Origin of the sequence: Pseudomonas tohonis (assembly GCF_012767755.2) — a bacterium.
Lineage (GTDB): Bacteria > Pseudomonadota > Gammaproteobacteria > Pseudomonadales > Pseudomonadaceae > Metapseudomonas > Metapseudomonas tohonis.
Map to the genome: position 1 here is coordinate 2,144,204 of NZ_AP023189.1, position 56,753 is coordinate 2,200,956.

The 56,753-nt window shown below is 66.7% G+C and carries 48 protein-coding genes and 1 pseudogene (2 of these 49 running past the window's edge); 23 read left to right on the forward strand and 26 right to left on the reverse strand.

Translation table 11 applies throughout. The features are described 5' to 3' along the window. Positions 1-52 carry the 3' end of a MalM family protein gene (locus tag HSX14_RS09900; RefSeq protein ID WP_173173999.1) on the forward strand. 1,115 nt of this gene lie to the left of the window's left edge, so 52 of the gene's 1,167 nt are visible here — the last part of the coding sequence; its start codon lies off the left edge, out of view; the stop codon is at positions 50-52. 246 nt (positions 53-298) lie between these two features. Here HSX14_RS09900 and HSX14_RS09905 read toward each other — a convergent pair whose 3' ends face one another. The 3 genes from HSX14_RS09905 to rloA are packed head-to-tail and all read right to left on the reverse strand — an operon-like array spanning position 299 to position 3,357. Continuing rightward, the gene (locus tag HSX14_RS09905; protein WP_043243282.1) at positions 299-1,285 is read right to left on the reverse strand and encodes an alpha-L-glutamate ligase-like protein; all 987 of its coding nucleotides are present in this window, start codon (positions 1,283-1,285) and stop codon (positions 299-301) included. 3 nt (positions 1,286-1,288) lie between these two features. Continuing rightward, complete coding sequence (gene rloB / locus HSX14_RS09910) at positions 1,289-2,815, reverse strand: osmotic stress tolerance membrane protein RloB (RefSeq protein WP_111261437.1); 1,527 nt, start codon at positions 2,813-2,815, stop codon at positions 1,289-1,291. Between the two features lie 5 nt (positions 2,816-2,820). After that, positions 2,821-3,357 (reverse strand): retropepsin-like aspartic peptidase RloA, encoded by a 537-nt coding sequence (gene rloA, locus HSX14_RS09915; protein WP_111261438.1) that lies wholly within the window; start codon positions 3,355-3,357, stop codon positions 2,821-2,823. A 296-nt stretch (positions 3,358-3,653) separates the two neighbouring features. On the opposite strand from rloA, the gene HSX14_RS09920 reads away from it, so the two are divergent. From HSX14_RS09920 to prpF, 5 genes are all read left to right on the forward strand, one after another. After that, positions 3,654-4,376: a GntR family transcriptional regulator gene (locus tag HSX14_RS09920; protein WP_173174001.1), complete on the forward strand. Its 723-nt coding sequence runs from the start codon at positions 3,654-3,656 to the stop codon at positions 4,374-4,376. Continuing rightward, on the forward strand, positions 4,373-5,260 hold the full coding sequence (gene prpB, locus HSX14_RS09925; RefSeq protein WP_173174003.1) for a methylisocitrate lyase: 888 nt from the start codon (positions 4,373-4,375) through the stop codon (positions 5,258-5,260). Before HSX14_RS09920 ends, prpB begins: the two co-directional genes overlap by 4 nt. A 129-nt stretch (positions 5,261-5,389) precedes the next feature. After that, the gene (gene prpC, locus HSX14_RS09930; RefSeq protein WP_074968784.1) at positions 5,390-6,550 is read left to right on the forward strand and encodes a bifunctional 2-methylcitrate synthase/citrate synthase; all 1,161 of its coding nucleotides are present in this window, start codon (positions 5,390-5,392) and stop codon (positions 6,548-6,550) included. Between the two features lie 14 nt (positions 6,551-6,564). Then, positions 6,565-9,174, forward strand: coding sequence for a Fe/S-dependent 2-methylisocitrate dehydratase AcnD (acnD, locus tag HSX14_RS09935; protein ID WP_173174056.1), 2,610 nt, complete (start codon positions 6,565-6,567; stop codon positions 9,172-9,174). 94 nt (positions 9,175-9,268) lie between these two features. Next, a complete protein-coding gene (prpF, locus tag HSX14_RS09940) occupies positions 9,269-10,447 on the forward strand; it encodes a 2-methylaconitate cis-trans isomerase PrpF (protein ID WP_173174005.1) in 1,179 nt (392 codons plus the stop codon). A 91-nt stretch (positions 10,448-10,538) separates the two neighbouring features. Here the strand turns inward: prpF and ppsR are convergent, their stop codons facing one another. Then, on the reverse strand, positions 10,539-11,357 hold the full coding sequence (ppsR, locus tag HSX14_RS09945) for a posphoenolpyruvate synthetase regulatory kinase/phosphorylase PpsR (protein WP_111261444.1): 819 nt from the start codon (positions 11,355-11,357) through the stop codon (positions 10,539-10,541). A 160-nt stretch (positions 11,358-11,517) separates the two neighbouring features. On the opposite strand from ppsR, the gene ppsA reads away from it, so the two are divergent. The 9 genes from ppsA (at position 11,518) to HSX14_RS09990 (ending at position 19,792) form a co-directional block, all read left to right on the forward strand. Next, positions 11,518-13,887: a phosphoenolpyruvate synthase gene (ppsA, locus tag HSX14_RS09950; protein ID WP_173174007.1), complete on the forward strand. Its 2,370-nt coding sequence runs from the start codon at positions 11,518-11,520 to the stop codon at positions 13,885-13,887. 65 nt (positions 13,888-13,952) lie between these two features. Beyond that, positions 13,953-14,936, forward strand: coding sequence for an alpha/beta fold hydrolase (locus HSX14_RS09955; protein ID WP_173174010.1), 984 nt, complete (start codon positions 13,953-13,955; stop codon positions 14,934-14,936). A 137-nt stretch (positions 14,937-15,073) separates the two neighbouring features. After that, a complete protein-coding gene (locus HSX14_RS09960; RefSeq protein ID WP_228723567.1) occupies positions 15,074-15,298 on the forward strand; it encodes a Rieske (2Fe-2S) protein in 225 nt (74 codons plus the stop codon). A 20-nt stretch (positions 15,299-15,318) separates the two neighbouring features. Then, on the forward strand, positions 15,319-15,807 hold the full coding sequence (gene rraA, locus HSX14_RS09965; RefSeq protein ID WP_021220316.1) for a ribonuclease E activity regulator RraA: 489 nt from the start codon (positions 15,319-15,321) through the stop codon (positions 15,805-15,807). A 22-nt stretch (positions 15,808-15,829) separates the two neighbouring features. Further along, positions 15,830-16,825 (forward strand): zinc transporter ZntB, encoded by a 996-nt coding sequence (locus HSX14_RS09970; RefSeq protein ID WP_173174012.1) that lies wholly within the window; start codon positions 15,830-15,832, stop codon positions 16,823-16,825. A 54-nt stretch (positions 16,826-16,879) separates the two neighbouring features. Next, on the forward strand, positions 16,880-17,125 hold the full coding sequence (locus HSX14_RS09975) for a CrfX protein (RefSeq protein WP_111261449.1): 246 nt from the start codon (positions 16,880-16,882) through the stop codon (positions 17,123-17,125). Between the two features lie 2 nt (positions 17,126-17,127). After that, complete coding sequence (locus HSX14_RS09980) at positions 17,128-17,952, forward strand: mechanosensitive ion channel family protein (RefSeq protein WP_111261450.1); 825 nt, start codon at positions 17,128-17,130, stop codon at positions 17,950-17,952. A gap of 94 nt (positions 17,953-18,046) precedes the next feature. Next, entirely contained in the window at positions 18,047-18,637 is a 591-nt protein-coding gene (gene sigX / locus HSX14_RS09985) for an RNA polymerase sigma factor SigX (RefSeq protein ID WP_021220312.1), read from the forward strand. A gap of 108 nt (positions 18,638-18,745) precedes the next feature. Further along, positions 18,746-19,792, forward strand: a complete 1,047-nt coding sequence (locus HSX14_RS09990) for an OmpA family protein (RefSeq protein WP_173174013.1) — start codon at positions 18,746-18,748, stop codon at positions 19,790-19,792. Positions 19,793-19,976: 184 nt separating this feature from the next. Here the strand turns inward: HSX14_RS09990 and cobA are convergent, their stop codons facing one another. The 17 genes and pseudogenes from cobA to acnB form a co-directional block, all read right to left on the reverse strand. Then, the gene (gene cobA, locus HSX14_RS09995) at positions 19,977-20,714 is read right to left on the reverse strand and encodes a uroporphyrinogen-III C-methyltransferase (protein WP_173174015.1); all 738 of its coding nucleotides are present in this window, start codon (positions 20,712-20,714) and stop codon (positions 19,977-19,979) included. Between the two features lie 10 nt (positions 20,715-20,724). Beyond that, positions 20,725-23,436 carry a nitrate reductase gene (locus HSX14_RS10000; RefSeq protein ID WP_173174017.1) on the reverse strand — a complete coding sequence of 904 codons (2,712 nt, stop codon included), beginning with the start codon at positions 23,434-23,436 and terminating at the stop codon, positions 20,725-20,727. Between the two features lie 113 nt (positions 23,437-23,549). Continuing rightward, positions 23,550-24,749 (reverse strand): annotated as a pseudogene (locus tag HSX14_RS10005) (NAD(P)/FAD-dependent oxidoreductase); the annotation flags it as partial. A gap of 262 nt (positions 24,750-25,011) precedes the next feature. Next, complete coding sequence (locus tag HSX14_RS10010) at positions 25,012-26,682, reverse strand: bifunctional protein-serine/threonine kinase/phosphatase (RefSeq protein WP_173174021.1); 1,671 nt, start codon at positions 26,680-26,682, stop codon at positions 25,012-25,014. A gap of 5 nt (positions 26,683-26,687) precedes the next feature. Beyond that, positions 26,688-27,899, reverse strand: a complete 1,212-nt coding sequence (locus HSX14_RS10015) for a NarK family nitrate/nitrite MFS transporter (RefSeq protein ID WP_173174023.1) — start codon at positions 27,897-27,899, stop codon at positions 26,688-26,690. A 498-nt stretch (positions 27,900-28,397) separates the two neighbouring features. Next, a complete protein-coding gene (locus tag HSX14_RS10020; protein ID WP_111261294.1) occupies positions 28,398-28,841 on the reverse strand; it encodes a thioesterase family protein in 444 nt (147 codons plus the stop codon). A 105-nt stretch (positions 28,842-28,946) separates the two neighbouring features. Then, positions 28,947-29,633 carry a polysaccharide lyase family 7 protein gene (locus tag HSX14_RS10025; protein ID WP_173174025.1) on the reverse strand — a complete coding sequence of 229 codons (687 nt, stop codon included), beginning with the start codon at positions 29,631-29,633 and terminating at the stop codon, positions 28,947-28,949. 191 nt (positions 29,634-29,824) lie between these two features. Continuing rightward, positions 29,825-30,193 (reverse strand): VOC family protein, encoded by a 369-nt coding sequence (locus HSX14_RS10030; protein WP_173174027.1) that lies wholly within the window; start codon positions 30,191-30,193, stop codon positions 29,825-29,827. 87 nt (positions 30,194-30,280) lie between these two features. After that, the gene (locus HSX14_RS10035; protein WP_173174029.1) at positions 30,281-30,970 is read right to left on the reverse strand and encodes a helix-turn-helix transcriptional regulator; all 690 of its coding nucleotides are present in this window, start codon (positions 30,968-30,970) and stop codon (positions 30,281-30,283) included. Between the two features lie 13 nt (positions 30,971-30,983). Then, the gene (locus HSX14_RS10040) at positions 30,984-31,874 is read right to left on the reverse strand and encodes an alpha/beta hydrolase (RefSeq protein WP_173174030.1); all 891 of its coding nucleotides are present in this window, start codon (positions 31,872-31,874) and stop codon (positions 30,984-30,986) included. A 115-nt stretch (positions 31,875-31,989) separates the two neighbouring features. After that, complete coding sequence (gene alaC / locus HSX14_RS10045; protein WP_111261299.1) at positions 31,990-33,219, reverse strand: alanine transaminase; 1,230 nt, start codon at positions 33,217-33,219, stop codon at positions 31,990-31,992. A gap of 268 nt (positions 33,220-33,487) precedes the next feature. Then, on the reverse strand, positions 33,488-34,591 hold the full coding sequence (locus HSX14_RS10050) for a polysaccharide lyase family 7 protein (RefSeq protein ID WP_173174032.1): 1,104 nt from the start codon (positions 34,589-34,591) through the stop codon (positions 33,488-33,490). Between the two features lie 196 nt (positions 34,592-34,787). Then, complete coding sequence (locus HSX14_RS10055; RefSeq protein WP_173174034.1) at positions 34,788-36,143, reverse strand: pyridoxal phosphate-dependent decarboxylase family protein; 1,356 nt, start codon at positions 36,141-36,143, stop codon at positions 34,788-34,790. A gap of 152 nt (positions 36,144-36,295) precedes the next feature. Next, entirely contained in the window at positions 36,296-36,874 is a 579-nt protein-coding gene (locus HSX14_RS10060) for an ANTAR domain-containing response regulator (protein WP_021220297.1), read from the reverse strand. 15 nt (positions 36,875-36,889) lie between these two features. Continuing rightward, on the reverse strand, positions 36,890-38,104 hold the full coding sequence (locus HSX14_RS10065) for a CmpA/NrtA family ABC transporter substrate-binding protein (protein ID WP_173174036.1): 1,215 nt from the start codon (positions 38,102-38,104) through the stop codon (positions 36,890-36,892). A gap of 193 nt (positions 38,105-38,297) precedes the next feature. Continuing rightward, positions 38,298-38,507 carry a YgdI/YgdR family lipoprotein gene (locus HSX14_RS10070; protein WP_173174038.1) on the reverse strand — a complete coding sequence of 70 codons (210 nt, stop codon included), beginning with the start codon at positions 38,505-38,507 and terminating at the stop codon, positions 38,298-38,300. A 238-nt stretch (positions 38,508-38,745) separates the two neighbouring features. Continuing rightward, the gene (acnB, locus tag HSX14_RS10075) at positions 38,746-41,346 is read right to left on the reverse strand and encodes a bifunctional aconitate hydratase 2/2-methylisocitrate dehydratase (protein ID WP_173174040.1); all 2,601 of its coding nucleotides are present in this window, start codon (positions 41,344-41,346) and stop codon (positions 38,746-38,748) included. 401 nt (positions 41,347-41,747) lie between these two features. On the opposite strand from acnB, the gene HSX14_RS10080 reads away from it, so the two are divergent. Further along, positions 41,748-42,224 carry a DUF1289 domain-containing protein gene (locus HSX14_RS10080; protein ID WP_175384246.1) on the forward strand — a complete coding sequence of 159 codons (477 nt, stop codon included), beginning with the start codon at positions 41,748-41,750 and terminating at the stop codon, positions 42,222-42,224. 72 nt (positions 42,225-42,296) lie between these two features. Here HSX14_RS10080 and HSX14_RS10085 read toward each other — a convergent pair whose 3' ends face one another. Beyond that, entirely contained in the window at positions 42,297-43,160 is an 864-nt protein-coding gene (locus HSX14_RS10085; protein ID WP_173178827.1) for a universal stress protein, read from the reverse strand. A 216-nt stretch (positions 43,161-43,376) separates the two neighbouring features. Between HSX14_RS10085 and HSX14_RS10090 the strand changes: the two genes are divergently transcribed. Continuing rightward, entirely contained in the window at positions 43,377-43,979 is a 603-nt protein-coding gene (locus HSX14_RS10090) for a MiaE family protein (protein ID WP_173178826.1), read from the forward strand. A 57-nt stretch (positions 43,980-44,036) separates the two neighbouring features. Here HSX14_RS10090 and HSX14_RS10095 read toward each other — a convergent pair whose 3' ends face one another. The 3 genes from HSX14_RS10095 to HSX14_RS10105 all read right to left on the reverse strand — a co-directional run bounded on the left by HSX14_RS10095 (position 44,037) and on the right by HSX14_RS10105 (position 46,691). Beyond that, positions 44,037-45,374, reverse strand: coding sequence for an SPFH domain-containing protein (locus tag HSX14_RS10095; RefSeq protein ID WP_173178825.1), 1,338 nt, complete (start codon positions 45,372-45,374; stop codon positions 44,037-44,039). Between the two features lie 103 nt (positions 45,375-45,477). After that, entirely contained in the window at positions 45,478-46,200 is a 723-nt protein-coding gene (gene lpxH / locus HSX14_RS10100; protein WP_173178824.1) for a UDP-2,3-diacylglucosamine diphosphatase, read from the reverse strand. After that, positions 46,197-46,691, reverse strand: a complete 495-nt coding sequence (locus HSX14_RS10105; RefSeq protein ID WP_021220288.1) for a peptidylprolyl isomerase — start codon at positions 46,689-46,691, stop codon at positions 46,197-46,199. The genes lpxH and HSX14_RS10105 overlap by 4 nt, the downstream gene beginning before the upstream one ends. Positions 46,692-46,812: 121 nt before the next feature. Between HSX14_RS10105 and HSX14_RS10110 the strand changes: the two genes are divergently transcribed. The 3 genes from HSX14_RS10110 (at position 46,813) to bchE (ending at position 51,549) form a co-directional block, all read left to right on the forward strand. After that, complete coding sequence (locus HSX14_RS10110; RefSeq protein ID WP_173178823.1) at positions 46,813-48,480, forward strand: glutamine--tRNA ligase/YqeY domain fusion protein; 1,668 nt, start codon at positions 46,813-46,815, stop codon at positions 48,478-48,480. Further along, on the forward strand, positions 48,480-49,865 hold the full coding sequence (cysS, locus tag HSX14_RS10115) for a cysteine--tRNA ligase (RefSeq protein ID WP_173178822.1): 1,386 nt from the start codon (positions 48,480-48,482) through the stop codon (positions 49,863-49,865). The genes HSX14_RS10110 and cysS overlap by 1 nt, the downstream gene beginning before the upstream one ends. A gap of 154 nt (positions 49,866-50,019) precedes the next feature. Beyond that, entirely contained in the window at positions 50,020-51,549 is a 1,530-nt protein-coding gene (gene bchE, locus HSX14_RS10120; RefSeq protein WP_173178821.1) for a magnesium-protoporphyrin IX monomethyl ester anaerobic oxidative cyclase, read from the forward strand. A 2-nt stretch (positions 51,550-51,551) separates the two neighbouring features. Here bchE and HSX14_RS10125 read toward each other — a convergent pair whose 3' ends face one another. Beyond that, on the reverse strand, positions 51,552-53,423 hold the full coding sequence (locus HSX14_RS10125; RefSeq protein ID WP_173178820.1) for a sigma-54-dependent Fis family transcriptional regulator: 1,872 nt from the start codon (positions 53,421-53,423) through the stop codon (positions 51,552-51,554). A 279-nt stretch (positions 53,424-53,702) separates the two neighbouring features. Between HSX14_RS10125 and HSX14_RS10130 the strand changes: the two genes are divergently transcribed. The 3 genes in view from HSX14_RS10130 to HSX14_RS10140 are tightly spaced (at most 10 nt apart) and all read left to right on the forward strand, a layout consistent with a single transcriptional unit that may run on beyond the window. Then, positions 53,703-54,785 carry an ABC transporter ATP-binding protein gene (locus HSX14_RS10130; RefSeq protein WP_111261313.1) on the forward strand — a complete coding sequence of 361 codons (1,083 nt, stop codon included), beginning with the start codon at positions 53,703-53,705 and terminating at the stop codon, positions 54,783-54,785. 10 nt (positions 54,786-54,795) lie between these two features. Next, positions 54,796-55,893, forward strand: a complete 1,098-nt coding sequence (locus HSX14_RS10135; RefSeq protein ID WP_173178819.1) for an ABC transporter ATP-binding protein — start codon at positions 54,796-54,798, stop codon at positions 55,891-55,893. After that, positions 55,890-56,753 carry the 5' portion of a carbohydrate ABC transporter permease gene (locus tag HSX14_RS10140; protein ID WP_111261315.1) on the forward strand. It continues 6 nt past the right edge of the window, so 864 of the gene's 870 nt are visible here — the first part of the coding sequence; it begins with the start codon at positions 55,890-55,892; the stop codon falls past the right edge of the window. The genes HSX14_RS10135 and HSX14_RS10140 overlap by 4 nt, the downstream gene beginning before the upstream one ends.

Here is a 56,753-nt window from a genome sequence, read left to right on the forward strand (position 1 = left end):
GGTGCATGAACACGTGGACGAAGGGGCGTTCGAGCTGGCGATCGTGAGATAGGGGACTGAGGGGCGTGGCGCAGGTCGGGTGCAACCCGACGATCCCGTGCCTCAGGTCTGGTACGCCTCGGCGCGCGACGGCTTCTGTGTCCTGGAGCACCTGCAGCGATGGGTTTCGCACCGCTCGCGGAACGCCGCCCGACCCATCCACGGACTACCCATTCCATGGAGTGCGCTCCTGCACCCCGAATCCCAGGCATGAAAAAGCCCGGCACATGGCCGGGCTTTTCCGTGACGGCAGGGCGGATCAGAGTTCGGCGGGGTGCACGTGGCCGAACAGTTCCTGGGAGAAGCGCACGCGTTCCTCCGGGGTTTCCACGATGCCTTTTTCCTGCAGCTCGGCGATGCGGGCTTCCACCGCGTGGGCGCGATGGGTCAGCCCGCAGTCGTTGGCGATCTGGATGTTCAGGCCGGGGCGGGCGTTGAGCTCGAGGATCAGCGGGCCCTTTTCCTGGTCCAGCACCATGTCGACACCGATGTAGCCCAGGCCGCACAGCTCGTAGCAGCCGGCCGCCAGCTTCATGAAGCCGTCCCAGTTGGGCAGTTGCACGCCGTCCACCGCGTTGGTGGTGTCCGGGTGCTTGGCGATCTTGTTGTTCAGCCAGGTGCCGCGCAGGGTGACGCCGGTGGCCAGGTCCACGCCCACACCGATGGCGCCCTGGTGCAGGTTGGCCTTGCCGTTGGACTGGCGGGTGGGCAGGCGCAGCATCGCCATCACGGGGTAGCCCATGAGCACGATGATGCGGATGTCCGGCACGCCTTCGTAGCTGATGCTCTTGAAGATCTGGTCCGGGGTCACGCGGTACTCGATCAGCGCGCGGTCGCGGTGCCCGCCGAGGGAGTAGAGGCCGGTGAGGATCGAGGAGATCTGATGCTCGATCTCCTCGTGGCTGATGATCTTCCCGGAGACCGTCTTGTAACGGCCTTCGAAGCGGTCGGCGATCACCAGGATGCCGTCGCCGCCGGCGCCCTGGGCGGGCTTGATCACGAAATCGTTACGCTCGCCGATGATCTCGTCGAGCTTGTCGATCTCCTTCTCGGTGGAAATGATCCCGTACATTTCCGGCACGTGGATGCCCGCCTCGATGGCGCGCATCTTGGTGATGATCTTGTCGTCGACGATCGGGTACAGGTGCCGTTTGTTGTACTTCAGCACGTAGTCCGCGTTGCGTCGGTTGATGCCCATGATCCCTTTGGCTTCAAGGGCTTTCCACGTCTTGATCAGGCCGAACATGGCTCAGTCCTTCAGGAAGGCTTTGAAGCGGAACAGCTCGGTCAGGCGGTAGCCGCGGTAGCGACCCATCGCCAGCATGAAGCCCACCATGATCAGCAGCACGGCCGGGAAGGTGAAGATGAAGTAGGTCAGCTCCGGCACGGTCATCAGCAGGTGCGCCAGGGTCGCGGCGAACAGCGTGCCGATGGCGACCTTGAAGGCGTGGCCACCGCCGCGCTCTTCCCAGGTGATGGACAGGCGTTCGATGGTCATGGTCAGGATCACCATCGGGAACAGCGCCACGGAGAGGCCGCGCTCCAGGCCCAGCTTGTGGCTGAGCAGGCTGATCACCGCGATGAGGATCACCACGAACGTCAGCACCACCGATAGCCTGGGCAACATCTGCAACTTCAGGTGTTCGAGGTAGGACCGCAGCGACAGGCCCAGGGCCGTGATGATGGTGAACAGGGCGATGCCGAAGCCCAGTTGCGTCTCGCGGAAGGCGAGGGCGATCAGCACCGGGGTGAAGGTACCCAGGGTCTGCAGGCCGCCGAGGTTGCGCAGGATGAGGATCACCAGCACGCCGATCGGGATCATGATCATGATCTGGTAGGTCTGCTGGGTCTGCAGCGGCAGGCCGTAGAGCGAGTACTCGAGGAAGTCGGCGTCGGTGTTCTCGTCGGTCAGCTTGGCCAGGCGGATGGCGTTCATCTCGCTGTTGTTCAGGCTGAAGGTCACCTGGGCCTTCTTGCCGCCGTCGACGGTGATCAGGTTGTCGTCACCGGTCCACCACACCAGGCGGTCGGCCGGCAGGCCCTGCTCGCCGGTCTCGGGGTTGAAGTACAGCCAGTTCTCGCCGTTGAAGCTGCGCAGCCAGAGCTCGGGGCTCTGCGGCTGGTCGGCGGCCAGGCGGATGGTGTGCACGCGCTCCATCGGTACGTGGGCGATGGACAGCAGCAGCTCGATGGCCTTGGCCTTGTTCTGCGTGCTCTGGTCGCCGGCGAGCAGCAACTTGACGTTGTCGTCGTTCAGGTTGTTGGTGCGCTTGATGGTTTCGCTGATGAAGGTCTCGACGTCGGCCGAGTGCTGGCGGATGGGCGCCAGCAGGGCTTCGGCGGCGATCTTCTCGGCCCCTTCGACCGGGATGCTGTCACGGAAGATCGGCCCCTTGTCCTTGGGCTTCTCGCCGCTGTAGCGCTTGGTCAGCACCAGGCGGTAGTAGAGGGTCTGGTTGCCGCTGGCGCGGCGGGCGGACCAGGTCACCTTGCGGTTGCCGTCCACGCGATTGATGCTCACGCCGTAGTTGTTGGAGATGAAGCTCTCGTTGAGGCTGACGTAGTCCCGGTTCAGCGGCGGCACGAACATCTGCACCTTGATCGGGTCGCGCGGGCTGGCCTGGAATTCGACCTTGGCGTCGATGTTCCAGAGGTCGTCGGTCTCATCCTCGGTGATCGGGATGCCCTGAATGAAGATCTGGTAGGCCGTTATCAGAATGCCCAGGCTCACCAGCAGGGTGATCAGGACTTTCAGATGCAGGGTAAGAGAGCGCATGTGAGTTACTCGGCAGAGTTTGCGTCAGTGGCACAGCCGGGTTGGCCGGCAGCGTATTTAAGGCTCGGGTCGACCAGTGCATCGAAGCGCTTGAGCGCCTCGGAACCGATCAGAAGCGGGTATTGGAAAGCGCTACGGTCGGTGAGGTTCACTTCGATCGTGCGCAGGGCGCTGCCCATGCAGACGTCGAGTTCGATCACCGGGCGTGCCGTGTAGGTCTTGTCTTCGTCCGGGTCGTAGTCGCCGGCACGGCGCTTGATCTTGCTGATGCGCGCCAGGGGCCGCTCGATGGGATGCGCGTGGGCATCGTCGATGGCCAGGTAGAAACGCACCCAGGTCTCGCCATCGCGCTTGAAGCGCTTGATGTCGCGGGCACTCAGGGAGGCTGTCTTGGCGCCGGTGTCGAGCTTGGCGGCGACCACCAGGTCGAGACCGGAGAGACGGGCGTATTCGTTCAGGCCATAGATGGTCTTGTCGGCGGCGAGGCTTAGGCCTGGCAGTGCTAGCAGGCATATGAGCAATGCGAAGGGCTTGAGAGTCATGGGTCCTTGGAGAGCGTTCGAGGTCCTGGTGCCCGATGCCTGGCCTGATGGCCTCGGCGCCTGGCGTACGAGTCTAGCAGCTAGCTGGTGGCGCCCCGCCAGGCGCTTGAGCGGCGCATTCTAACACGCAGGTTTTCCGGGGCGACAGACGCTTATGACGCTTTGTTAAGGCTGTGACCTGTTCAAATGAATTTTTTGCGATCTACGACGATTGTCGACAATGGCTGTGTTTTGGTTTGACTGAGCTCTGCCTTGGCGGTAGTTTGGCGGTGTTAATTTTCAATGTGTCGACAATCATGCTTGATGCCGCTGAAGTACCCGTCACCCAGGCCGAAGACTCGGAGACCCTGTCCGAGCATGTCTTCCGGCGCATCCAGGCGGCCATCGTCAAGGGCGAGATCGCGCCCGGCAGCAAGATTTCCGAGCCCGAGCTGGCGCGCGCCTACGGCATCAGCCGCGGCCCGCTGCGCGAGGCGATCCATCGCCTGGAGGGGCAGAAGCTGCTGGTGCGCGTGCCCCATGTCGGCGCCCGGGTGGTGTCCCTCAGCCACGCCGAGCTGATCGAGCTCTATGAAATCCGTGAATCCCTCGAAGGCATGGCCTGCCGCCTCGCGGCCGAGCGCATGACCCAGGCGGAGATCGACGAGCTGCGTGCGGTGCTGGAGACCCACGAGCGTGACGAGGCCTTCCAGGCCGGGCGTGGCTACTACCAGCAGGAAGGCGACTTCGATTTCCACTACCGGATCATCCAGGGCAGCGGCAACCAGACCCTGACCCGCATGCTCTGCGGCGAGCTGTACCAGCTCGTGCGCATGTACCGCCTGCAGTTCTCCAGCGTGCCCAATCGCCCGCGCCAGGCCTTTGCCGAGCACCACCGCATTCTCGATGCCATCGCCGACCGTGACGGTGAACTGGCCGAGCTGTTGATGCGCCGTCACATCGGCGCTTCCAAACGCAATATCGAGCGCCACTACCAGGGCGCCGTCGCCAACCCCTCCCAGACCCGAGGTGATTCATGACCCAGCTCTCCGCCGGCCAGCGTTTCCGCCAGGCCCTTGCCGAAGAAAGCCCGCTGCAGGTGATCGGTGCGATCAACGCCAACCACGCGCTGCTGGCCAAGCGTGCCGGCTACAAGGCCATCTATCTTTCCGGTGGTGGCGTGGCGGCGGGTTCGCTGGGCCTGCCGGACCTGGGCATCAATACCCTGGACGACGTGCTCACCGATGTGCGCCGGATCACCGATGTCTGCGACCTGCCGCTTCTGGTGGACATCGACACCGGCTTCGGCCCGAGTGCCTTCAACATCGAACGCACGGTGAAGAACCTGATCAAGGCCGGCGCCGCCGCGGCCCACATCGAGGACCAGGTGGGTGCCAAGCGCTGCGGCCACCGCCCGGGCAAGGAGATCGTCTCCTGCGAGGAGATGGTCGACCGCGTGCGCGCCGCCGCTGACGCCAAGACCGACCCGGACTTCTTCCTCATCGCCCGCACCGACGCCATCCAGGCCGAGGGCGTGGACGCCGCCATCGAGCGCTGCCTGCGCTACGTGGAAGCCGGCGCCGACGGCATCTTCGCCGAGGCCGCCTACGACCTGCCGACCTACCAGCGTTTCGTCGAGGCCCTGAAGGTGCCGGTGCTGGCCAACATCACCGAGTTCGGCGCCACCCCGCTGTTCACCCGTGACGAGCTGGCCTCGGTTGGCGTGGCCATCCAGCTCTACCCGCTGTCGGCCTTCCGCGCGGCGAACAAGGCGGCGGAAGCCGTCTACACCTCGATCCGCCGGAACGGCCACCAGAAGGATGTTATCGAGCTGATGCAGACCCGTGCGGAGCTCTACGACCGCATCGGCTACCACGCCTTCGAGCAGAAGCTCGACGCGCTGTTCGCCGCCGGCAAGAAGTAATCAGGGTAGGGTGGGCCGGGCGGCGATCCGCTTCAGCCCACCCCATCAGCGTCGCGGGTAGGGCTTCATCGGATCACCTTCCGGCCCGCCATACAGCGCAACAGAACAAAAAGACTCGAGGAGATACCGATGAGCACCACCGAAACCACCACTCCGGGCTTCAAGCCGAAGAAATCCGTGGCCCTTTCCGGCACCGCCGCCGGCAACACCGCCCTGTGCACCGTTGGCCGTACCGGCAACGACCTGCACTACCGGGGCTACGACGTGCTGGATTTCGCCAATCGCTGCGAATTCGAAGAGATCGCCCACCTGCTGGTCCACGGCAAGCTGCCCAACGTCGCGGAGCTGGCCGGCTACAAGGCCAAGCTGAAGGCCCTGCGCGGCCTGCCCGCTGGCGTCAAGGCCGCGCTGGAGCAGCTGCCGCCTTCCGCCCACCCGATGGACGTGATGCGCACCGCCGTCTCCGTGCTGGGCTGCCTGTCGCCGGAGAAGGACGACCACAACCACCCCGGCGCCCGCGACATCGCCGACAAGCTGATGGCCTCCCTGGGTTCCGCGCTGCTGTACTGGTACCACTACAGCCACAACGGCAAGCGCATCGAGGTGGAGACCGACGACGACTCCATCGGCGGCCACTTCCTGCACCTGCTGCATGGCGAGAAGCCCCGCGAATCCTGGGTGCGCGCCATGCACACCTCGCTGAACCTGTACGCCGAGCACGAGTTCAACGCCTCCACCTTCACCTCGCGGGTGATCGCCGGCACCGGCTCGGACATGTACTCCTGCATCGCCGGCGCCATCGGCGCGCTGCGCGGGCCCAAGCATGGCGGCGCCAACGAGGTGGCCTTCGAAGTGCAGAAGCGCTACGACAGCCCGGATGAGGCCGAAGCCGACATCCGCGCCCGTGTCGAGAAGAAGGAAGTGATCATCGGCTTCGGCCACCCGGTCTACACCGTCTCCGACCCGCGCAACAAGGTGATCAAGGAAGTGGCCCGCGAGCTCTCCGTGGAGCAGGGCAACACCAAGATGTTCGACATCGCCGAGCGCCTGGAAAGCACCATGTGGGAAATCAAGAAGATGTTCCCCAACCTCGATTGGTTCAGCGCCGTCAGCTACCACATGATGGGTGTGCCCACCGCCATGTTCACCCCGCTGTTCGTGATCGCCCGCACCTCGGGCTGGTCCAGCCACGTCATCGAACAGCGCATCGACGGCAAGATCATCCGCCCGAGCGCCAACTACACAGGCCCCGAAGACCTGAAGTTCGTGCCGCTCAAGGACCGTAAATAACAATGACCACGACCGTGAACAGCCAATACCGCAAGCGCTTGCCCGGCACCGCGCTGGATTACTTCGACGCCCGCGAGGCGGTCGAGGCGATCCAGGCCGGCGCCTGGGACAAGCTCCCCTACACCTCCCGCGTGCTGGCCGAGCAGCTGGTGCGCCGTTGCGAGCCCGCCGACCTGACCGCATCGCTGGAGCAGCTGGTCCATCGCAAGCGCGACCTGGACTTCCCCTGGTACCCGGCGCGGGTGGTCTGCCATGACATCCTCGGGCAGACCGCGCTGGTGGACCTGGCCGGCCTGCGTGATGCCATCGCCGAGCAGGGAGGGGACCCGTCCAAGGTCAACCCGGTGGTGCCGACCCAGTTGATCGTCGACCACTCCCTGGCCGTCGAGGCCCCGGGCTTCGACCCGGACGCCTTCGAGAAGAACCGCGCCATCGAGGACCGCCGCAACGAGGACCGCTTCCACTTCATCGACTGGACCAAGACCGCGTTCAAGAACGTCGACGTGATCCCTGCCGGGAACGGGATCATGCACCAGATCAACCTGGAGAAAATGAGCCCGGTGATCCAGGCGCGCGGCGGCATCGCGTTCCCCGATACCTGCGTCGGCACCGACTCGCACACCCCGCACGTGGACGCCCTGGGCGTGATCGCCATCGGCGTCGGCGGCCTGGAAGCCGAGACCGTGATGCTCGGCCACCCCTCGATGATGCGCCTGCCCGACATCGTCGGTGTCGAACTGACCGGCAAACGTCAGCCCGGTATCACCGCCACCGACATCGTCCTGGCCTTGACCGAGTTCCTGCGCAAGGAGCGTGTGGTGGGCGCCTACGTCGAGTTCTTCGGCGAGGGGGCGGACAGCCTGTCCATCGGCGACCGCGCGACCATCTCCAACATGTGCCCGGAATACGGCGCTACCGCCTCGATGTTCTACATCGACGAGCAGACCATCGACTACCTCAAGCTCACCGGCCGCGAGCCCGAGCAGGTGGCGCTGGTGGAGAACTACGCCAAGACCCTGGGGCTGTGGAGCAGCGCGCTGAAGACCGCCGAGTACGAGCGCGTGCTGAGCTTCGACCTGGGCAGCGTGGTGCGCAACATGGCCGGCCCGTCCAACCCGCACCGCCGACTGCCCACCTCGGCGCTGGCCGAGCGCGGCATCGCCGACGAGGCCAAGCTGCAGGCCGGTCGTGACGAAGAGGCGAATGGCCTGATGCCCGATGGCGCGGTGATCATCGCTGCCATCACCAGCTGCACCAACACTTCCAACCCGCGCAACGTGATCGCCGCCGGCCTGGTGGCGAAGAAGGCCAATGCCCTCGGCCTGGTGCGCAAGCCCTGGGTGAAGACCTCCTTCGCCCCGGGCTCCAAGGTCGCCAAGCTGTACCTGGAGGAAGCCGGCCTGCTGCCGGAGCTGGAGAAGCTCGGCTTCGGCATCGTCGCCTACGCCTGCACCACCTGTAACGGCATGTCCGGCGCGCTGGACCCGGTGATCCAGAAGGAGATCATCGACCGCGACCTGTACGCCACCGCCGTGCTGTCTGGTAACCGCAACTTCGACGGGCGCATCCATCCCTACGCCAAGCAGGCCTTCCTCGCCTCGCCGCCGCTGGTGGTGGCCTATGCCATCGCCGGCACCGTGCGCTTCGACATCGAGCAGGACCCGCTGGGCACCGATGCCCAGGGCAACCCCGTCACGCTGAAGGACCTGTGGCCGAGCGACGAGGAGATCGACGCGATCGTCGCCGCGTCGGTGAAGCCCGAGCAGTTCAAGCAGATCTACATCCCGATGTTCGACCTGGGCAGCGTGCAGGAGGCGGAAAGCCCGCTGTACGACTGGCGCCCGATGTCCACCTACATCCGCCGCCCCCCGTACTGGGAAGGCGCGCTGGCCGGCGAGCGCACGCTCAAGGGCATGCGGCCGCTGGCGATCCTGCCGGACAACATCACCACCGACCACCTGTCGCCGTCCAACGCCATCCTCGCGGACTCGGCCGCCGGCGAGTACCTGGCGAAAATGGGCCTGCCGGAGGAGGACTTCAACTCCTACGCCACCCACCGTGGCGACCACCTGACGGCCCAGCGCGCCACCTTCGCCAACCCGCAGCTGGTCAACGAGATGGCCGTGGTCGACGGGCAGGTGAAGAAGGGCTCGCTGGCCCGCGTGGAGCCGGAAGGCCAGGTGATGCGCATGTGGGAAGCCATCGAGACCTACATGAACCGCAAGCAGAACCTGATCATCGTCGCCGGTGCCGACTACGGCCAGGGCTCGTCCCGCGACTGGGCGGCCAAGGGCGTGCGCCTGGCGGGTGTGGAAGTGATCGTCGCCGAGGGCTTCGAGCGCATCCACCGCACCAACCTGGTGGGCATGGGCGTGCTGCCGGTGGAGTTCAAGCCGGGCACCACGCGCCTGACCCTAGGCCTGGACGGCACCGAGACCTACGACGTCGAAGGCGACATTTCGCCGCGCTGCGACCTGACCCTGGTGGTCAATCGCCGTAACGGCGAGGTGGTGCGTGTGCCGGTGACCTGCCGCCTGGACACCGCTGCCGACGTCAGCGTGTACAAGGCCGGTGGCGTGCTGCAGCGGTTTGCCAAGGACTTCCTCAAGGGCGAGGTCGCCTGACTGCGCAGGGTGGAGGGCGATTTTTCCCTCCACCCTGCGGCTCATTGAAGGCTTAGCCCGGATGACATCCGGGCCATTTCTCAGGACTGCACTCATGGCTCATCTGCCGCAAGTGAAAATCCCCGCCACCTACATCCGTGGCGGCACCAGCAAGGGCGTGTTCTTCCGCCTGCTGGACCTGCCCGAGGCCTGCCAGGTGCCGGGCGAGGCCCGTGACCGGCTGTTCATGCGGGTGATCGGCAGCCCCGATCCCTACGCCGCGCACATCGACGGCATGGGCGGGGCGACCTCCAGCACCAGCAAGTGCGTGATCCTGTCGAAGAGCAGCCAGCCCGGGCACGATGTCGACTACCTCTACGGGCAGGTCTCCATCGACAAGGCCTTCGTCGACTGGAGCGGCAACTGCGGCAATTTGTCCACCGCGGCGGGCGCCTTCGCCATTCATGCCGGGCTGGTGGACCCGTCACGCATTCCGGCCAACGGCACCTGCGTGGTGCGCATCTGGCAGGCCAACATCCAGAAAACCATCATCGCCCACGTGCCGGTCACCGATGGCCAGGTGCAGGAAACCGGCGATTTCGAGCTGGACGGGGTGACCTTCCCGGCGGCGGAGATCGTGCTGGAGTTCCTCGATCCGTCGGATGACGGGGAGGAGGGCGGTTCGATGTTCCCCACCGGCAACCTGGTGGATGAGCTGGACGTGCCAGGCGTCGGCACCTTGAAGGCGACCCTGATCACCGCCGGCATTCCCACGGTGTTCGTCAACGCCGAGGACATCGGCTACACCGGCACCGAGCTGCGCGAAGCCATCAACGGCAACCCCGAGGCGCTGGCGCGCTTCGAGAAGATCCGCGTCGCCGGTGCGCTGCGCATGGGGCTGATCAAGTCTCCCGAAGAGGCGCTGACCCGCCAGCACACGCCGAAGGTGGCGTTCGTCGCGCCGCCCAGGGACTACCAGGCTTCCAGCGGCAAGACGGTGAGGGCGGACGAGATCGACCTGCTGGTGCGGGCGCTGTCCATGGGCAAGTTGCACCACGCGATGATGGGCACGGCGGCGGTCGCCATCGGCACCGCCGCGGCCATCCCGGGCACCCTGGTGAACCTGGCGGCCGGCGGAGGCGAGCGCACGGCGGTGCGTTTCGGACACCCCTCGGGCACCCTGCGCGTGGGCGCCGAAGCCCGGCAGGTGGACGGCCAGTGGCAGGTGACCAAGGCGATCATGAGCCGCAGCGCGCGGATATTGATGGAGGGGTGGGTGCGGGTTCCGGCGTAGCCGGAAGCCTCAAGCTTCAAGTCGCAAGCGGCAAGAAAAAGCCCGGGCGTCTCGCGAGGCCCGGGCCATGATCGTCTTGCAGCTTGCAGCTCTATTTGAGCCTCCGCTCGACACCTTTCTCGACGAGGATCTTCGCCGAGATTTCCTCGACCGAGAAATGCGTGGAGTTGATGAAGTTGATGTTCTCGCGACGGAACAGGTTCTCCACCTCGCGGACTTCGAACTCGCACTGGGCGAAGCTGGCGTAGCGGCTGTTGGGCTTGCGCTCGTTGCGGATCGCGGTGAGGCGGTCGGGGTCGATGGTCAGGCCGAACAGCTTGCTCTTGTACTTCTTCAAGGCGGCCGGCAGTTGCAGGCGCTCCATGTCTTCTTCGGTCAGCGGATAATTTGCGGCACGAATTCCGTATTGCATTGCCATATACAGGCAGGTCGGCGTCTTTCCGCAGCGGGAAACGCCAACGAGGATGAGGTCGGCCTTGTCGTAGTAATGCGTGCGGGCACCGTCGTCGTTGTCGAGGGCGAAGTTCACGGCCTCGATGCGCTCCATGTAGTTGGCGCTGTGGGCGATCGAGTGCGACTTGCCCACCGAGTAGGAGGAGTGCGACGTGAGTTCCTGTTCCAGCGGGGAGAGGAAGGTCGAGAAGATGTCGATCATGAACCCGTTGGACGTGGCGAGAATGTCACGGATTTCCTGGTTCACGATGGTGTCGAAGATGATGGGCCGGGCCCCGTCCGCCTCGGCAGCTATATTGATTTGCTGTACCATGGCGCGCGCTTTTTCGACGCTGTCTATATAAGGCCGCGTGAGCTTCGCGAAGGTAATGGTCTCGAACTGCGCCAACAGGCTCTGCCCGAGGGTTTCAGCGGTGATGCCGGTACCGTCGGAGATGAAAAAAGCGGTTCGTTTCATGCGCCAAAGGCCTTAAGTCGGGATCGATTCTTGGCTATCATAGGCCCGTTTTTGCTGGCCCATTGCCGGCCCGCATTGTGACTCATTTTTCCGGCCTCGCGCCAGAACACGGCGGAACCGCTCCGCACGAGCTTTTCCAACAGATAGTGGAGAGATCACCTTGGTAGAGTACGTAGTTTCCCTCGATAAGCTCGGCGTCCACGATGTTGAGCATGTGGGGGGCAAGAACGCATCCCTGGGCGAGATGATCAGCAATCTGGCTGGCGCCGGGGTATCCGTTCCCGGTGGTTTCGCCACTACTGCGCAGGCCTATCGCGACTTCCTCGAGCAGAGCGGCCTCAATGATCAGATCCACGCCGCGCTGGACGCCCTCGATGTCGATGATGTCGCCGCCCTGGCCAAGACCGGTGCGCAGATCCGCCAGTGGGTGATGGACGCCGAGTTCCCCCCGCGCCTGGATGCCGAGATCCGTTCCGCCTTCGCCGCCATGGCCGGTGGCAACGACAACATGGCCGTGGCCGTGCGCTCCTCCGCCACCGCCGAGGACCTGCCTGATGCGTCCTTCGCCGGCCAGCAGGAAACCTTCCTCAACATCCGTGGCGTGGACAACGTGATCCGTGCCGCCAAGGAAGTCTTCGCTTCTCTCTTCAACGACCGCGCCATCGCCTACCGCGTGCACCAGGGCTTCGACCACAAGCTGGTCGCCCTGTCCGCCGGCGTGCAGCGCATGGTGCGTTCGGAAACCGGCACCGCCGGCGTGATGTTCACCCTGGACACCGAGTCCGGCTTCCGTGACGTGGTGTTCATCACCGGCGCCTACGGCCTCGGCGAGACCGTGGTGCAGGGCGCGGTGAACCCCGACGAGTTCTACGTGCACAAGCACACCCTGGAAGCCGGCCGCCCCGCGATCCTGCGTCGCAACCTGGGCAGCAAGGCGATCAAGATGGTCTACGGCGACGAAGCCAAGGCCGGCAAGTCGGTGAAGACCGTCGACGTCGACCGCGCCGAGCGCGCCCGCTTCTGCATCACCGATGCCGAAGTCACCGAGCTGGCCAAGCAGGCCATGATCATCGAGAAGCACTACGGTCGCCCGATGGACATCGAATGGGCCAAGGACGGTGACGACGGCAAGCTGTACATCGTGCAGGCCCGTCCCGAGACCGTTAAGAGCCGCGCCAGCGCCACCGTGATGGAGCGCTACCTGCTGAAGGAAAAGGGCACCGTCCTGGTGGAAGGCCGCGCCATCGGCCAGCGCATCGGGGCCGGTCCGGTGAAGGTGATCCACGACGTTTCCGAGATGGACAAGGTCCAGCCGGGCGACGTGCTGGTCTCCGACATGACCGACCCGGACTGGGAGCCGGTGATGAAGCGCGCCAGCGCCATCGTGACCAACCGGGGCGGTCGTACCTGCCACGCCGCGATCATCGCCCGTGAACTGGGTATCCCGGCCGTCGTCGGCTGCGGCAACGCGACCCAGGTGCTGAAGGATGGCCAGGGCGTGACCGTGTCCTGCGCCGAAGGCGACACCGGCTTCATCTTCGAGGGCGAACTGGGCTTCGACATCCGCAAGAACTCCGTCGATGCCATGCCCGAGCTGCCGTTCAAGATCATGATGAACGTCGGCAACCCCGACCGCGCCTTCGACTTCGCCCAACTGCCCAACGAGGGCGTGGGCCTGGCGCGCCTGGAATTCATCATCAACCGCATGATCGGCGTGCACCCCAAGGCGCTGCTGAACTTCGCCGGCCTGCCCAGCGAGATCAAGGACAGCGTCGAGAAGCGCATCGCCGGCTATGACGACCCGGTCGGCTTCTACGTCGAGAAGCTGGTCGAGGGCATCAGCACCCTGGCTGCGGCCTTCTGGCCGAAGAAGGTCATCGTGCGCCTCTCGGACTTCAAGTCCAACGAATACGCCAACCTGATCGGCGGCAAGCTCTACGAGCCGGAAGAAGAGAACCCGATGCTCGGCTTCCGTGGCGCCTCGCGCTACATCAGCGAATCCTTCCGTGACTGCTTCGAGCTGGAATGCCGCGCGCTGAAGAAAGTGCGCAACGACATGGGCCTGACCAACGTCGAGATCATGGTGCCCTTCGTCCGTACCCTGGGCGAAGCCAGCCAGGTGGTCGAGCTGCTGGCCAGCAACGGCCTGAAGCGCGGCGACAACGGCCTCAAGGTCATCATGATGTGCGAGCTGCCGTCCAACGCGCTGCTGGCCGAGGAGTTCCTCGAGTTCTTCGATGGCTTCTCCATCGGCTCCAACGACCTGACCCAGCTGACCCTGGGCCTGGACCGTGACTCCGGCATCGTCGCCCACCTGTTCGACGAGCGTAATCCGGCGGTCAAGAAGCTGCTGGCCAATGCCATCGCCGCCTGCAACAAGGCTGGCAAGTACATCGGCATCTGCGGCCAGGGCCCGTCCGACCATCCGGACCTGGCCAAGTGGCTCATGGAGCAGGGCATCGAGAGTGTGTCGCTGAACCCCGACTCGGTCCTCGACACCTGGTTCTTCCTGGCCGAAGGCCAGGCGTGACCTTCTAACCGCAACCAGAAGAAGGGCGGGCTGCAAACCCGCCCTTTTTCGTGCAAGTAGCATTCATGCAAAGCAGCAGTGATCTATTCCCCGTCGCGCTGATCAGCGCGGAACTCCGTGGCGACATCACGGAAGACGTCTATCGCCTCAAGCCTGGAAACAGCACCGACTCCAGTGTCGAACTGGTCATCACCCGGCTGGGGCTGCCCGGCCACGAGGAGCAGCGTGGCGTGCCCGTCGTCCTCCTGCACGGCAGCTTCTCCAATCGTCGCTTCTGGTACTCGCCCAAATGCCTCGGGCTCGGCCCGCACCTGGCCCGTGCCGGCTTCGACGTGTGGATCGCCGAGATGCGTGGCCACGGCCTGTCGCCGCGCAACCAGGACTACCGGCGCAACCGCGTCGCCGACTACGCGCGCTACGACCTGCCGGCCATCGGGGCCTTCGTCCGCGAGCAGACGGCGCAGGCGCCCCACTGGATCGGTCATTCCCTGGGCGGGATCACGCTTGCGGCGGCGCTGGGCGGTCATTACCTGGCGGGCGAGCACGTTGCGTCCGTCGCGTTGTTCGGCAGCCAGATCAGTCGCGTCTACTGGCCCCTGAAGGTCCCACCGGTGGAGTGGAGCGGGCGCTTCCTGCTCAAGCGCCTGGCCGTGCTGTCCGGGCCTGGCCTCAAGCGCGGGCCCGAGGACGAGCCCATCGGCATCGGCCTGGAAAGCCTGCGCTGGCACGGCCTGTTCGGTCGCTTCGGCGATGCCGAGCGCGACTGGTGGAAGGGGCTCGCCGAGGTGAATGTGCCGGTATTGGCCGTCGGTGCTGCCGGCGACCAGCAGGACCCGGCCTGGGCCTGCCGCAAGCTGCTGGAGCAGTTCGGCAGCGAGACGAAGCAGTTTCTCTGCCTGTCGCGCGAAAATGGCTTTGCCGACGACTACGGTCATATCGAGATGCTGGTCAGCAAGCATGCCCAGCAGGAGGTCTGGCCGCTGGTGGAGCACTGGCTCGGCCGGTTGCAGCTGCCCGGCTCGTTCGACCAGGCGGTGCCTGCCGTCTGAAGCCCCGTTCCGGGGCTATGACGCTGTGCTAAAGATGCAGGGGCCGTATCGATGCGAAGGGGCAGGCTCGTCGCGCTGGAGAGCCAGATCGATCAGCAGGATGGCCATCGTGGGACTTGCCAGCCAGGGGCCGTCAATTGCTGCTGATCGTCGGTTATCGGCAGGGGATCATCCTGGAAAACCCGCGCCCGCGCCGGGGCGCGCCCTTGCACAACGGCACGCTCGAATGTAGGGTGCTGCGCTGTTCCCGCCACGGGATCGCCTTCGACCCGGACAGTGGCCGCGCCCTCGATGCGGCCTGTTCGCCGCCGCTTCGGCTGACGCTGGCTCATGACGGTGATCGTGTCGGCCTCGACCTGTAAACCCATCAAGGAGCCTTGCCATGCAATACGTCACCCCTGATCTGTGCGACGCGTACCCGGACCTGGTGCAGGTCGTCGAGCCGATGTTCAGCAACTTCGGCGGCCGCGATTCCTTCGGTGGCGAGATCGTCACCATCAAGTGCTTCGAGGACAACTCCCTGGTCAAGGAGCAGGTCGACCTGCCGGGCCAGGGCAAGGTGCTGGTGGTGGACGGCGGCGGCTCCCTGCGTCGCGCCCTGCTGGGCGACATGCTGGCCGAGAAGGCGGCGAAGAACGGCTGGGAAGGCATCGTCGTGTATGGCTGCATCCGCGACGTCGACGTCATCGCCCAGACCGACCTCGGTGTGCAGGCCCTGGCCAGCCATCCGATGAAGACCGACAAGCGCGGTATCGGCGACCTCAACGTGGCTGTCACCTTCGGCGGCATCACCTTCCGCCCGGGTGAATTCGTCTATGCCGACAACAACGGCATCATCGTCTCCCCGCAAGCCCTGAAGATGCCGGAATGACCGGACGGGGTACTCGCTGAGGATGGTCGAGGAACGCAACGTACGCTGGGGGCTGGTGCACGCCTATGTCCTGGATGGCCAGGGTGGGGCGCGCTCCATCACCAAGGACGAGCTGGATGTCATCGAGCTGCAGGAACGGGAAAGCCTCTGGCTGCACTGGGACCGTGGCCACGCCCTGGCGCGCCAATGGCTGCGCGAGGCCAGCGGGCTGAGCGAGTTCGCCTGTGACCTGCTGCTGGAGGAAAGCACCCGCCCGCGCCTGGTGAGCCTGCCGGAGAACCAGCTGCTGCTGTTCCTGCGCGGCGTCAACCTCAACCCGGGTGCCCAGCCCGAGGACATGGTCGCGGTGCGCATCTTCGCCGATGCGCAGCGCGTCATCTCCCTGCGCCTGCGGCCGCTGCACGCCACCGACGAGCTGATCGAGCAGTGGAATGGCGGCACCGGGCCGAAGACCGCCTCCGAGGTGCTGCTCTACCTGGCCGAGCACCTGACCGACAAGGTCGATGCCCTGGTCGCCTCGCTCTCCGAGGAGGTCGACGAGCAGGAGGAGCGCCTGGATGCCAGCGAACGCTACAACCCCGATCACGACCTGATGCTGCACATCCGTCGTCGTGCCGCCGGTCTCAAGCGCTTCCTGGCGCCGCAGCGGGACATCTATGGCCAGTTGATGCGCAACCGCATGAGCTGGTTCGCCGCCGACGACACCGATTACTGGAACGAGCTGAACAACCGCCTCACCCGTTACCTGGAAGAGCTCGAGCTGATCCGCGAGCGCGTCGGCCTGGTGCTGGAGTCGGAGAACCGGCGCATGAGCGAGCGCATGACCCGCACCATGTACCTGCTGGGCATCATCACCGGCTTCTTCCTGCCGATGAGCTTCATCACCGGCCTGCTGGGCATCAACGTCGGGGGTATCCCTGGTGCCGACGCGCCCTATGGCTTCGTCGTCGCCTGCCTGCTGATCCTCGGTGTCGCCGCGTTCCAGTGGTGGCTCTTTCGTCGCCTGCGCTGGCTCTGATGTGACCCGCTGATCGCTGGCCTCGTCTAGCCGACATATCCACGTGAGGTGCGCATGCACGATCCGTTCGAAGAATCCCTGCGGGACCTGCTCAAGCGTTCGTCATCCGAGCACGATGACAACGCCGCGCTGGGCCGCGTGCTCAAGACCGCCAACCGCCAGGTTGGCGTCGGCGACCTGTTCAGCCTGCTCGGCCACTGGGCCGAGGCGCTGATGATCGCCCTCAACAACGGCTCGGCCCACGTGGCGCCGGTCTCTCGTCGCACCTCATCGAAACGCTCCGCTGACAAGGCTGATTGAACATGGAATTCGACCCCTGGACCCAAGGTATCGTTAACGCCATGACCACGGTGTGGACACCGGTGGCCGGCTTCATCCCGCGCCTGTTCGGCGCCCTGGTCGTGGTCCTGCTGGGCTTCGTCGTGGCCAAGCTGCTCGACACCCTGCTGTCCAAGCTGCTGGCCAAGCTCGGCCTCGATCGCCTGATGGGCGGCACCGGCCTGACCAAGATCCTCGCCCGCGTCGGCATCCAGGTGCCGGTCTCCACGCTGATCGGCAAGATCGTCTACTGGTTCGTGCTGCTGATCTTCCTGGTCTCCGCCGCCGAGTCCCTCGGCCTCGACCGCGTCTCCGCCACCCTCGACATGCTCGCCCTCTACCTGCCCAAGGTGCTCGGTGCGGCCCTGGTGCTGCTGGCCGGCGTGCTCCTGGCGCAACTGGTCAGCGGCATCGTCCGTGGCGCCGCCGAAGGGGTGGGGCTGGACTATGCCCACGGCCTGGGGCGCATCGCCCAGGGCCTGGTGATCATCATCAGCATCTCGGTGGCCATCGGGCAGCTGGAGGTCAAGACCGACCTGCTGAACAACGTCATCGCCATCGTGCTGATCTCCATCGGCCTGGCCGCCGCGCTGGCGCTGGGCCTTGGCAGCCGCGACATCGCCGGGCAGATCATCGCCGGCATCTACGTGCGCGAGCTCTACCAGGTGGGGCAGGACGTGAAGGTGGGTGACGTCGAGGGGCAGATCGAGGAAATAGGCACGGTGAAGACCATCATCCTCACCGACGAGGGCGACCTCGTGTCGGTGTCCAACCGGACATTGCTCGACCAGCGGGTAACGAGCCGCTAACGCGGCTCCTCAACCCTTGCTAATGTATGCCGCCATAGCGGAGCGCTGCCTCGCGTTCCGGCGGCTCCTGACCTGACTGTCGGCCCGACCCGTTTTGAACAAGCCCCAATCGCTTTCCTTGCGCTACGACCCTCGCGAGCTCTCCGATGAAGAGCTGGTGGAGCGCGCCCATGTCGAGCTGTTTCATGTCACGCGCGCCTATGAAGAACTCATGCGTCGCTACCAGCGCACCCTGTTCAACGTCTGTGCCCGATATTTGGGGAACGAACGAGACGCCGACGATGTCTGTCAGGAGGTGATGCTCAAGGTGCTGTATGGATTGAAGAACTTCGAAGGGAAGTCCAAGTTCAAGACATGGCTCTATAGCATCACGTATAACGAATGCATTACCCAATATCGGAAAGAGCGTCGTAAACGTCGCTTACTTGATGCCTTGAGTCTCGATCCTCTCGAGGAGGCCTCGGAGGAAAAGGCACCCAAGCTCGAAGAGCGTGGAGGCCTTGAAAGATGGCTGGTGCATGTGAACCCGATCGATCGTGAAATCCTGGTGCTGCGCTTTGTCGCAGAACTGGAATTTCAGGAAATTGCTGACATTATGCATATGGGTCTGAGCGCGACGAAGATGCGATACAAGCGCGCGCTGGACCGCTTGAGAGAAAAATTTTCAGGTCTGACCGAAACTTAGTTGGGCAAAATTAATCTCTTAGATCAGCGAGTTCTGGTAAACTTGCCGACCAAGTTGTCTTCCGAGATTGTTCGACAACTTACTGACAACCAAGATGGGGATTTACGGATGAAACTGAAAAACACCTTAGGCGTAGCCGTTGGCTCTCTCGTTGCCGCATTTTCTCTGAACGCGCTGGCGCAAGGCCAAGGCGCTGTCGAGGTGGAGGCTTTCGGCAAGCGCTACTTCACCGACAGCTCGCGTGATCTGTCCAACGGCAACCTGTTCGGTGGTTCGGTTGGTTACTACCTCACTGACGACGTCGAACTGGCTCTGTCCTATGGCGAGTTTCACGACATTCGTTCCGAAAACGACACCGGTAACAAGAACATCAAGGGCAGCCAGACTGGCCTTGATGCCATCTACCACTTCGGCACCCCGGGTGTCGGCCTGCGCCCGTACGTTTCCGCTGGCTTCGCTCACCAGAGCATCAGCAACGTACCGGCCCGTACCGGTCGTGACCACAGCACCTTCGCCAACATCGGCACCGGCCTGAAGTACTACTTCACCGAGAACTTCTACGCCAAAGCCGGCCTGGACGGCATGTACAACATCGACGTGGGCGAGTCCGAGTGGGCCGCTGGCGTAGGTGTTGGCGTGAACTTCGGTGGTGGCTCCAAGCCCGCTGCCGAGCCGGCCCCGGCTCCGGTTGCCGAAGTCTGCTCCGACAGCGACAACGACGGCGTCTGCGACAACGTCGACAAGTGCCCGGACACCCCGGCCAACGTCACCGTTGATGCCGATGGCTGCCCGGCCGTTGCCGAAGTCGTTCGCGTCGAGCTGGACGTGAAGTTCGACTTCGACAAGTCCAAGGTCAAAGAAGAAAGCTATGGCGACATCAAGAACCTGGCTGACTTCATGAACCAGTACCCGTCGACCACCACCACCGTTGAAGGCCACACCGACTCCGTCGGCACCGACGCCTACAACCAGAAACTGTCCGAGCGTCGTGCAAACGCTGTTCGTGACGTCCTGGTCAACCAGTACGGTGTTGGTTCCGAGCGCGTCAACTCGGTTGGTTACGGTGAGTCCCGCCCGGTTGCCGACAACGCCACCGACGCTGGCCGCGCTGTCAACCGTCGCGTAGAAGCTGAAGTAGAAGCCCAAGCCAAGTAATTGGTCTGAGCTCTGGAAAAACCCGGCCTCGGCCGGGTTTTTCTTTGCCTGGAGAAAAGTTCCGAGAGCCCCTGGTTGGGCTCGTTGGGCCTCGCACGCTCGGCACCCACCTACAGGGAACACTTAGGTTGGGTAGAGGTACGAAACCCAACGCTGCGATGCCGAGCCGTGGAATGCCGCCCGATCAGGCGCTCAGCGCCTCGGACACCGCCGCGGCCTCACCGGCCACCTCGCCGATCACCAGGATCGCCGGGCTCTTCAGCTGGAAGGTGCCGGCGTCGTCGAGCATCCGTGCCAGCGTGCTGCGGCATTCGCGCTGATGGGGCAGGGAGGCGTTCTCGATCATCGCCACCGGCATCCCCGCCGGCATGCCGCCAGCCAGCAGCCCCTCGCGGATCTCCGCGAGCTTCGCCACGCCCATGTACACCACCAGGGTGGTGCCGCTGCGTGCCAGCGCCTGCCATTCGGGCTCGCTGTCGTCCTGGGTATGAGCGGTGACGAGAGTGACGCCCCGGCTCATGCCGCGCAGGGTCAGGGGGATGCCGCACTGGGTGGCGCCCGCGAGGCCGGCGGTGATGCCGTTGACCAGTTCGCTCTCGACTCCGCGCTCGGCCAGCCACTGCGCCTCCTCGCCGCCCCGGCCGAAGATGCACGGGTCGCCGCCCTTGAGGCGTACCACGCGCTTGCCCTGGCGCGCGTAGCGCAGCATCAGGCGATGGATGAAGGCCTGGGGCGTCGAGCGACAGCCGCCGCGCTTGCCGACGCGGATCACCCGGGCGCCCGGGCAGTGCTCCAGCACCGCCGGGTTGACCAGGTCATCGATCATCACCACCTCGGCCCCCTTGAGGGCCCGTGCCGCTTTCAATGTCAGCAGCTCCGGGTCTCCGGGCCCCGCACCCACCAGCCAGACCTTGCCATTCATGGGCGTCTCCTCAGGCGTTCACCGCGGTCGGCGCGGGCTGCGCCGCCAGCATTCTCTTGATTTCCGGTACGCAGGAGCCGCAACGCGTGCCGCAGCCCAGCGCTTCCTTCAGCCCGGCCAGGTCCAGCCCCCTGGCGATGCCCGCCTGCACCGCCTGCAGGCCGACGTCCATGCAGTTGCACAACGTGCGGTTGGCGGAGCAGGCGCCGGTGCCGGGCGGCGCGCTCAAAGGCGCCAGCAGCCAGCGACGCAGATCCGCATCCACCCGTCCTTCCTGCCACAGGCTCTTGAGCCAGCTCCAGGCGGCGGTTTCGCCTGCCAGGCGCAGCGCAGTGATGCGCCCCTGCTCGATGCGCACGCGCTTGCCCACCGCTCGTTGCGGGTCGTCATAGGCCATCACCGGCCCCTGATCCAGTTGCAGCAACCTGTCGATACGCTCCAGCACGGCGACATCCGGGGCTGTCGCATGGGCCGCGCGCAGCACCAGGGCAGGGCGTTCACGCCCGACCAGCCCCAGGTTGGCGTAGGTGAAGGCCTCGCACAGGGGGCGCAGCAGTTCGAAGCGCGCCTGCACATCCCCCTCCACCAGCACGAAGAGCTGCCAGGGCAGGTCCACCCGCTCCACCTCGACACCGGCGTGCTTGAGTTCCGGCTGCTTCGAGAGTGGATCGCAGGCCGGGGTGGTCAGCACGTTGACGCCCAGCCCCTTGAGGAAGCGATCGCCCCAATGCATGGGCAGGAAGGCCTGGCCGGGGCGCAGGGCCTCGTCGCCCATGACCGGCACCACCAGCTCGCCGCGACGGCTCTTCACCCGCACCAGATCGCCGTCCCCGAGCTGGCGGCGGCGCATCTCCGCCGGGTGCAGCCCCAGCTGCGCCTGCTCCACGTGGCCGAACAGCCGGGCAGCGGTGCCCGTGCGGCTCATGCCGTGCCACTGGTCGCGCAGCCGGCCGGTGTTGAGCACCAGCGGATAACGCAGTTCGCGGCGTTCCCGAGGGGCGATGTAGGGATCGTCGATGAAGCGCGCACGGCCGCTCGGCGTGGGGAAGCGCCCGTCGCCATAGAGCCGCGCGCTGCCCTGGCTGGCGCCGGCGGGGTAGGGCCACTGCTGCGGGCCATGGGCGTCGATCAGGCCGTAGCCGATGCCGGTCAGGTCCAGGTCGCGGCCGGCGGTGAGCGGCTTGTACTCCTCGAACAGCGCTTCGGGGCCTGTGAAATCGAACAGGCTGGGCTGTCCCGGGCGCAGGTGGCGTTCCAGCCGCCGGGCGAAGTCGCAGACGATGGCCCAGTCCGGGCGCGCCTCGCCGGGCGCAGGAACGGCGCGGCGCACATGGCTGATGCGGCGTTCGGAATTGGTCACGGTGCCTTCCTTCTCGCCCCAGCTGGCGGCGGGCAGCAGCAGGTCGGCGTGGCGGCAGGTCTCAGTGGTGAAGAAGGCCTCCTGGACGACCACTAAGGGGCAGGCAGCCAGCGCCGCGTGCACCCGCTGCTGGTCGGGGAGGGACTGGGCCGGGTTGGTGCAGGCGATCCACAGGGCCTTGATGCGCCCGTCGGCCACGGCGTCGAACAGGTCGATGGCCGACAGCCCCGGTGTCTCCGGCAAGCGCTCCACCCCCCAATGGGCCGCCACTTCGGCGCGGTGTCCGGCATCGCCCGCCTCGCGATGGCCGGGCAGCAGGTTCGCCAGGCTGCCCGTCTCGCGGCCACCCATGGCGTTGGGTTGGCCGGTGAGGGAGAAGGGCCCGGCACCCGCCCGGCCGATCTGCCCGGTGGCCAGGTGCAGGTTGATCAGCGCGCTGTTCTTGGCGCTGCCGGCGCTCGACTGGTTCAGGCCCATGCACCAGAGCGAGAGGAAGCTCGGCGTGCGGCCGATCCACTCGGCGCAGCGCAGCAGATCGGCGGCATCGATTCCGCATAGCTCCGCCACCCGCGCCGGGCCGAAGTCGCGCACGCGCTCCTTGAGCGCATCGAAGCCTTCGGTGTGGCGCTCGATGAAGCGCCGGTCCACCCAGCCCTCCCACAGCAGGATGTGGAGGATGCCGTGGAACAGCGCCACGTCGCTGCCCGGGGTGATCGCCAGGTGCAGGTCGGCCAGCTCGCAGGTGTCGGTGCGGCGCGGGTCGACCACGATCACGCGCATGTCCGGGCGCCTGGCCCTGGCCTCTTCCAGGCGACGGAACAGCACCGGGTGGGCGAAGGCCATGTTGCTGCCGGCGATCAGCACGCAGTCGCTCTGCTCGATGTCCTCGTAGGAGCAGGGCGGCGCGTCGGCACCCAGGCTGCGCTTGTAGCCGACCACGGCGGAAGACATGCACAGCCGCGAATTGCTGTCGATGTTATGGGTGCCCACCAGGGCGCGGGCCAGCTTGTTGAAGGCGTAGTAGTCCTCGGTCAGCAACTGGCCGGAGACATAGAAGGCCACGCTGTCCGGCCCGTGCTCGGCGATGGTCTCGGCGAAGCGTGCGGCGGCGTGGTCCAGCGCGCTGTCCCAGTCCACCCGGGCACGTGCCAGCCCCTTGCCCAGGCGCAGTTCCGGGTGCAGTGCGCGGGCGTCGAGATCACCCGTCAGGTGCAGCGTGGAGCCCTTGCTGCACAGGCGTCCGAAGTTGGCCGGGTGCGTCGGGTCGCCGGCGACACCGAGGATGTGCGTGCCGTCGTGCTCGATCAGCACGCCACAGCCGACGCCGCAGTAGCAGCAGGTGGAGGCGGTGGTCTGGCTCATGGCGAAGCTCCCTTGAGAGTGGGTCAGGCGCTCTGCAGCAGGCGCACCGGAACGCGCGCAGGCCCGGCGCGATGGGGTTCGGCGGCCGGCTCGACCGCTGGCCGGGCCACGGCCTCGCCGAACATCAGGCGATCGCGGATGCCGCTGATATCGGCCTGCTCCTGCACCTGGCGGAAGTACCAGCCACCGTCTGCGGTGTCGCCGAACAGGCAGGCCCCTACCAGCACGCCGCCCCTGATCACGAGCTTTTTGTAGATGCCGCCGATGGGGTCGGAGAGGGTGATGCTCTCGGTGCCTTCGCCGCCCATGAAGTCGCCGGCGGAGAACAGCTCGATACCGGTGACCTTCAGCTTGGTGGAGACCACCGAACCCTGGTAACGGGCGAAGCCGAGCTGGGCCAGGTGGTTGGCGCACACCTGCGCCTGTTCGAACAGCGGTGCCACCAGGCCGTAGGCGATGCCGCGATGGCTGGCGCATTCGCCGATGGCATAGATGCGCGGGTCGTTGGTCTGCAGGGTGTCGCTGACCAGGATGCCGCGCTCGCAGGGCAGCCCGGCGCGTTCGGCCAGGGCGATGTTGGGGCGGATGCCGGCGGCCATCACCACCAGGTCGGCGGGGATCACCTCGCCGCCGCGCACTTGCACCGCGCAGACGTGGCCGGTGCCGTGGTCCAGCAGCTCCTCGGTGTGGGTGCCGAGGCGGAAGTGGATGCCGCGCGCCTCCAGCGCCTGTTGCAGCAGGCGGCCGGCGGTGCGGTCCAGCTGGCGCTCCAGCAGCCAGTCGGAGATGTGCACCACGGTCACGTCCATGCCGCGCTGGCGCAGGCCGTTGGCCGCCTCCAGGCCGAGCAGGCCGCCGCCGATCACCACGGCGTGGCTGCCGGTACGGGCGCTGTCGATCATCTGCCGGGTATCGGCGATGTCGCGGTAGCCGATCACTCCCGGCAGGCGGTTGCCCGGCACCGGCAGGATGAAGGGCGAGGAACCGGTGGCGATCACCAGGCGGTCGTAGCCCGCCTCGGTGCCATCCTCAGCGATGACCAGGCGACGACGGCGGTCGATCTTCACCACGCTGCGGTTGAGCAGCAGGCGGATGCCGTGCCCGGCGTACCACTCCAGGTCGTTGAGCACGATGTCCTCGAAGGCCTGCTCACCGGTCAGCACCGGCGAGAGCAGGATGCGGTTGTAGTTGGGGTGGGGCTCGGCGCCGAACACCGTGATGTCGTAGAGCTCCGGAGCGAGCCTGAGCAGCTCTTCCAGGGTACGGACTCCGGCCATGCCGTTGCCGATCATCACCAGCCTGGGTTTGTTCATGGTCACGCTCCTGCATGAATGCCGGGCAAACAAAAAAGGCGTCCCGCTGTTGCCAGCAGGACGCCTTTGTCCAAGTCCCGTTCTATCGGGGAAGTGCCATCTCTACGTTGAGGTGGGCGCTTTTTGTAGATTGTCACCGAGCCTTTGCAGGGCCTGTGCCAACTCCTTCGGGCCCCGCTTTCCGGGGTTCCGACGAGCCTGCATGGGGCGGACGGGAGCCGCTGCCGCACCGCTTCGGGGCGGCGTGCCCGGCATCGGTGCGTCAGCCGTGCAGGCAGAGCACCAGCAGCGCCAGGTTGCCCAGCAGGGAGAGCAGGGCGATGCCGCGCCAGACCTTCAGCGGCTCGCGCTCCAGCAATGGGCGCGGCTTTACCGCCAGCGCCTTACGCTCGCCCTGTTCCAGGGCCAGCAGCCATTGCTCCGCCGTCTCGTAGCGTTGCGTGGGCTCGCTGGCCAGGGCACGGGCGAGGCATTCGTCGAGCCAGGCCGGCAGGTCCGGGCGGTAGCGGCTGGCGGGCGTCGGTGTGCCGAAGCGCGGGCGCTGGAAGGCCTCGATCTCGCCGAAGGGGTAATGCCCGGTCAGCGACCGGTAGAGGGTGACGCCCGCAGCGTACAGGTCCTGCCGGGCGGCGGGCGCCGCACCGTCGAAGGCCTCGGGGGCGATGTAGCTGGGCGTGCCCGGCAGGCTGTGCGCCTCGTCCTGGGACAGGCCCGGGCAATAGGCCAGACCGAAGTCGAGCAGGCGCAGCTCGCCGTCATCGCCGCGCAGCAGGTTCTCCGGCTTGATGTCGCGGTGCAGGATGTTGCGCCGGTGCAGCATGCCCAGGGCCTTGAGCAGGCGCGGGGCGAGGTCCAGCCAATCGGTCAGCGCCAGCGGCCCATCCTCGCGCAGCTGCTGGGCCAGGGTGCGGCCCGGGTATTCGCGCTGCAGGTAGTACAGGTGCTGGCGCTGCGGCAGCGGATGCACCTCGGCGAAATGCCGTCCCGCCACGCGCCGCAGGAACCATTCCTCCTGCAGCAGGGCGGGCCCGGCGCCTGGTTCATCGTGCCGGGCGGGCGGCAGGGTCTTCAGCAGCCAGGCTTGGCCGGCCTCGTCGAGCACGCGATAGAGCAGCGACTGGCGCGACTCGGCCAGCAGTCCCTGCACCCGCCAACCCTCGAACAGCTGGCCGGGGCGCAGTTGCGGCGGCAGCGGCCACGCCTCCAATTGCGCCAGGGCGTCGGCCAGGCCACTGGGTGGCAGGGCGTCGACCCGCACCAGCAGCGCGCTGGCATTGTCCTGGCCGCCGGCCAGGTGCGCGGCGGCCACCAGGGCGCGGCTGGCCGCCCCGGGCTCGGCTTCGTCCTGGAGAATGCGCTGGATGCCCGTGTCGCCGAGCACCGCCCAGATGCCGTCGCTGACCAGGAGAAAATGCTCGTCCTCCTGCAACTCGCCCTCCAGGTAGTCCACCACCAGGTGCTGGTCCAGCCCCAGCGCGCGCTTGAGCACGTGCTGCATGCCGGGCTGATCCCAGACGTGGTCCTCGCTGAGGCGGTCGAGCTGGCCGGCGCGCCAGCGGTAGGCACGGCAGTCGCCGACATGGGCGAGGGTGAAGCGGCGGCCGCGCAGTACCAGCGCGGTCAGGGTGGTCAGCAGCGGCTGGCCCCCGCCGTTGGCCTGCAGCCAGCGGTTGTGGGCCAGCAGCAGGCGGTCGAGGGATTGCGCCACCGCCCAGGTTTCCGGTGTCGCGTAGTAGTCCAGCGCCAGTGCCTGCAGGGTGGCGCGGGCCGCCAGGCCGCCGTCGGCGCACTGGCTGACGCCATCGGCGAGGGCGAACAGGTAGCCCTTGCTCGCAGCCAGCGCCGGTACGGGCGTCACCACCCGCAGGGCGTCCTGGTTTTCGCGGCGGGGGCCGATGGCGCTGGCCTCGCCGAAGCGCAGTTGCAGCCCCATGGCGCTCAGACGCGCGCCGCGGTGACGGCCGCCGAGCCCCAGGTGGTGCGCCAGCGCAGCTTCACGCCGTAGAGGCCGAACCAGGCCAGTACGCCGAGGCTGGCGAACAGCCACAGGCCCAGCTGGTAGTCGCCGGTGTGCTGCTTGATGGCGCCCAGGCCCGCGGTGAGGCAGAAGCCGCCGATGCCGCCGGCCATGCCGATGAGCCCGGTCATCACGCCCATTTCCTTGTGGAAGCGCTGTGGCACCAGCTGGAACACCGCGCCGTTGCCGGCGCCGAGGCTGAGCATGGCGACCACGAACAGGGCCAGGGCGGCGGTGGCGCTGGCGATGTGGAAGCCCACCGCCGCTATGCAGATGGCGGCCAGGGTGTAGACCACCAGCAGGGTGCGGATGCCGCCGATGCGGTCGGCGAAGGCACCGCCCAGCGGGCGCATCAGGCTGCCGGCGAAGACGCAGGCGGCGGTGTAGTAGCCGGCGGTCACCGGCTCCAGGCCGTACTGGTCGTGGAAATAGCCGGGCAGGGTGCTGGCCAGGCCGAGGAAGCCGCCGAAGGTGACGCTGTAGAAGAACATGAACCACCAGCTGTCACGGTCGCCTAGGGCCTTCATGTAGTCGGCGAGGGATTTCGGCGCGGGGCGGTTGGGGGCGTTGCGCGCGGCCAGGGTGAAGATCGCCAGGGTCAGCACCAGCGGGATCAGCGCCAGGCCGAACACGTTGTTCCAGCCGAACAGCGCGGCCAGGCCCGGGGCGAACAGCGCCGCCAGCACGGTGCCGGAGTTGCCCGCGCCGGCGATGCCCAGGGCCTTGCCCTGGTGCTGCGGCGGGTACCACTGCGAGGCCAGCGGCAGGGCTACGGCGAAGGAGGCCCCGGCGAAGCCGAGGAACAGGCCCAGCAGCAGCGCCTGCTCGTAACTGTGCACGCCCAGCTGCCAGGCGGTGAACAGCGCGGCGATCACCACCACCTGGCCGAACAGCCCGGCGGACTTCGGCGAGGTGCGGTCGGCCAGCAGGCCCAGCAGGAAGCGCAGCACGGCACCGGCGAGGATCGGCGTGGCGACCATCATGGCGCGCTGCTGGGTGGTCAGTTGCAGGTCGGCGGCGATCTGCACGCCCAGCGGGCCGAGCACGTACCAGACCATGAAGCTCAGGTCGAAATAGAGAAATGCGGCGAACAGGGTGGGGGTGTGGCCGGCCTTCCAGAAACTCGTAGTCATCGAACACCTCATCTGCGTCATGGGGGGCGGAAGGGTGCACCGCGAGACAGCCCCGGCGGTCGCACCCTCCCGGAACACGTCGCGCTCGTGGCGCTCCGTGCCACGGTGTTGGCCGTGGCTGGGTCGGGTGGGTCGCTTGCGGGCGCCCGGTTCCCGGAACGCCTGCCGCCCCATCGCTGGGGCCGGAACGAAAAAAGCGCCGCGCACTGGCTGCATTTCTGCGCAGTGACGCGACGCCGTTGTCGTTCAGTCGGGCAACCGCCGTTGGCTACCTGTGCAGGCGATGGAGCAAGAGATGGGCCAAGCGGGATGCGCGGGTGACTTCCCTCGGGATGAGCAGGGGCAAGTGCCTGATTCGACAGGCCCTGCTCGGGGTTGGCGTGGCTCTGGCGTGGCGCGCGTCATCCCCGCCCAAACCGTTCATGACGCCGGGGGCCGATGCAAAAGGGGGCGCGACGCGGTGGGCATGCACCGGCTCGGGGCCGGGTGTCCCGGCGCTCAGTCCAGCCAGTTGACCTTGGGGAAGGTGCTGCGGAACTTCTCCGGCATCTCCACCACCTTCGACTGGCGGTAGTCGAAGAACACGAAGCCGGACTTGGCCATGGCCACCAGCTTGCCGTCGGCGGGGCGGGTGATGCGGAAGGTGATGTCGCCGCCGTAGCGGTTGAAGTCCATCACCCCGACTTCGAACAGCAACTGATCGCGCGCATGGGCCTCGGCGCGGTAGGTGGTGGCCAGGTCGGTGACGATGATGCCGGTGCCGTCGCCCTCGGTCTCGGTGATGCCGAAGTCGAAGAGAAAGCGCGCGCGGGCCTCGGAGATCATCGAGATCATCGAGTCGTTGCCCAGGTGGTTGGCGCCGTTGATGTCGGTGACCCGCACGGTCAGGTGGGTGGAATAGCAGAACTGGTCTTCGGGGAAGTTCAGGGTCAGGCGGGCCATCGGGGTGCGAACCTCGTACGTCGGTAGGGGAAGGGCCGTGGCAACGGCGGGCGGATTCTACCCGTGCCGCCGCCACTATGTGGCCATTCGCCGACTGAATGAGGCTCAGCGATGCAGGCTGTTGAGCCAGTAGAAGGTCACCCGGCCGCCTTCGTTGCCCGGGCCGCTGTTGTCCTGGATATAGGCGCCGGCCTTGAAGTACAGCTGCTGGTTGCCCCAGTACCCGCTGAGCTGGCGGAACAGGCCGCCGTCGTCGCCCTTGCTGGTGACGGTGATGCCCAGGCGCCCGCTGGGGGTGAGGCGCAGGTCGTAGCCGAAGCGCTCGCCGATATCGACGTTTTCCGCCAGCAGGATGTTCTCCACCTCCTTGTCGCCGGGGCGCTTGCGCAAAAGGGCCTCGACGCGCCCGGTGCCGTCCTTGTAGTGGTATTGCAGCTTGAGCAGCGGGTCGTTCTGGCTGCCGGCCTCATCCTTGCTGTGGATCTGCCCGATGACGATCTTGTTCTTGCTCGGCACCTGCTGCACCGAGAGCACGGCGCTCAGGTAGTTGTCGGCGCTCTGGTAGTTCCAGTAGCTCAGGGTGCCGTCGGCCTGGGTCTCGCGCAGTTCGCTGCGCGGGTAGCGGGCGTCCTCGCTGGTGCTGCCGGTGACGGGGACCCAGAAGGTCACCGAGCCGTCGTCGTTGCGGCGGAAGTACTGGCTTTCGTAACCGTTGTTGAGCCGCTGCGTGGTGATGAGCGTGGCGGATTCGTGGGTGGGGATGTCGAGTTTCCAGGTGCTGAGATCTATCACGGGCGGTCCTTGGTGCCGGGTGGAATAAGCCCCTGTTCGGACCGGCCTGATCCTGGAAGTTCAGCGAGGTTCCAGTTGGGCGACGAAGTGCATGTTCGCGAGCGGGAAAAGAAGCACGGTGCCACCCGCCGGGCGGTGCCGGACCGCCCGCCTCGTGGCCGCCCGGCCAAGGGCAGGCGGCCGGCAACCCCTTACAGCGTCAGGCGGTAGACCCGCAGGCGGTGGCCGTCGGGGTCGATGCCGCTGAAGGTGTAGCCGAAGTCCATGGCCTCCGGTGCCTGGACGATCTCCACGCCCTGTTCCCGCCAGAGCCGATGCAGGCGATGCACGTCGTCGTCGCTGTCGACGTGGAAGCACAGCTCGCCGCCACCACCCGGCACCGTGGTGGCCGGCTTCACGCCACCGCGGGCCCAGAGGCCGAGCTTGAAGCCGTTGTCGAAGACGAACAGGGCGAAGCCCGGGCTGTGCTCGACGGTCTCGCGCGCCAGCAGGCGCCGATAGAAATCGGCACTGCGCACGGGGTCGTCGACGTACAGGTTGAGCAGGTTGGGGGCGATCATTGGATGGGACTCCGATGCGGAGCGACGGGCGTCGTCACTCGATGCGCGCAGGCTAGGCCCACCCCCTGTCAGTTTCTGGCAGCAGCCTCACTGCTCGGCGATGCCGTGCAGCTCGCGCCACGCTCGCAGCAGCACCTGGCGCCGCCGTGGGTAGCGTTGGCCCAGGTCGAGCAGGTCGTCCACCCGGTCCAGGCGGAAGTGGCGCATGCCCTGGCGCAGCTCGCACCAGGCGGCCAGCACCCGGGTCTGCTCGAAGTAGCCCAGGGCGAACGGCCAGACCACCCGCTGCGACGCCTGGCCCTCGGCGTCGCGGTAATCGAGCTGCACGCGGTGCTCAAGGCGGATGACCTCGCGTACCTGTTCCAGCAGCGCATCGGGGATATCGCTGGCCGGTGCCGGGCCGATCAGCAGGGTGCTGGTCTCCAGTTCCTCGCGCAGGGCCGGGGGCAGTACCGCGCCGACCTTGGCCAGCACATCACGCGCTGCATCCATCAGCTGGCGGTCTCCCCGGCGGCTGACCCAGCGCATGCCGAGCACCAGGGCCTCGATCTCGCCCAGGGAGAACATCAGCGGCGGCAGCTCGAAGCCGGGCCGCAGCACGTAGCCCAGCCCGGCGCCTCCTTCGATGTTGGCGCCCTGCTGCTGGAGGGTGGCGATGTCGCGGTAGAGGGTGCGCAGGCTGATGCCCAGTTCGGCGGCCAGGGCATGCCCGGCGACGGGGTAGCGGTGACGGCGGAGGATCTGCAGCAGGTCGAGCAGGCGCTGGCTTCGGGACATGGCGGGAGCCCGTTCAGAGACGCAACAGACCGACGCTGCGCAGGAAGCGCTCGACGTCGGCGGTGTAGCCGTTGTCCTGGCCGAGTTCGTGGTTGATCTGCCGGTGCGACATGTCCACGCCCATGACCTCGACGCGCTTGCCCAGCTCGCGCCCCTTGGCGGCGAAGCCACGGGCCTGGGGGCAGGCATCGTCGCGGCGGGTGGAGCACACCGCCAGCAGCGGTGCGCCGGCCTGCTCCAGGCGCAGGGTGGGGGAGGCGGCGCGCCAGGTGGCGGGGTCGTCGCCGAAGGCGCGGTCATAGAGCTTCAGGTGCGGGCCGCGCATCACCGTCTCGACGTTGAAGGCGGCGCTGTCCAGCGCCACGGTGCCGATCCACGGGCGCGCACCCTGTTGCGCGGCGATCTCCGGGGCGGCGTCGAGCAGCGCCACCAGGTGGGCACCGGCGGAGTGGCCCATCAGCACGAAGCGCGCCGGGTCGGCCTGCCAGCCGCTGGCCAGCTGCTGGGCCTGGGCCAGGGCGCGGGCCACGTCGTCGGCCTGGGCCAGTGGCGGGGTGTCGGGGAGCATGCGGTAGTTGGTGGAGACCAGCACCACGCCCTGGGGCACCCAGCGCAGGGCCTTGTTCAGGGCGACGCTGCCGTTGTCCTTGTCGCCATTGGCCCAGCCACCGCCGTGGACCATGAAGATCACCGGAGCGGGCACGCGCGGCGCCACCTTGGGCAGGTAGACGTCGAAGCGCTGGCGCTCGTCGTTGCCATAGGCGACATCGCGCTGCACGCGGATGCCGGCCTCGTCGAGCTGGCGGGCTTCACGGCGCTCCTGGAGCAGGCCGGCACTGGCGGTCTGCAGGCTGAGGGCGCCGAGCAGGGCGGCGCAGAGGAACAGCAGGCGGCTGGGCTTCATCGTTGGGTCCTTCGCTGATGGGCCGGGACGGCGCCCGGTACAGCCTTGATACGCCGCCGGGGCACGAACCCCTGCGCGGGAATGAAAACGGCGCCCCGTGGGGCGCCGCTGCCTGTCACTCGGCCTTGCGAGGCTTGCCCGGCTGGATCAGCCCATCGGCCCTGAACATCGCCTTGATGCCACGGATGGCCTGGCGGATGCGGTCCTGGTTCTCGATCAGGGCGAAGCGCACGTGGTCGTCGCCGTATTCGCCGAAGCCGATGCCGGGGGAGACGCAGACCTTGGCCTCGGCCAGCAGCTTCTTGGCGAACTCCAGGGAGCCGAGATGGGCGTAGGGCTCGGGGATCTTCGCCCAGATGTACATCGAGGCCTTGGGGTTCTCGACCATCCAGCCGGCCTCGTGTAGGCCCTTGACCAGCATGTTGCGGCGCTGGCGGTACTGCTCGGCGATGTCGCGCACGCACTGCTGGTCGCCTTCCAGCGCGGCGATGGCGGCCACCTGCAGCGGGGTGAAGGTGCCGTAGTCGTGGTAGCTCTTGATCCGCGCCAGGGCGCTGACCAGCTCCGGGTTGCCGACCATGAAGCCGATGCGCCAGCCCGCCATGTTGTAGCTCTTGGACAGGGTGAAGAACTCCACCGCGATGTCCTTGGCGCCGGGCACCTGCATGATCGAGGGGGCCTTCCAGCCGTCGTAGACGATGTCGGCGTAGGCCAGGTCGTGGATCACCAGCACGTCGTACTGCTTGGCCAGGGCCACCACGCGTTCGAAGAAGTCCAGCTCCACGCACTGCGCGGTGGGGTTGGAGGGGAAGCCGATGATCATCATCTTCGGCTTGGGGATGGATTCGCGGATGGCGCGCTCCATCTCGGCGAAGAAGTCCACGCCGGGCACCAGCGGCACCGAGCGCACCTGGGCGCCGGCGATCACCGCGCCGTAGATGTGGATCGGGTAGCTGGGGTTGGGCACCAGCACCGTGTCGCCGTGGTCCAGGGTGGCCAGCATCAGGTGCGCGAGGCCTTCCTTGGAGCCGATGGTGACGATGGCTTCGCTTTCGGGGTCGATCTCCACGTCATAGCGGTCCTTGTACCAGCGCGAGATGGCGCGGCGCAGGCGGGGAATACCGCGGGAGGTGGAGTATCCGTGGGTGTCTTCGCGCTGGGCGACCTGCACCAGCTTCTCGACGATGTGCGGCGGGGTGGCCCCATCGGGGTTGCCCATGGACAGGTCGATGATGTCCTCGCCACGACGGCGCGCGGCCATCTTGAGTTCGGCGGTGATGTTGAAGACGTAGGGGGGGAGACGATCGATGCGCGCGAAACGGCGCGGAGAACGCGTGTCAGCCATGCTTTCCTCGGATACGTAAGCGCCCGGAACCGTCCGAGCGACGTCGGCCACATGGGTGGCCTGGCGGCGAAGATAAGCGCAGCGGTGGGGCGTTGTCGAGAAAATTCCGAGGCCTTGTGGGGCGTTTTCCTTCAGGGCGAATGGGTGTGCCACAGGTGTTGCGCATCGCGGATGAATCCGCTCCCACGGGGCGTCAGGTGCCGGCCCGGGCGCCGGTGGGGTGGACCGGTGAAGCGCGGTCCACCCCGCGAGGGCTCACCGTGCGGGGTTATTGCGGGATGAGGATGGAGAACTTCTTGTGGTGGGTGCTGCCGTTGACATCACGCACCTGGGCCACGAACCAGTGGGCGGTGGCGGAGGCGGTACCGGCTTCCGGGGTGCCGCTGACCAGGCCGTCGGCGGCCAGCGTCAGGCCGGCCGGCGGGTGGCCGCTGACCAGCTTCCAGGTGGCGCCGCCGAGGCCGCCGGTGGCGTACAGCTGGGCCTGGTAGGGCTGTCCGACGCGGGCCTCGGGCAGGGCGGCGGGGCTGTTGACCAGGAGGCCGTCGTTGGGGTGGCTGGCGGCCAGGCGGTAGAACTTCACCCGCGCGCCTTCGGTGGCGCTGTCGCCGTGCATGTGCAGGTAGGCGCCGGCCTTGAAGTAGAAGGTCTCGCTGTTCCAGGCCGGGTCCATCGCCATGGTCGCCACCGGGCCGCCGTTGGCCGAGGCCATGGCGACGTTGTTGCTGACCTTCATCTGGTAGCTGAAGGTCTCGCCCAGGGCGATGTCCGTGGCCAGCACGTGGTTGGTATAGGGCAGGCCCTGTTCCGGCAGGCCCTGCAGCTTGGCGATGACGCGGCCGGTCTTCCTGGCGAAGTCGTAGCGGTAGTAGAGGAGGATCAGCGGCGCGCTGCCGTAGCCGTGCACCTGGCCGACGATGACGAGGCCGTCGCTGGGCACTTGGATGACCTTGAGCAGGGCGTCCTGCACCGATTCGCCGGCGCCGCTCCAGGTCAGCCCCAGGTTGCTCGGGTCGAGCATCTCGCGCAGCTCCGAGCGCGGGCTGCTGGAGCCACCGGCGGTGGCGCCGTTGACCGGCGTCCAGAAGCTCATGGAGCCGTCGGCCGCGTCGGTGCGGAACCAGCGCGACTGGTAGCCGTCGGGGCCGCTGAGCTGGTCGGGGCGCACGGTGATGGCCTTGCCCTCGCTGCCGCCCTCGGCGTCCTGGGGCACGGTGATGTTCCAGTTCTCCAGGGCGAAGTTGCCGCCCGGGGCTATGCCCTTGTACAGCTCGGCCTGGGCTTCGCCGAGCAGCAGGCAGCCCAGCAGGCCGAGCCAGTGGGCCTTGCGGTGGCGGTGGGGAACGGGGTGGAGCGATTGGAGCCTGTGCATGCCTTGCATCCTCGTTGTCGGGCCGCACTCCGCTCGAGACCGCCTTCCTTCGACGCGTACGTGCCTTCCCTGCGCTTGTGTAGGGCCTGCTTCATCGCAGGCCTTTCACAGACTCGTCGCCTTCAGGGAAGGTTCTGCCGCTGCGTTGCGGCGGCGACCGGTGGCGCACTGGCGCCGGTGCGTCGGGCGTGCCGGGTCAGGCCGTGTGCCGGGTCTTGAGCGCGATGAGCAGTTCGGCGAGGCGCTCGATATCGGCGTCCGTGGTGCGCCACGAGGAAACGCTGAGGCGGAACGCCGGGCGCCCCTGCCACAGCGTGGGGCCGAACCAGACCTCGCCCGTGGCCTGGACGGCGAGGCGGATGGCCAGGGTCTGTTCGTCGCTGTCGGCGCGCACCAGCACCTGGTTGAGCACCACGCGGTTGAGCACCTGGTAGCCGGCGCTGCGCAGGCGTTCGGCGAGGTACGTGGCCTGGCGCAGGTGGCGGTCGATCAGCGCGCGCAGGCCGTCGCGGCCGAGGCTGGCCAGGGCTGCCCAGATGGGCACGCCACGGGCGCGACGGGAGAATTCCAGGTTGAGGTTCTTCTGCGCATCGCGGGAGGCGGTGGCGTAGGCGGCGTCGCTGTTCATCGCGGTGGCCAGGGCCTCGGCATCCCGGCAGATGGCCATGGCGCCGTCGTAAGGGGTGTTCAGCCACTTGTGGCCGTCGGTGGTCCAGCTGTCGGCCTGCTCGACGCCTGCGGCCAGCGCGGCGGCAGAGCTGGCCCGGGCCCAGAGGCCGAAGGCACCGTCGACATGCACCCAGGCACCAGCGGCGCGGGCGCGGGGGATGAGCTCGGCGAAGGGGTCGAATTCGCCGCTGTTGACCTCGCCGGCCTGCAGGCAGAGGACGGTCATGTCGTCCAGCGGCGGCAGTTGCGCCGGGTCGATCCGGCCCAGTTCGTCGACGGGCGCCACCCGCAGGCGGTTGATGCCGAAGCCGAGGATGCGCAGGGCTTTCTTAACGGTGATGTGCACGCTGGCGGAGACCACCACGCGCACCTCGGGCGCGCCCATCAGGCCGTCGCCGTCGAAGTCCCAGCCCTTGCGCGCGAGCAGGGCGCGCCGGGCGGCGCTGAGGCAGGCGAGGGTGCAGGCGGTGGCGCTGGTGCCGAAGCCCACGGCGCTCTCGGTGGGCAGGCCGAGGCTCTCCAGCACCCAGCGCGCGGCGGCCTTCTCGATGCGGTCGGCGGCGGGGGAGTTGTCGAAGGAGGACGCGCACTGGTCCCAGGCCAGCACCAGGCGCTCGGCAGCGGCGGCGGCCGGCAGGGTGGCGCCGATGACGAAGCCGAAGTAGCGACCACCATTGGAGGCCGTGGTGGCGGGGGAGCCGAGGTCGTCCAGCAGTTGCAGGGCCTGCCGGGCGGGCAGGCCCTGCTCGGGCAGCGGGCCGTCGAAGCCGGCCAGGGCGGCGATGGCCTCGGGCGTGGGGAAGACGCGACGGCCGGGGATGCCATCGAAGTAGGCGAGGGCGCGGCGGTCGGCGTCTTCGAGGAGCTGGCGTTCGGTGTCCATGGGGGTGTCCGGGCGGTGGTGGCGATGGGCCTACCTTAGCCGCCGCCGTGCCGGGCCAGCAGATACACGCTGCGCCCGCGACGGCGGTACAGTCGCCAGCGCCCGCTCGCCTCCAGCGGAACAGTTACAACTCACACCCGTACAGTTGCCCTTCAGTGCCCGAGCATTTCGTGCATGGCGATGATCTGTTCGGCCACCTGGATGAGCTTCTGCTGGCGGCTCATGGCCTGGCGGCGCATCAGGGTATAGGCCTCTTCCTCGTTGCAGCTCTTCATCTTCATCAGCAGCCCCTTGGCCAGTTCCACGCGCTTGCGCTCGGCGAGCTGCTGCTCGCGGGCGTTGAGCTGGGCGCGCAGGGCCTGGTCGCTTTCGAAGCGGGCGATGGCGACGTCGAGGATCGGTTGCAGGCGCTGGGCGTGGATGCCTTCGACTATGTAGGCGCTGACGCCGGCCTGGATGGCCTGGCGCATGACGCCGGGATCGTGCTCGTCGGTGAACATGACGATGGGGCGGGGCTGGTCGCGGCTGACCAGCACCACCTGTTCCATGACGTCGCGTCCCGGGGATTCGGTGTCGATGAGCACGACATCGGGGCGCACGGCCTCGACCCGTGCGGGCAGGTCGATGGTCAGCCCGGATTCGTCGATGACCTCGAAGCCGGCTTCGACCAGGGCGGTGCGAAGACGACCGACTTTCTTGGCGGTGTCGTTGATCAGCAGGATGCGCAGCATAGGGGCGTCCCTCCGTTACAGGGCGAGGGCGGAGGGTGTGCCGGCGAGGGCGTGCAGGCGGAAACCGCGTGCGTAGCCGGCCGGGTCGCTGCCATCCCAGGTGACGCCGTCCATCAGCGTGGCGCTGCGCATCGGCCCGGGGACTTCGATGCCAAGGGCCTCGGCGGCCTGGCGATAGAGGTCGAGGCGCTGCACCTGGCGGGCGACGCCGAGGTAGTCCGGGTCATCGCGCAACAGGCCCCAGCGGCGGAACTGGGTCATGAACCAGATGCCATCGGATAGGTAGGGCATGTTGACCCGGCCATCGTCGAAGAAGCGCAGCGGGTGGGCGTCTTCCCAGGCGTTGCCCAGGCCGTCGCGGTAGTGGCCGAGGAAGCGCGGCTCGATGGCCGAGAGCGGTGCGTCGACGTACTCGGCACCGCTGATGAGTTGTGCCGTGCTGCGGCGGTTTTCCTCGCTCTGCTCGATGAAGCGGCTGGCTTCGAGCACGGCCATGGTCAGGGCGCGGGCGGTGTTCGGGTAGGCCTCGGCGAAGGCGGCGGTGACGCCGAGGACCTTCTCCGGGTGGTCGGGCCAGATCATCTGGCTGGTGGCGAGGGTGAAGCCCTGGCCCTGGTCCACCGCCAGGGCGCCCCAGGGGCCGCCGGCGCAGAAGCCGTCGATGCGCGCGGCCTGGAGGTGGGCGACCATCTGCGAGGGCGGTACCACCACGCTGTTGACGTCGTGCAGCGGGTGGATGCCATGGGCGGCCAGCCAGTAGGCGAGCCACATGGCGTGGGTGCCGGTGGGGAAGGTCTGGGCGAAGGTGAGCCGTGCACCACCCTGGCGCACGTGGGTTACCAGTGCCTCGGCAGTGGTCACGCCAGCGCGTCGCAGGGGTTCGGAGAGGTTGATGGCCTGGCCGTTCTGGCACAGGCCCATGAGGATGGCCATGTCGGTGGCGGTACCGCCGATGCCCAGGTGGATGCCGTAGACCTGGCCATAGAGCGCCTGGGCGGCGTCCAGCTCGCCGGCCAGCAGCTTGTCGCGCAGGGTGGCCCAGGAGGCCTGGCGCTTGAGGTTGAGGGTCAGGCCGTAGGGCTGGGCGAAGCCCTGGGTGGCGGCGACGACCAGCGAAGCCGAGTCGGTGAGGGCCATGAAGCCGAGGTCCAGCGTGCTCTTTTCCGGTGCATCGCTGCCGGTGACCCAGGCCAGGTTGTCATTGCGTGTGTGCAGTCGGTCGTCGCTCATGCTGTCGCCATCCCATCAACGAAAAGGCGCCGCCCCGGCCTATCGCGGGGTGCGATGACCGATGACGACGCCATTGTCCGGCGGCCCGCCCCGCCGTTGGGGAGGGCCTGATGCGAGTGACGAAGCAAGCGATGTGCCAGGGGCACGAAGACAGACCCCCACCGCAGTGGGGGCCTGGATGGAGCGGGGCGGATCAGCGCTCGATGATCTGCTTCACCTGGGTCTGCGGGATCTGCTGCTTGCGGCCTTCGCTGTCCTCGAATTCGAGCATGCCGGTGTCTTCGTCCAGCTCGGGCTTGCCGTCGCTGGTGAGGATCTGGCCGTCGGTGGTGTTGATCAAATATTCGCTGGAGCAGCCGGAGAGGCCGACCAGGCAGAGGGCGATGAGGATCCAGTGCTTCATGGTGTTACTCCTTGGAATGAGCGGTTGGGCGCTTCTCCTTGGAACATAGCCGCTGGCGTTGGGCTGGCAAGGCGGGGGAGGGCGAATTCGTGGGGGGCGGCACGGTTTCGGGCCGGGCTTTTCAGTGGGCCCCCGCGTGCGCGGGGGCCCACTGAAAAGCCGCTGCGCACGTCCGGGCCCAGATCGCGCCCATGAAAAAGCCCCGCACGGGGCGGGGCTTCTTCATTGCCGATGAGGCTTAGGCTTGAACGACCGGGATCTTGGCGTTCGCAGCGGCTTCGCGGTACTCGGCGATCTGGTCGAAGGACAGGTAGCGGTAGACGTCGGCAGCCATGCTGTCGATGTTCTTCGCGTATTCCATGTACTCCTCGACGGTCGGCAGCTTGCCCAGGATGGACGCGACTGCCGCCAGTTCGGCGGAGGCCAGGTACACGTTGGCGCCATCGCCCAGACGGTTCGGGAAGTTGCGGGTGGAGGTCGAAACCACGGTGGAGTTCGACGCCACGCGTGCCTGGTTACCCATGCACAGCGAGCAGCCCGGCATTTCCATGCGCGCGCCGGCCTTGCCGTAGATGCCGTAGTAGCCTTCCTCGGTCAGCTGGTGCTGGTCCATCTTGGTCGGCGGCGACAGCCACAGGCGGGTCGGAATCGAGCCCTTGACCTTGTCCAGCAGCTTACCGGCAGCGCGGAAGTGGCCGATGTTGGTCATGCAGGAACCGATGAACACTTCGTCGATCTTGTCGCCGGCGACGGTGGAGAGCAGGCGGGCATCGTCCGGGTCGTTCGGAGCGCAGAGAACCGGCTCCTTCACGTCGGCCAGGTCGATCTCGATGATCTCGGCGTACTCGGCGTCCTTGTCGGCTTCCATCAGTTGCGGGTTGGCCAGCCAGGCTTCCATCGCCTGGGCGCGACGCTCCATGGTGCGGGCATCGCCGTAGCCTTCGCCGATCATCCAGCGCAGCAGGGTGATGTTGGACTGCAGGTACTCGGCGATGGCCTTTTCCGGCAGCTTGATGGTGCAGCCCGCAGCGGAACGCTCGGCGGAGGCGTCGGACAGCTCGAACGCCTGCTCGACGGTCAGTTCGTCCAGGCCTTCGATCTCGAGGATGCGGCCGGAGAAGATGTTCTTCTTGCCCTTCTTCTCGACGGTCAGCAGGCCCTTCTGGATGGCGTAGTAGGGGATGGCATGGACCAGGTCACGCAGGGTGATACCGGGCTGCATCTTGCCTTTGAAACGCACCAGGACGGACTCGGGCATGTCCAGCGGCATGACGCCGGTGGCGGCGGCGAAGGCCACCAGGCCGGAACCGGCCGGGAAGGAGATGCCGATCGGGAAGCGGGTGTGGGAGTCACCACCGGTGCCGACGGTGTCCGGCAGCAGCATGCGGTTCAGCCAGCTGTGGATGATGCCGTCGCCAGGACGCAGGGACACGCCGCCACGGGTGCGGATGAAATCCGGCAGGGTGTGGTGGGTGGTGACGTCGATGGGCTTCGGATAGGCAGCGGTGTGGCAGAAGGACTGCATGACCAGGTCGGCGGAGAAGCCCAGGCAGGCCAGGTCCTTCAGCTCGTCGCGGGTCATCGGGCCAGTGGTGTCCTGGGATCCGACGGTGGTCATCTTCGGCTCGCAGTAGGTGCCCGGGCGGACGCCGGCTACGCCGCACGCCTTGCCGACCATCTTCTGCGCCAGGGTGAAGCCCTTGCCGCTGTCGGCGGGCTGTTCCGGCTTCTTGAACAGGTCGGAGGCGCCCAGGCCCAGTTCGGCACGGGCCTTCTCGGTCAGGCCACGGCCGACGATCAGCGGGATACGGCCGCCAGCGCGGACTTCGTCGAGCAGCACCGGGGTCTTCAGTTCGAAGGTGGTGATGACTTCGTCGGTGCCGTGCTTGCACACCTTGCCGGCGTGCGGGTAGACGTCGATCACGTCGCCCATGTTGATGTTCGACACGTCGAACTCGATCGGCAGGGCGCCGGCGTCTTCCATGGTGTTGTAGAAGATCGGGGCGATCTTGGAACCGAAGCAGAAGCCGCCTGCGCGCTTGTTCGGCACATAGGGGATGTCGTCGCCGAAGAACCACAGCACCGAGTTGGTGGCGGATTTGCGCGAGGAGCCGGTGCCGACCACGTCACCGACGTAGGCGACCGGGAAGCCCTTGGCCTTGATCTCTTCGATCTGCTTCAGCGGGCCGATGGCGCCTTGCTGCTCGGGGACGATGCCGTCGCGGGCCATCTTCAGCATGGCCAGGGCGTGCAGCGGGATGTCCGGGCGGGACCAGGCGTCCGGAGCCGGGGACAGGTCGTCGGTGTTGGTTTCGCCGGTGACCTTGAACACGGCCAGGCTGTACTTGTCGGCGATGGCGGGCTTGGCGGTGAACCACTCGCCGGCGGCCCAGGATTCCAGGACGGCCTTGGCGTGGGCGTTGCCGGCCTTGGCTTTCTCGGCGACGTCGTGGAAGGCGTCGAACATCAGCAGGGTGTGCTTGAGCTGTTCGGCAGCGGTGGCCGCCAGCTCGGCGTCATCCAGCAGCTCGACCAGGGTGGCGATGTTGTAGCCGCCCTGCATGGTGCCGAGGAGCTCGGTGGCGCGTTGCTTGGAGATCAGCGGGGACTTGGCTTCACCCTTGGCGACGGCGGAGAGGAAACCGGCCTTGACGTAGGCGGCTTCGTCCACGCCCGGCGGAACGCGGTTGGTGATCAGGTCTACGAGGAATTCTTCTTCGCCGGCCGGCGGGTTCTTCAGCAGCTCTACCAGGCCTGCGGTCTGTTCGGCGTTCAGCGGCTGGGGCACGATACCCTGGGCGGCACGCTCTTGTACGTGTTTGCGATAGGCTTCAAGCACAGTTTTACCCTCATCAGTGGTCCCAAGGAGTTGTCCGGGACGCTCATCCAGGAATCCAGCGAACCCGTGCGCCGCGCAGCTTTGTGAGCTGCCTGGCCAGGGTTTCGATGGTTCCATCCAGAAGCTGTTTTCAAAGTTTTACGCCGGAAGGAAGGCCTGATGAGGGCTGGCGTTGGACACTCGCCGGGGAGTGCCCAGCGCCAAGATTTCCTGCCGGGTGGACTGTGCTCGTGACGCTTTGAAAACAGCTTCCAACGGACATTGGCGCCTAAAATGGCGGGCCGATTCTAAAGGAAAGCTGAGCCGAAGTTAAGACAAAAGCCCCGGGTTTCTTGGGGTGACCCTGCTTAGACAAAGGGCTAAGATGCCGCCCTGTTCCTGCTTTTCCAGACCTTCCCGCCATGTCCAATCAGCGCATCAAGACGCCTTGCGTCGGCCTCTGCTCAACCGTTTACGGGGATCTCGTATGCCGTGGCTGCAAGCGCTTCCACCATGAAGTGGTGAACTGGAACCTCTACAACGAGGAGGAAAAGCGGGCGGTCTGGCGACGCCTGGAAATCCTCCTGGTGCAGGTGATAACCGCCAAGCTCGAGGTTTTCGACGAAGATCGCCTGCGAATGCAGCTCGAGCAGCGCCAGGTCCGCTTCGTTCCCGAGCAGTCGCCCTATTGCTGGGCCTACCAGTTGATCGCCCGCGGCTCGCGCATGATCAACCGCCTCGATGCCTATGGCGTGGCGCTGCTGCCGGAGTTCCGCGGCTGGGCCTTGCCGGAGCTGCGCGAGGCCATCGATCGGGAGTTCTTCCTTCTGTCGGAAGCCCATTACGAGCGCTACATCGCCCCGCGTTTCCTGCTGGAGGGGATGGAGATCCGCGTCTGAGCGCATCCCCACAGTCGGCGGTACGCCAGGCATGGAAAAGCCGCCCATCGGGGCGGCTTTTTCGTTCGGGGGTCAGCGTTGGGCGACCAGTTCCTCCAGGTGGGCGATGATCTCGTCCGGCTTGAGCACCAGCACATCGCTTTCCAGGGAGTCCAGCACCACCTCGGCGGTGTTGCCGATCAGGGCGCCGGAGATGCCGGTACGGGCGACCGTGCCGATCACCGTAACCGCCGCCTTGAGCTTGTGGGCGACGTGGGGGATGAGTACGTCGGCCGGCCCTTCCTCCACATGCAGGCGCTCGTCGCTGATGTCGAACTCTTCCTGGAAGGCTCGGCATTCGGCGCGGTAGCGCGCCTCGATGCTTTCCTTGAGCTGGAAGGTCGGGTCCGCCGCCGACAGCATCGGCGAGGGGTGGGCGCTGATCACGTGCAGGGTGCCCTTGGCCAGCCCGGCGATGTCGTAGCCGTGGCTGATGATGCTGGCGTGCAGGGTGCGGTGCTCGCCATCGCTGTTGCCGACGTCCACCGCCGCCAGGATGACGCCGTTGGTCCAGGGGGTGTCGGTCTTGACCATCAGCACCGGGCCGGGGCAGTAGCGCAGCAGTTTCCAGTCGTCCGGGGTGAGCAGGAAGCGCTTGAGCGGGTTGTCCGGCACATGCTGCTTGATCACCAGGCCACACCCCTCGGCCTGCTGCACGGCGATGACGGTCTGGTGCAGGTTCTCGTTCCAGGCCTGCTGGGTGGTGACGCTGTAGCCTTCGCTGGCGAGCGCGCCGGACAGGTCGGCAAGGTAGGCGGCGTGGTCCGCCTTGCGGTCGCAGACCAGCAGGTGCAGGTGCGATTGAGTCACCCCGGCGATGAGCTTGGCGCGCTTGAGCGCCAGGCCTTCGAGGTGACTCGGATCAACTACCACGAGGATGCTGCGGATGGCTTGCATGGTCGTGCTCTCCCTGGAAGACATATAGCTGGATCCACTGTAGCTGCCCTGGGCGCCCGGTGTTCTTGACATATATCAGTGCATCACGCTGGCTGCGCCCTGCAGCCCCCGTATAATGCTCCGCCAATGCCCGTCCGACCAGATCGCCATGCCTGCATCCGCCATTCCCGCCGTTCCGTTTTCCCCCGTCATCGCCCGCCAGGGAGTGCCTCGTCCATGAACCTCCCGGAAATCCACGACTTCCTTGGCTGCCGCACGCCCTCGGCCTGGGTGGATGCCGCGCTGGCGGACCAGGAAACCCTGCTGATCGATCACAAGAACAACGAGTTCAAGGCCGCCGCGACGGCCATGGCGTTGATGGCCAAGTACAGCCTGCACCTGGACCTGATCAACTTCATGTCGCGCCTGGCCCGTGAGGAGCTGGTCCACCACGAACAGGTCCTGCGCATCATGAAGAAGCGTCGCGTGCCGCTGCGCGCGGTATCCGCCGCGCGCTACGCCTCCGGCCTGCGCAAGGTGGTGCGCAACCACGAGCCGGCCAAGCTGGTGGACACCCTGGTGGTGGGGGCCTTCATCGAGGCGCGCTCCTGCGAGCGTTTCGAAGCCCTGGTGCCGCATCTGGACGAAGAGCTGGGCAAGTTCTACTTCGGCCTGCTGAAAAGCGAGGCGCGCCACTACCAGGGCTACCTGAAGCTGGCCTACCAGTACGGCGAGGCGGCGGACGTGGATGCGGTGATCGAGAAGGTGAGGGCGGTGGAGCGTGAGCTGATCGAGAGCCCGGACGAGGCGTTCCGCTTCCACAGCGGTGTGCCGGCCTGAGTCCGGCCGGAACTGAAAAGCGCCCCGAGGGGCGCTTTTTTTGTGGCCGGGGAGGGCTCAGTCCTTCACTTTCAGGTCCAGTGCCAGGTCGCGGGCGGCCTTGGTGGCGAGCACGCCCATCAACTGGCCGATCTCGTCCTGGCGACTGCTGGCGCCGTTCTGCCCGGCACCCATCATCACGCTGGGGACCGGCGCCTGGGCGGCGGCCTCGGCCCAGACCTTGTTGATGGCGATCAGCGCGTCGAGCTTGGGCTGCAGCGCGCCGTCCGCCTTGATCACCGCTTCACGGGCATAGGCCTCGGCGTCGGCGGTGATCTTGGTGGCCTGGGCGGTGATGCTGGCCTTGTCACGCAGCAGCTCGGCGGTCTGCTTCTCGATCTCGGCGCGACCCTTCTCGCGTTCGGCGTTGATGCGCGCCAGCTGCTTCTCGGTCTCGGCCTGGGTGGTGCGCTCGATCTGGTCGCGCAGGGTTTCCTGGCGGCGGGCTTCCACTTCCTTCTCGCCGCGGGCGGTGACCAGCAGCTTCTCTTCCTCTTCCTTCAGGCGGTTCTGCCGGGCCACGGCCAGCTCGGCCAGGGCCTGCTGCACCTTGACCATGCGCTGCTTGTACTGCGGGTTGGGGTCGACGTTGGTGATGCGGGCCTCGACCACTTCGACGCCGTACTTGCGGAATTGCTGCTGCTTGCGCACCGGCATGCCCTTGGCGTCGATCACCTTCTCGGTGACGAACTGGCTGGCGTTGTTGTCGCCGAAGGTGCCCTGCTCGGTACCGGCCTGGAGGATAGCGGTCTGCTGCGGTACATGGCCGCGCGGGCCGCGCACTTCCTTGCGCTTGATCAGGTAGAGGCCGTCGTTGAGCTGGTTCTCGAACTCGGCGGCGAATTCGCTGCGAGCGCCGGCGTAGAAGTCGTCGGCGGTCATCAGCGAGGCGGTGGCTTGCAGGGTTTCCTTGATCGCCGGCACCAGCGCGGTCCGGATGAAGTTCTCCGGGTTGCGGTATTCCTGGGCGATCTTGAGGAACTGCTCGCCGCTGGGCAGGCGGAAGCGTGCGGAGGATTCGACCTTGGCGTCGACGTTGCCGAGGAAGACGATGGGGAAGGCTTCGATGGTGGCGCCTAGGGAGTCGTTGTCGCTGTTGTCGTCGATCTGGTTGAGCGCTTCGGTGAGCACCGACTGCACGCTCAGGGCCTTCTTCCAGGGGGTGGCGCGGCCGAACCACTTGGTGGCGTAGCCGACGTCGTCCACCACTTTCTCTTCGCCGAAGATGGTGCGCACGTGGGTGGCGAAACCGGCTTCGTTGTAGAAGAAGATGCCGTTGAACAGCACGAAGGCGGCGGCCGTGCCGGCGACGGCGCCGACCAGGTACTTGATATAGGGGGAATCGCTGAACGGCATGGTCGCTCCTTGACGGGACTCAGGGTGCGCCGATGCTGCTGGCCGCGTGCCATCCCGTCAAGGAGAGCCGGCGCGGCCTGCGGAGGAGTTCGCGTTGCGCGGCTCAGTCGAGGGCGAAGGGTGCCTGGCGGAAGCCCTGTTCGTCGACTTCCAGCGCCCAGCCCTGGCGATCCCAGTCGCCCAAAACGATGCGCTGGGCGGGCAGGCCGCCGACCTGCAGTTCATGCACGGCGGGGCGGTGGGTGTGGCCGTGGATCAGGGTCGGCACGCCCTGTTCGGCCAGCAGGCGCGGGATTTCTTCCGGGGTGACGTCGGTGATCTCCGCCGCCTTCTGCCGGGTCTGCATGCGGCTCTCGCTGCGCAGCTTGCGTGCCAGCTTGTGGCGGGTGGCGAGCGGCAGGTGGCGCAGTATCCAGAGCACGACGGGGTTGCGCAGGATGCGCCGCATGCGCATGTAGGCCTCGTCGCGGGTGCACAGGCTGTCGCCGTGCATCAGCACCACGGGGTGGCCGGCGAGCACGACGCGGCTCGGGTCCGCCAGCAGGGTGCAACCGGCCTCGCGACAGAAGCGCGTGCCGATCATGAAGTCGCGGTTGCCGTGCATCAGGAAGATGCGCGTGCCGCCATCGGCCACCTGGCGCAGGGCCTGGGCGATGGTGCGCTGGTAGGGGGTCATGGCGTCGTCGCCGATCCAGGCCTCGAAGAAGTCGCCGAGGATGTAGAGCGCTTCGGCCTGGCTGGCGCGGGTCTGCAGGAAACGAAGAAACGCCCGGGTGATGTCCGGGCGTTCTTCTTCCAGATGCAGATCGGAGATCAGCAGGATCACTCGACGATCTCGGCCTTCTCGATGATCACGTCCTCGACCGGTACGTCCTGGTGGCCGGACTTCATGGTGGTGGCCACGCCCTTGATCTTGTTGACCACGTCCATGCCTTCGGTCACTTCGCCGAACACGGCGTAGCCCCAGCCCTGCACGGTCGGCGCGCTGTGGTTGAGGAAGCTGTTGTCGGCGACGTTGATGAAGAACTGCGCGGAGGCGGAGTGCGGCTCCATGGTGCGGGCCATGGCGACGGTGCCGACCTTGTTCGACAGGCCGTTGTTGGCCTCGTTCTTGATGGGGGCGCGGGTGGTCTTCTGCTTCATGCCCGGTTCGAAGCCGCCGCCCTGGATCATGAAGTTGGAGATCACGCGGTGGAAGACGGTGCCGTCGTAGTGGCCGGCCTTCACATACTCCTTGAAGTTGGCCACGGTTTCCGGGGCTTTGTCTTCGAAGAGTTCCAGGGTGATGACGCCATGGTTGGTGTGCAGCTTGATCATTTCGGTATCCGCTCGGTCGAGAATTCGAAGGCCTGTCAGGGGGTTGACAGCTTCGGCTATGATAAGCGCTTTGATTTGACCGGCCTACCCTGTGCCGCGCACCCGTAGACCTAAGGATCCCATGAGCAAGCCAGAGACTCCCGCCGCCGCGAACTTCCTCCGCCCGATCGTCCAGGGTGACCTGGATGCCGGCAAGCACGCCAAGATCGTCACCCGCTTCCCGCCGGAGCCCAATGGCTACCTGCACATCGGCCACGCCAAGTCGATCTGCCTGAACTTCGGCCTGGCCCAGGAATTCGGCGGCGACTGCCACCTGCGCTTCGACGACACCAACCCGGCCAAGGAAGACCAGGAGTACATCGACGCCATCGAGAGCGACGTCAAATGGCTGGGCTTCCAGTGGTCCGGCGAGGTGCGCTACGCCTCCAACTATTTCGACCAGCTGCACGCCTGGGCCATCGAGCTGATCAAGGCCGGCAAGGCCTTCGTCTGCGACCTCAACGCCGAGGAGATGCGCGAGTACCGCGGCAGCCTGCACGAGCCGGGCAGGAACAGCCCGTTCCGCGAGCGCTCCGTCGAAGAGAACCTGGACCTGTTCGCCCGCATGAAGGCCGGCGAGTTCCCGGACGGCGCCCGCTCCCTGCGCGCCAAGATCGACATGGCCTCGCCGAACATCAACCTGCGCGACCCGATCCTCTACCGCATCCGCCACGCCCATCACCACCAGACCGGCGACAAGTGGTGCATCTACCCCAGCTACGACTTCACCCACGGCCAGTCGGACGCCATCGAGGGCATCACCCACTCCATCTGCACCCTGGAGTTCGAGGACCATCGCCCGCTCTACGAATGGTTCCTGGCCAACCTGCCGGTGCCGGCGCAGCCCCGCCAGTACGAGTTCTCGCGCCTGAACCTGAACTACACCATCACCAGCAAGCGCAAGCTCAAGCAACTGGTGGACGAAGGGCACGTCAGCGGCTGGGACGACCCGCGCATGTCGACGCTTTCCGGCTACCGTCGTCGCGGTTACACCCCCGAATCGATCCGCAACTTCTGCGAGATGGTCGGCGTCAACCGTGCCAGCGGCGTGGTCGACATCGGCATGCTGGAGTTCAGCATCCGTGACCACCTGGACGCCACCGCATCCCGCGCCATGTGCGTGCTCAAGCCGCTCAAGGTGGTCATCACCAACTACCCGGAAGGCCAGGTCGAGAACCTCGAACTGCCGCGCCACCCGAAGGAAGACCTCGGTGTACGCGCGCTGCCCTTCGCCCGCGAGATCTACATTGACGCCAGTGACTTCGAGGAAGTCCCGCCGGCCGGCTTCAAGCGCCTGGTCCCGGGTGGTGAAGTACGCCTGCGCGGCAGCTACGTGATCCGCGCCGACGAAGCCATCAAGGACGCCGACGGCAAGGTCGTCGAGCTGCGCTGCTCCTATGACGAGAACACCCTTGGCAAGAACCCCGAAGGCCGCAAGGTCAAGGGCGTGATCCACTGGGTGCCGGCCGAGGCCAGCGTCGAGTGCGAAGTGCGCCTGTACGATCGCCTGTTCCGTTCGCCGAACCCGGAGAAGTCGGAGGAGGGCGGCAGCTTCCTCGACAACATCAACCCCGAGTCGCTGGTGGTGCTCACCGGCTGCCGCGCCGAGCCTTCCCTGGCCAATGCGCAGCCCGAGGAGCGTTTCCAGTTCGAGCGCGAAGGCTACTTCGTCGCCGACATCAAGGATTCGCAGCCCGGCAGGCCGGTGTTCAACCGCACCGTCACCCTGCGTGATTCCTGGGGGCAATGATGGCGCTGTCGATCTACAACACCCTCACCAAGGTCAAGGAAGCCTTCCATCCGCTGGAAGGCAACAGCGTGCGCATGTACGTGTGCGGCATGACCGTGTACGACTTCTGCCACATCGGCCACGCCCGCGTGATGGTCGCCTTCGACGTGGTCACCCGATGGCTGCGCGAGCGCGGCTATGACGTGACCTACGTGCGCAACATCACCGACATCGACGACAAGATCATCCGTCGCGCCCAGGAGAACGGCGAGCCGTTCGAGGCCCTGGTCGAGCGCATGATCGGCGCCATGCACGAGGACGAGGCGCGCCTCGCCGTGCTGCGCCCGGACATCGAGCCCCGCGCCACCGGCCATATCGCCGGCATGCACCAGATGATCCAGACCCTGATCGACAAGGGCTTCGCCTACGCCCCCGGCAACGGCGACGTCTACTACCGTGTCGGCAGGTTCGAGGGCTACGGCAAGCTGTCCCGTCGCCGCATCGACGAGCTGAAGATCGGCGCGCGCATCGAGGTCGACGAATCCAAGGAAGACCCGCTGGACTTCGTGCTGTGGAAGGGCGCCAAGCCCGGCGAGCCGAGCTGGGAATCCCCCTGGGGCCCCGGTCGCCCCGGCTGGCACATCGAGTGCTCGGTGATGTCCACCTGCTGCCTGGGCGAGACCTTCGACATCCACGGTGGCGGCCCGGACCTGGTGTTCCCCCACCACGAGAACGAGATCGCCCAGAGCGAGGCGGCCACCGGCAAGCTCTACGCCAAGGCCTGGATGCACGCCGGCGCGGTGCGCGTGGATGGCGAGAAGATGTCCAAGTCCCTGGGCAATTTCTTCACCATCCGCGAGGTGCTGGAGAAGTACCACCCCGAGGTGGTGCGCTACCTGCTGGTCTCCAGCCACTACCGCAGCCCGATCAACTATTCCGAAGACAACCTCAAGGAAGCCAAGGGCGCCCTGGAACGCTTCTACACCGCCTTGCGCGGCCTGCCCGAGGCGCCCGCCGCCGAGGGCGAAGCCTTCGTCGAGCGCTTCAATGCCTCCATGGATGACGACTTCAACACCCCCGAAGCCGTCGCCGTGCTGTTCGACATGGCCCGCGAGGTCAACCGCCTGCGTGACACCGACACGGCTGCCGCTGCGGCCCTGGCGGCCCGTCTCAAGGCGCTGGGCGGCCTGCTGGGCCTGCTCCAGCTGGACCCGGACGCCTTCCTCCAGGCCGGCGCCACCGGCAAGGTCGACGCCGCCGAGGTCGAAGCCCTGATCCAGGCGCGCCTGCAGGCGCGCGCCGAGAAGAACTGGGCCGAGTCCGACCGCATCCGCGACCAGATCACCGCCCTGGGCGTGGTGCTGGAAGACGGCAAGGGCGGCACCACCTGGCGCCTCGCCGAGTAGTCATGCGCGTCATGAACGAGGCCGCTTCCGAGCGGCCTTTTTCTTGGGTGCCGGAACCTTCATCGAAACTCCACGGCAACTCCATCTGCGGTCCACGCAGCCAGCACGGCGCGCGTGCATAAAGGCGTCCCGCCCCGAGCAAAAGGACGTCGCCGTGGACATCACCCTGATCAACCCGCCCCACACCGCCATCGGCAGCCGCATGCCCCGGGAGCACTTGCCGCCCCTGGGCCTGCTCGCCATCGGCGGGCCGCTGCTGGATGCGGGCTTCCACGTCTCGCTGCTGGACGCAGACCGCGAGGCGCTGAGCGTCACGCAGATCGTGGCGCGCATCCAGGCGACGGCGCCGGATGTGGTGATGCTCGGGCACTCCGGTTCCAGTTCGGCGCACCCCACGGTGGTGGACATCTGCCGCGCCCTCAAGGTCGTGCTGCCCGGGCTGGTCATCGTCTACGGCGGCGTGCACCCCAGCTACCACTGGGACGAGATCCTCCAGGAGGTGGCGGAAGTCGACTTCATCGTGCGCGGGGAGGGCGAGCAGACCGCCCTCTCGTTGGTGCAGGCGCTGGCGCAAGGGCGCTCGCCGCTGGACGTCCACGGCATCGCCCTGCGCTACCTGGGCGAACCCTACGCCACGCCCGCCGCCGCCATGTTGCGCAACCTCGACGACTACCGTGTGGGCTGGGAGCTGATCGACCACGCCGACTACGCCTACTGGGGCGGCAAGCGGGCAGTGGTGGTGCAGTTCTCCCGGGGGTGTCCCTACCTGTGCAGCTACTGCGGTCAGCGTGGGTTCTGGACCCGCTGGCGGCACCGCGACCCGGTGCGCCTGGCCCGGGAGCTGGCACACCTGCACCGGGAACAGGGCGTGGAGCTGATCAACTTCGCCGACGAATTGCCCACCGGCTCGCGCAAGATGTGGAAGGCCTTCCTCGAAGCCCTGATCGCCGAGGACGTACCGCTGCTGCTGGTGGGTTCCACCCGTGCCGGGGATATCGTCCGCGATGCCGATATCCTCCACCTCTACCGCAAGGCCGGGGTGATCCGCTTCCTGCTGGGCATCGAGAGCTACGACGAGGGCACCCTGGAGGCGATTCGCAAGGGCGGTACGACTCGCGAGGACCAGGAGGCCATCCGCCTGTTGCGCCTGCACGGCATCGTCTCCATGGCCACCTACGTGATCGGCTTCCAGGAAGAAACCGATGCCGACTACTGGCGCTCCCTGCGCCACCTGCTGCGCTACGACCCGGACCAGATCCAGCTGCTCTACGTCACCCCACACCGCTGGACGCCCTTCTACGGAACGGCTGAACAGCGCCGGGTGATCCAGACCGACACCCGCCGCTGGGACTACAAGCACCAGGTGCTGGCGGTGCAGCGCGTGCCGGCCTGGCGGGTGTTCCTCTGGTTCAAGGCCATCGAACTCTGCATGCAGGCCCGCCCCCGGGCGCTTGCCCGGCTGTTGTTCCATCCCGATGCCGACTTCCGTCATGCCATGCGCTGGTACACCCGCATCGGCCGGCGGGTTTGGTTCCACGAGGTGGCGGAGTTCCTCCTCGCCACCCGGCTGTTGAAGAGGGGACCGACGCTCCGGGAATTCCTCGGCGCCTCCCTGGCGGGGCGCGAGTACCTGCTGGACAAGCGCAAGGGCATGCCGGCCGTGGAGGTGATCGCGCGGGGCTGAGGTTAATCGCCACCGCGATACAGGCCCTGTTCCCGCAGGCGCTTGTACAGGGTGTTGCGGCTGAGGTTGAGGCGCCGGGCGAGGTCGGAGATGTTGCCGCCGCAGGCCTGTAGCTGGGCGGCGAGGCTTTCGTCCGTTGTTTGCGCTGGCGTAGCGCCGGGGGTGGGTGGTGGGGCGTCTGGCAGATCGGCGAAGAAGTCATCCGGCAGGTGCTCGCGGCGGATGGGGTGTTCCTCGGCCATGGCCAGGGCGATCTGGATCACGCTGCCGGCCTGGCGCAGGTTGCCGGGCCAGGGGTGGGCCATGAACAGTTCCAGCACGTCGCTGCTGAAGCCGGCCCACTGGCGCGGCTCGCGGTGCTGTTCCCAGAGGCGGCGGAACAGTTCGCCACGGTCGCTGCGTTCGCGCAGGGGCGGCAGTTCGAGGTTGAGTCCGCTGACGCGGTAGTAGAGGTCCCGGCGGAACAGCCCGGCGTCCACGTCCTGGCGCAGCGGGCGGTTGGTGGCCGATACCAGGCGGATGTCCACCGGGTAGGGCTCGCCGCCACCGAGCGGCTGCACGCTGCGTTCCTGCAGCACCCGCAGCAGGCGGGCCTGGACGTTGAGGGGCATGTCGCCGATCTCGTCGAGGAACAGGGTGCCCTGGTGCGCCTTGCGGATCAGGCCGACGCTGCCCTTCTGGCTGGCCCCGGTGAAGGCCCCCTTTTCGTAACCGAACAGCTCCGACTCCACCAGTTCGGCCGGGATGGCCGCGCAGTTCACCGCCACCAGTGGCTTGCCGGCGCGGGAGCTGGCCTGGTGCAGGGCCTTGACGAACACCTCCTTGCCGACGCCCGTTTCGCCCTGGATGAGGATGGGAATGTCCTTTTCCAGCAGCCGCCGTGCCTGTTGCACCACGCGGTCGACGCGGGCGTCGCCGAGGCTGAGGGTGCCGAGGGTCAGTTCGCCACGTGGCGCTTCGCTCGGCGCGGCCGGAGCGGGGCGGAAGTCGCGGGGTTCGATGCGCGGCTTGCGCGGACGCAGCAGGCGGCCATGGAAGCGGTAGCGGCCGGCAGCGCGCAGCGGGAAGGGCAGGTTGTCCGGTTGCGCCAGCAACTGCGGCAGGCTGAGGTCGAAGAGGCTTTCGATGTTCATCCACGACAGGCCGATGCCCAGCAGCGAGTCGGCGCGGCGGTTGGCCGAGACCACCTGGCCGGCCTCGTCGAACACCAGCAGCCCGGCCCACTGGCTGTCGAGGTTGTCCAGGCTGGTGTTGAAGCTGAGCTGGAAGTAGTCGTCCTTGAAGCGCCCCAGGATCAGCCGGTTCTCCACCGACTGGCTCATCATCTTGACCATGCCCAGGGTGTGCGAGGGCGGCAGGTAGCTGTCGCTGGAGACGTCGAGCACGCCGATCATCTGCCGCGTGGCGTCGAAGATCGGCGAGGCGGAACCGGTCATGAAGCGGTTGGCCTTGAGGAAGTGCTCGTCGCGCTGGATGTGCACGGCCTGGCCGCAGGCCAGCGCGGTGCCGATGGCGTTGGTGCCGGTGGTGCGTTCCTGCCAGAGGGCGCCGGCGACGAAACCGGCGGCCTGGGACGGCTCGACGAAGCGGCGGTCGCCCCAGGATTGCAACAACTGGCCCCGGCTGTCGGCGAGCATGATCAGGCAGTTGGAGTTGGCGAGGATGTTCTCGTAGTAGGGCAGGACCTCCTGGTGGGTGGTCTGCACCAGGAAGTGCTGGCTTTCCAGCAACGCCGAGACGTCGCCCGCAGCGGCTTCGCCGAAGCTCGGCCGGCTCTGGTGGGTAAGGCCGAAGTCGCGGCAGCGGTTCCACGAGTCGCGGACGATCGCATCGTGGTTCGGCGCCGGGGTGGGCGCCTGGGCAGGAGTGGCCATGTGAGCCTCGCAGCGTTCTTGTTGTTATGGGTCATTCGCTCTGCGGCGATCCGAGCAGTGTTGTTCATGACTGTTCAAAGTCAACGCCCGAGATGTTCAGTTGTTCACATTCGAATGTTCAATTCTGTTCAAGTGAACATTCCTTCGAGGCGCTTTTTCCTCTTCAAGTTCATATGAATCAACGGGTTGAAGTGGATTTTCGTGTCCTGGCACGGAAGTCGCCTTGTGATGGCGCGGCCCAGAGCCGCCAATGGCCGAGAACAACCACAAGGACACGCCATGTCGTTAACGCTGGAGCATGTCTCCCGCGTCGTCGACCACCAGGTCTACATCGACGACGCCTGCCTGAGCTTCGAGCCGGGCTCCTTCAACGTGCTGGTCGGCCGCACCCTGGCCGGCAAGACGTCGCTGATGCGCCTGATGGCCGGGCTGGACAAGCCCAGCAGCGGGCGCATCCTGCTCAACGGCGTCGACGTGACCGGTGTGCCGGTGCGCCGCCGCAACGTGTCGATGGTCTACCAGCAGTTCATCAACTACCCCAACCTCACGGTGTTCGAGAACATCGCCTCGCCGTTGCGGCAGAACGGCGTGGGCCGCGAGGAGATCGAGCGCAAGGTGCGCGAGACGGCGCAGATGCTGCGCATCGAGAAGTTCCTGCAGCGCCATCCGCTGGAGCTTTCCGGCGGCCAGCAGCAGCGCACGGCCATGGCCCGGGCGCTGGTCAAGGATGCCGACCTGGTGCTGTTCGACGAGCCCCTGGTGAACCTCGACTACAAGCTGCGCGAGGAGCTGCGCCAGGAGATGCGCGAGCTGTTCCGTACCCGCCGCAGCATTGCCGTGTACGCCACCACCGAGCCCAACGAGGCGCTTGCCCTGGGCGGCACCGCGACCATTCTCCACGAGGGTCGGGTGATCCAGAGCGGGCCGACCACCGAGGTCTACCAGCGGCCGCAGCAGGTGCTGGCCGCCGAGCTGTTCTCCGAGCCGCCGATCAACCTGGTGGACGGGCGCATCAGCGAGGGCGAGGTGAGCTTCCGCGACTTCGTGCACTTCCCCCTGACCACCGAGCTGCGCGAGCTGGGCGAGGGCGCCTACCGCTTCGGCGTGCGCCCCGGCCACATCGGCCTGGTGCCGTCCAACGACGACGACCTGGAGCTGGCGGTGAAGGTGGAGCTGGCCGAGATCAGCGGCTCCGAGACCTTCCTCCATGTGCGCAGCGAGCATTTCGCCCTGGTCCTGCACCTGCAGGGCGTGCACGAGTACGACGTGGATGCGCCGATCCGCATCTACATCCCCACCCACAAACTCTTCGTCTTCGACGCCCAGGACCGCCTGGTCCTGGCGCCGAGCCGTCGTACCTGAGGAGCCGCCCATGGCCGAGATACGCCTGCAGAGCCTCGCCCACAGTTACGCCAGCCAGCCGAAGGGGCCGGAGGACTACGCCATCCTGGCGATGGACCACGTCTGGGAGCAGGGCGGCGCCTATGCGCTGCTGGGGCCTTCGGGCTGCGGCAAGTCGACCCTGCTGAACATCATCTCCGGGCTGCTCAGCCCCTCCGAAGGGCAGGTGCTGTTCGACACCCGCGAGGTCAACCTGCTGCCGCCGGAGGCGCGCAACATCGCGCAGGTTTTCCAGTTTCCGGTGGTCTACGACACCATGACGGTGTTCGACAACCTGGCCTTCCCCCTGCGCAACCAGGGCCTGCCCGAGTCGCGGGTGCTGAGCAAGGTCAGCGAGATCGCCGAGGTGCTCGACCTGCACCACCTGCTCAAGCGCAAGGCGCGCAACCTGACGGCGGACGAGAAGCAGAAGGTCTCGATGGGGCGGGGGCTGGTGCGCGACGACGTGTCGGCGATCCTCTTCGACGAGCCGCTGACGGTGATCGACCCGCACCTGAAGTGGAAGCTGCGGCGCAAGCTCAAGCAGATCCACGAGCAGTTCAACATCACCATGATCTACGTGACCCACGATCAGCTGGAGGCCTCGACCTTCGCCGACAAGATCGCGGTCATGTACGAGGGGCGCATCGTCCAGTTCGGCACCCCGCGCGAGCTGTTCGAGCGGCCGCTGCACACCTTCGTCGGCTTCTTCATCGGCAGCCCGGGGATGAACCTGATCGAGGTGCGCCCGGAGGGTGAGGCGCTGGTCTTCGGCGCCACCCGCGTGCCCCTGGCCCCGGCCATGGCGGCGCACCTGGCCAAGGGGGGCTGGAGCAGCCTGAAGCTGGGCATCCGCCCGGAGTTCGTGCACGTCAGCGACGAGCCCTTCGTCGATGCCCTGGCCGGCGAGGTGACGCACGTGGAGGACCTGGGCACCTACAAGATCCTCACCCTGAACCTGGATGGGCAGCGGCTCAAGGCGCGCATGCAGGAGGACCAGGCCGTGCCGCGTGGCACGGCGTGGATCGGCTTCCCCTCGCAGTGGCTGATGCTCTACGCCGATGACTTGCTGGTGGAGGTGGCGCCATGACCGACAAGGTGATCAACAACAAGGCCTGGTGGCTGGTGCTGCCGGTGTTCCTGCTGGTGGCCTTCAGCGCCATCCTGCCGATGATGACGGTGGTGAACTATTCGGTGCAGGACATCTTCGATGCTTCCACCCGCACTTTCGTCGGCACCGAGTGGTACAAACAGGTGCTGCAGGACCCGCGCCTGCACGACTCGCTGCTGCGCCAGTTCATCTTCTCCGCCTGCGTGCTGCTGATCGAGATCCCGCTGGGCATCGGCATCGCCCTGTGCATGCCGACCCGGGGGCGCTGGGCCTCGGCCAGCCTGATCGTGATGGCCATCCCGCTGCTGATCCCGTGGAACGTGATCGGCACCATCTGGCAGATATTCGGCCGCGCCGACATCGGCCTGCTGGGCTGGACCCTGAGCAAGCTGGGCATCAGCTACAACTACGCCTCCAACACCATGGACGCCTGGGTGACGGTGCTGGTGATGGACGTGTGGCACTGGACCTCGCTGGTGGCGCTGCTGTGCTATTCGGGCCTGCGCGCGATCCCCAACGCCTACTACCAGGCGGCGCGCATCGACCGCGCCTCGGGCTGGGCGGTGTTCCGCCACATCCAGCTGCCGAAGATGAAGAGCGTGCTGCTGATCGCCGTGATGCTGCGCTTCATGGACAGCTTCATGATCTACACCGAGCCCTTCGTGCTCACCGGCGGCGGGCCGGGCAACGCCACCACCTTCCTCAGCCAGACGCTGACCAAGATGGCGGTGGGGCAGTTCGACCTGGGGCCGGCGGCGGCGTTCTCGCTGGTGTATTTCCTCATCATCCTGCTGGTGTCCTGGCTGTTCTACACGGCCATGACCCACGACGACTCGAAG

What these genes read in the sequence shown, in the direction of transcription:
- HSX14_RS09955 (WP_173174010.1), top strand. Translation starts at nt 13,953, where the DNA reads ATGCAAAGCAGCAGTGATCTATTCCCCGTCGCGCTGATCAGCGCGGAA.
- HSX14_RS10050 (WP_173174032.1), bottom strand. Translation starts at nt 34,591, where the DNA reads ATGCACAGGCTCCAATCGCTCCACCCCGTTCCCCACCGCCACCGCAAG.
- HSX14_RS10135 (WP_173178819.1), top strand. Translation starts at nt 54,796, where the DNA reads ATGGCCGAGATACGCCTGCAGAGCCTCGCCCACAGTTACGCCAGCCAG.
- prpB (WP_173174003.1), top strand. Translation starts at nt 4,373, where the DNA reads ATGACCCAGCTCTCCGCCGGCCAGCGTTTCCGCCAGGCCCTTGCCGAA.
- HSX14_RS10130 (WP_111261313.1), top strand. Translation starts at nt 53,703, where the DNA reads ATGTCGTTAACGCTGGAGCATGTCTCCCGCGTCGTCGACCACCAGGTC.
- prpC (WP_074968784.1), top strand. Translation starts at nt 5,390, where the DNA reads ATGAGCACCACCGAAACCACCACTCCGGGCTTCAAGCCGAAGAAATCC.
- HSX14_RS09920 (WP_173174001.1), top strand. Translation starts at nt 3,654, where the DNA reads ATGCTTGATGCCGCTGAAGTACCCGTCACCCAGGCCGAAGACTCGGAG.
- rraA (WP_021220316.1), top strand. Translation starts at nt 15,319, where the DNA reads ATGCAATACGTCACCCCTGATCTGTGCGACGCGTACCCGGACCTGGTG.
- rloA (WP_111261438.1), bottom strand. Translation starts at nt 3,357, where the DNA reads ATGACTCTCAAGCCCTTCGCATTGCTCATATGCCTGCTAGCACTGCCA.
- alaC (WP_111261299.1), bottom strand. Translation starts at nt 33,219, where the DNA reads ATGGCTGACACGCGTTCTCCGCGCCGTTTCGCGCGCATCGATCGTCTC.
- HSX14_RS10010 (WP_173174021.1), bottom strand. Translation starts at nt 26,682, where the DNA reads ATGGGGCTGCAACTGCGCTTCGGCGAGGCCAGCGCCATCGGCCCCCGC.
- ppsR (WP_111261444.1), bottom strand. Translation starts at nt 11,357, where the DNA reads ATGAAACGAACCGCTTTTTTCATCTCCGACGGTACCGGCATCACCGCT.
- HSX14_RS10055 (WP_173174034.1), bottom strand. Translation starts at nt 36,143, where the DNA reads ATGGACACCGAACGCCAGCTCCTCGAAGACGCCGACCGCCGCGCCCTC.
- HSX14_RS09980 (WP_111261450.1), top strand. Translation starts at nt 17,128, where the DNA reads ATGGAATTCGACCCCTGGACCCAAGGTATCGTTAACGCCATGACCACG.
- HSX14_RS09990 (WP_173174013.1), top strand. Translation starts at nt 18,746, where the DNA reads ATGAAACTGAAAAACACCTTAGGCGTAGCCGTTGGCTCTCTCGTTGCC.
- HSX14_RS10105 (WP_021220288.1), bottom strand. Translation starts at nt 46,691, where the DNA reads ATGATCAAGCTGCACACCAACCATGGCGTCATCACCCTGGAACTCTTC.
- HSX14_RS10065 (WP_173174036.1), bottom strand. Translation starts at nt 38,104, where the DNA reads ATGAGCGACGACCGACTGCACACACGCAATGACAACCTGGCCTGGGTC.
- prpF (WP_173174005.1), top strand. Translation starts at nt 9,269, where the DNA reads ATGGCTCATCTGCCGCAAGTGAAAATCCCCGCCACCTACATCCGTGGC.
- HSX14_RS10090 (WP_173178826.1), top strand. Translation starts at nt 43,377, where the DNA reads ATGAACCTCCCGGAAATCCACGACTTCCTTGGCTGCCGCACGCCCTCG.
- HSX14_RS10080 (WP_175384246.1), top strand. Translation starts at nt 41,748, where the DNA reads ATGTCCAATCAGCGCATCAAGACGCCTTGCGTCGGCCTCTGCTCAACC.
- HSX14_RS09905 (WP_043243282.1), bottom strand. Translation starts at nt 1,285, where the DNA reads ATGTTCGGCCTGATCAAGACGTGGAAAGCCCTTGAAGCCAAAGGGATC.
- HSX14_RS10020 (WP_111261294.1), bottom strand. Translation starts at nt 28,841, where the DNA reads ATGGCCCGCCTGACCCTGAACTTCCCCGAAGACCAGTTCTGCTATTCC.
- HSX14_RS10035 (WP_173174029.1), bottom strand. Translation starts at nt 30,970, where the DNA reads ATGTCCCGAAGCCAGCGCCTGCTCGACCTGCTGCAGATCCTCCGCCGT.
- HSX14_RS10030 (WP_173174027.1), bottom strand. Translation starts at nt 30,193, where the DNA reads ATGATCGCCCCCAACCTGCTCAACCTGTACGTCGACGACCCCGTGCGC.
- HSX14_RS09975 (WP_111261449.1), top strand. Translation starts at nt 16,880, where the DNA reads ATGCACGATCCGTTCGAAGAATCCCTGCGGGACCTGCTCAAGCGTTCG.
- HSX14_RS09970 (WP_173174012.1), top strand. Translation starts at nt 15,830, where the DNA reads ATGGTCGAGGAACGCAACGTACGCTGGGGGCTGGTGCACGCCTATGTC.
- HSX14_RS10095 (WP_173178825.1), bottom strand. Translation starts at nt 45,374, where the DNA reads ATGCCGTTCAGCGATTCCCCCTATATCAAGTACCTGGTCGGCGCCGTC.
- cysS (WP_173178822.1), top strand. Translation starts at nt 48,480, where the DNA reads ATGGCGCTGTCGATCTACAACACCCTCACCAAGGTCAAGGAAGCCTTC.
- HSX14_RS10060 (WP_021220297.1), bottom strand. Translation starts at nt 36,874, where the DNA reads ATGCTGCGCATCCTGCTGATCAACGACACCGCCAAGAAAGTCGGTCGT.
- HSX14_RS10000 (WP_173174017.1), bottom strand. Translation starts at nt 23,436, where the DNA reads ATGAGCCAGACCACCGCCTCCACCTGCTGCTACTGCGGCGTCGGCTGT.
- HSX14_RS10125 (WP_173178820.1), bottom strand. Translation starts at nt 53,423, where the DNA reads ATGGCCACTCCTGCCCAGGCGCCCACCCCGGCGCCGAACCACGATGCG.
- HSX14_RS10040 (WP_173174030.1), bottom strand. Translation starts at nt 31,874, where the DNA reads ATGAAGCCCAGCCGCCTGCTGTTCCTCTGCGCCGCCCTGCTCGGCGCC.
- HSX14_RS10015 (WP_173174023.1), bottom strand. Translation starts at nt 27,899, where the DNA reads ATGACTACGAGTTTCTGGAAGGCCGGCCACACCCCCACCCTGTTCGCC.
- cobA (WP_173174015.1), bottom strand. Translation starts at nt 20,714, where the DNA reads ATGAATGGCAAGGTCTGGCTGGTGGGTGCGGGGCCCGGAGACCCGGAG.
- HSX14_RS10110 (WP_173178823.1), top strand. Translation starts at nt 46,813, where the DNA reads ATGAGCAAGCCAGAGACTCCCGCCGCCGCGAACTTCCTCCGCCCGATC.
- HSX14_RS10085 (WP_173178827.1), bottom strand. Translation starts at nt 43,160, where the DNA reads ATGCAAGCCATCCGCAGCATCCTCGTGGTAGTTGATCCGAGTCACCTC.
- HSX14_RS10070 (WP_173174038.1), bottom strand. Translation starts at nt 38,507, where the DNA reads ATGAAGCACTGGATCCTCATCGCCCTCTGCCTGGTCGGCCTCTCCGGC.
- rloB (WP_111261437.1), bottom strand. Translation starts at nt 2,815, where the DNA reads ATGCGCTCTCTTACCCTGCATCTGAAAGTCCTGATCACCCTGCTGGTG.